The sequence below is a fragment of the Aeromonas sp. 2MA4 genome (assembly GCF_029237305.1).
Classification (GTDB): domain Bacteria; phylum Pseudomonadota; class Gammaproteobacteria; order Enterobacterales; family Aeromonadaceae; genus Aeromonas; species Aeromonas salmonicida.
Map to the genome: position 1 here is coordinate 1 of NZ_JAACFY010000026.1, position 52,495 is coordinate 52,495.

General features: G+C 59.8%; 46 protein-coding genes and 3 tRNA genes. 28 read left to right on the top strand and 21 right to left on the bottom strand.

Annotated elements, in window-relative coordinates:
- Nucleotides 1-50 precede the first annotated feature (50 nt).
- The 3 genes from GWQ31_RS20035 to GWQ31_RS20045 all read left to right on the top strand — a co-directional run bounded on the left by GWQ31_RS20035 (nt 51) and on the right by GWQ31_RS20045 (nt 316).
- Nucleotides 51-126 (top strand) — tRNA-Val (locus tag GWQ31_RS20035).
- A gap of 22 nt (nt 127-148) precedes the next feature.
- A tRNA-Lys gene (locus GWQ31_RS20040) sits at nt 149-224 on the top strand.
- 16 nt (nt 225-240) lie between these two features.
- Nucleotides 241-316, top strand: a tRNA-Val gene (locus GWQ31_RS20045).
- 48 nt (nt 317-364) lie between these two features.
- Here the strand turns inward: GWQ31_RS20045 and GWQ31_RS20050 are convergent.
- Nucleotides 365-2,470: a methyl-accepting chemotaxis protein gene (locus GWQ31_RS20050; protein WP_275910128.1), complete on the bottom strand. Its 2,106-nt coding sequence runs from the start codon at nt 2,468-2,470 to the stop codon at nt 365-367.
- Between the two features lie 141 nt (nt 2,471-2,611).
- On the opposite strand from GWQ31_RS20050, the gene nadA reads away from it, so the two are divergent.
- Complete coding sequence (gene nadA / locus GWQ31_RS20055) at nt 2,612-3,685, top strand: quinolinate synthase NadA (RefSeq protein ID WP_192896365.1); 1,074 nt, start codon at nt 2,612-2,614, stop codon at nt 3,683-3,685.
- Nucleotides 3,686-3,773: 88 nt separating this feature from the next.
- Here the strand turns inward: nadA and GWQ31_RS20060 are convergent, their stop codons facing one another.
- Together GWQ31_RS20060 and gap are read right to left on the bottom strand one after the other, a co-directional pair.
- Nucleotides 3,774-4,640: a D-hexose-6-phosphate mutarotase gene (locus GWQ31_RS20060; protein WP_275910129.1), complete on the bottom strand. Its 867-nt coding sequence runs from the start codon at nt 4,638-4,640 to the stop codon at nt 3,774-3,776.
- Between the two features lie 115 nt (nt 4,641-4,755).
- On the bottom strand, nt 4,756-5,751 hold the full coding sequence (gene gap / locus GWQ31_RS20065; protein WP_005313250.1) for a type I glyceraldehyde-3-phosphate dehydrogenase: 996 nt from the start codon (nt 5,749-5,751) through the stop codon (nt 4,756-4,758).
- 345 nt (nt 5,752-6,096) lie between these two features.
- Between gap and malQ the strand changes: the two genes are divergently transcribed.
- The 4 genes from malQ (at nt 6,097) to msrB (ending at nt 13,130) form a co-directional block, all read left to right on the top strand.
- A complete protein-coding gene (gene malQ, locus GWQ31_RS20070; protein WP_275910130.1) occupies nt 6,097-8,286 on the top strand; it encodes a 4-alpha-glucanotransferase in 2,190 nt (729 codons plus the stop codon).
- A gap of 82 nt (nt 8,287-8,368) precedes the next feature.
- Nucleotides 8,369-10,546, top strand: a complete 2,178-nt coding sequence (gene glgB, locus GWQ31_RS20075; RefSeq protein WP_275910131.1) for a 1,4-alpha-glucan branching protein GlgB — start codon at nt 8,369-8,371, stop codon at nt 10,544-10,546.
- Nucleotides 10,546-12,687, top strand: a complete 2,142-nt coding sequence (gene glgX, locus GWQ31_RS20080) for a glycogen debranching protein GlgX (protein ID WP_275910132.1) — start codon at nt 10,546-10,548, stop codon at nt 12,685-12,687. Before glgB ends, glgX begins: the two co-directional genes overlap by 1 nt.
- 56 nt (nt 12,688-12,743) lie before the next feature.
- Entirely contained in the window at nt 12,744-13,130 is a 387-nt protein-coding gene (msrB, locus tag GWQ31_RS20085) for a peptide-methionine (R)-S-oxide reductase MsrB (protein WP_058395907.1), read from the top strand.
- Between the two features lie 166 nt (nt 13,131-13,296).
- On the opposite strand, the gene GWQ31_RS20090 is transcribed toward msrB, so the two are convergent.
- Complete coding sequence (locus GWQ31_RS20090; protein WP_034523776.1) at nt 13,297-14,547, bottom strand: methyl-accepting chemotaxis protein; 1,251 nt, start codon at nt 14,545-14,547, stop codon at nt 13,297-13,299.
- Between the two features lie 100 nt (nt 14,548-14,647).
- On the opposite strand from GWQ31_RS20090, the gene GWQ31_RS20095 reads away from it, so the two are divergent.
- The 5 genes from GWQ31_RS20095 to hemE all read left to right on the top strand — a co-directional run bounded on the left by GWQ31_RS20095 (nt 14,648) and on the right by hemE (nt 21,795).
- Nucleotides 14,648-15,400 (top strand): potassium channel family protein, encoded by a 753-nt coding sequence (locus GWQ31_RS20095; RefSeq protein ID WP_169046745.1) that lies wholly within the window; start codon nt 14,648-14,650, stop codon nt 15,398-15,400.
- 152 nt (nt 15,401-15,552) lie between these two features.
- On the top strand, nt 15,553-16,158 hold the full coding sequence (locus GWQ31_RS20100) for a TIGR04211 family SH3 domain-containing protein (RefSeq protein ID WP_017411655.1): 606 nt from the start codon (nt 15,553-15,555) through the stop codon (nt 16,156-16,158).
- A gap of 268 nt (nt 16,159-16,426) precedes the next feature.
- Nucleotides 16,427-19,591 carry a bifunctional proline dehydrogenase/L-glutamate gamma-semialdehyde dehydrogenase PutA gene (gene putA / locus GWQ31_RS20105; protein WP_275910133.1) on the top strand — a complete coding sequence of 1,055 codons (3,165 nt, stop codon included), beginning with the start codon at nt 16,427-16,429 and terminating at the stop codon, nt 19,589-19,591.
- Between the two features lie 193 nt (nt 19,592-19,784).
- Nucleotides 19,785-20,564: an NAD(+) diphosphatase gene (nudC, locus tag GWQ31_RS20110; protein WP_275910134.1), complete on the top strand. Its 780-nt coding sequence runs from the start codon at nt 19,785-19,787 to the stop codon at nt 20,562-20,564.
- 163 nt (nt 20,565-20,727) lie between these two features.
- The gene (gene hemE, locus GWQ31_RS20115) at nt 20,728-21,795 is read left to right on the top strand and encodes a uroporphyrinogen decarboxylase (protein WP_275910135.1); all 1,068 of its coding nucleotides are present in this window, start codon (nt 20,728-20,730) and stop codon (nt 21,793-21,795) included.
- Between the two features lie 88 nt (nt 21,796-21,883).
- Here hemE and ppa read toward each other — a convergent pair whose 3' ends face one another.
- The gene (gene ppa, locus GWQ31_RS20120) at nt 21,884-22,414 is read right to left on the bottom strand and encodes an inorganic diphosphatase (protein ID WP_005313216.1); all 531 of its coding nucleotides are present in this window, start codon (nt 22,412-22,414) and stop codon (nt 21,884-21,886) included.
- Nucleotides 22,415-22,648: 234 nt separating this feature from the next.
- Here ppa and mpl point away from each other — a divergent pair, with 234 nt between their 5' ends.
- Together mpl and GWQ31_RS20130 are read left to right on the top strand one after the other, a co-directional pair.
- Complete coding sequence (gene mpl, locus GWQ31_RS20125; protein WP_059113058.1) at nt 22,649-24,019, top strand: UDP-N-acetylmuramate:L-alanyl-gamma-D-glutamyl-meso-diaminopimelate ligase; 1,371 nt, start codon at nt 22,649-22,651, stop codon at nt 24,017-24,019.
- A gap of 61 nt (nt 24,020-24,080) precedes the next feature.
- Nucleotides 24,081-24,692 (top strand): flavin prenyltransferase UbiX, encoded by a 612-nt coding sequence (locus GWQ31_RS20130; protein ID WP_275910136.1) that lies wholly within the window; start codon nt 24,081-24,083, stop codon nt 24,690-24,692.
- Between the two features lie 82 nt (nt 24,693-24,774).
- Here GWQ31_RS20130 and GWQ31_RS20135 read toward each other — a convergent pair whose 3' ends face one another.
- Complete coding sequence (locus GWQ31_RS20135) at nt 24,775-25,389, bottom strand: TetR/AcrR family transcriptional regulator (protein ID WP_011898368.1); 615 nt, start codon at nt 25,387-25,389, stop codon at nt 24,775-24,777.
- 200 nt (nt 25,390-25,589) lie between these two features.
- Here GWQ31_RS20135 and hpt point away from each other — a divergent pair, with 200 nt between their 5' ends.
- From hpt to GWQ31_RS20150, 3 genes are all read left to right on the top strand, one after another.
- Nucleotides 25,590-26,120 (top strand): hypoxanthine phosphoribosyltransferase, encoded by a 531-nt coding sequence (gene hpt / locus GWQ31_RS20140; protein WP_005313207.1) that lies wholly within the window; start codon nt 25,590-25,592, stop codon nt 26,118-26,120.
- 111 nt (nt 26,121-26,231) lie between these two features.
- On the top strand, nt 26,232-27,149 hold the full coding sequence (locus GWQ31_RS20145; protein ID WP_005313204.1) for an ABC transporter ATP-binding protein: 918 nt from the start codon (nt 26,232-26,234) through the stop codon (nt 27,147-27,149).
- Nucleotides 27,146-27,919: an ABC transporter permease gene (locus GWQ31_RS20150; RefSeq protein ID WP_005313201.1), complete on the top strand. Its 774-nt coding sequence runs from the start codon at nt 27,146-27,148 to the stop codon at nt 27,917-27,919. The genes GWQ31_RS20145 and GWQ31_RS20150 overlap by 4 nt, the downstream gene beginning before the upstream one ends.
- A 50-nt stretch (nt 27,920-27,969) precedes the next feature.
- Here GWQ31_RS20150 and GWQ31_RS20155 read toward each other — a convergent pair whose 3' ends face one another.
- The 9 genes from GWQ31_RS20155 to thpR form a co-directional block, all read right to left on the bottom strand.
- Complete coding sequence (locus tag GWQ31_RS20155) at nt 27,970-28,323, bottom strand: putative quinol monooxygenase (RefSeq protein WP_021139408.1); 354 nt, start codon at nt 28,321-28,323, stop codon at nt 27,970-27,972.
- 23 nt (nt 28,324-28,346) lie between these two features.
- Entirely contained in the window at nt 28,347-29,201 is an 855-nt protein-coding gene (gene panC / locus GWQ31_RS20160) for a pantoate--beta-alanine ligase (protein ID WP_111587957.1), read from the bottom strand.
- Between the two features lie 127 nt (nt 29,202-29,328).
- A complete protein-coding gene (gene panB, locus GWQ31_RS20165; RefSeq protein ID WP_087756443.1) occupies nt 29,329-30,123 on the bottom strand; it encodes a 3-methyl-2-oxobutanoate hydroxymethyltransferase in 795 nt (264 codons plus the stop codon).
- Nucleotides 30,124-30,138: 15 nt separating this feature from the next.
- A complete protein-coding gene (gene folK, locus GWQ31_RS20170) occupies nt 30,139-30,636 on the bottom strand; it encodes a 2-amino-4-hydroxy-6-hydroxymethyldihydropteridine diphosphokinase (protein WP_111588076.1) in 498 nt (165 codons plus the stop codon).
- 11 nt (nt 30,637-30,647) lie between these two features.
- On the bottom strand, nt 30,648-32,123 hold the full coding sequence (pcnB, locus tag GWQ31_RS20175; RefSeq protein ID WP_087756442.1) for a polynucleotide adenylyltransferase PcnB: 1,476 nt from the start codon (nt 32,121-32,123) through the stop codon (nt 30,648-30,650).
- A gap of 121 nt (nt 32,124-32,244) precedes the next feature.
- Nucleotides 32,245-33,156, bottom strand: a complete 912-nt coding sequence (gene gluQRS / locus GWQ31_RS20180; RefSeq protein ID WP_169046742.1) for a tRNA glutamyl-Q(34) synthetase GluQRS — start codon at nt 33,154-33,156, stop codon at nt 32,245-32,247.
- A 113-nt stretch (nt 33,157-33,269) separates the two neighbouring features.
- Complete coding sequence (dksA, locus tag GWQ31_RS20185) at nt 33,270-33,719, bottom strand: RNA polymerase-binding protein DksA (protein WP_005313182.1); 450 nt, start codon at nt 33,717-33,719, stop codon at nt 33,270-33,272.
- A 119-nt stretch (nt 33,720-33,838) separates the two neighbouring features.
- A complete protein-coding gene (gene sfsA, locus GWQ31_RS20190) occupies nt 33,839-34,582 on the bottom strand; it encodes a DNA/RNA nuclease SfsA (protein WP_275910137.1) in 744 nt (247 codons plus the stop codon).
- A gap of 46 nt (nt 34,583-34,628) precedes the next feature.
- Nucleotides 34,629-35,156, bottom strand: coding sequence for an RNA 2',3'-cyclic phosphodiesterase (thpR, locus tag GWQ31_RS20195; RefSeq protein WP_275908224.1), 528 nt, complete (start codon nt 35,154-35,156; stop codon nt 34,629-34,631).
- A 230-nt stretch (nt 35,157-35,386) separates the two neighbouring features.
- Between thpR and hrpB the strand changes: the two genes are divergently transcribed.
- The 3 genes from hrpB (at nt 35,387) to GWQ31_RS20210 (ending at nt 40,755) form a co-directional block, all read left to right on the top strand.
- Nucleotides 35,387-37,852, top strand: a complete 2,466-nt coding sequence (gene hrpB, locus GWQ31_RS20200) for an ATP-dependent helicase HrpB (RefSeq protein ID WP_275910138.1) — start codon at nt 35,387-35,389, stop codon at nt 37,850-37,852.
- A gap of 143 nt (nt 37,853-37,995) precedes the next feature.
- Nucleotides 37,996-40,311: a penicillin-binding protein 1B gene (mrcB, locus tag GWQ31_RS20205; protein WP_256685505.1), complete on the top strand. Its 2,316-nt coding sequence runs from the start codon at nt 37,996-37,998 to the stop codon at nt 40,309-40,311.
- A 45-nt stretch (nt 40,312-40,356) separates the two neighbouring features.
- Complete coding sequence (locus GWQ31_RS20210) at nt 40,357-40,755, top strand: VOC family protein (RefSeq protein WP_111587950.1); 399 nt, start codon at nt 40,357-40,359, stop codon at nt 40,753-40,755.
- Between the two features lie 83 nt (nt 40,756-40,838).
- Here GWQ31_RS20210 and GWQ31_RS20215 read toward each other — a convergent pair whose 3' ends face one another.
- Entirely contained in the window at nt 40,839-41,159 is a 321-nt protein-coding gene (locus tag GWQ31_RS20215) for an SMR family transporter (RefSeq protein ID WP_058395897.1), read from the bottom strand.
- Nucleotides 41,156-41,560, bottom strand: a complete 405-nt coding sequence (locus GWQ31_RS20220) for an SMR family transporter (protein WP_111587949.1) — start codon at nt 41,558-41,560, stop codon at nt 41,156-41,158. The genes GWQ31_RS20215 and GWQ31_RS20220 overlap by 4 nt, the downstream gene beginning before the upstream one ends.
- Before the next feature lie 158 nt (nt 41,561-41,718).
- Here GWQ31_RS20220 and GWQ31_RS20225 point away from each other — a divergent pair, with 158 nt between their 5' ends.
- Both GWQ31_RS20225 and GWQ31_RS20230 read left to right on the top strand, forming a co-directional pair.
- Nucleotides 41,719-42,600 carry a LysR family transcriptional regulator gene (locus GWQ31_RS20225; protein ID WP_005313161.1) on the top strand — a complete coding sequence of 294 codons (882 nt, stop codon included), beginning with the start codon at nt 41,719-41,721 and terminating at the stop codon, nt 42,598-42,600.
- Between the two features lie 125 nt (nt 42,601-42,725).
- Nucleotides 42,726-44,306 carry a DUF3369 domain-containing protein gene (locus GWQ31_RS20230; RefSeq protein ID WP_058395896.1) on the top strand — a complete coding sequence of 527 codons (1,581 nt, stop codon included), beginning with the start codon at nt 42,726-42,728 and terminating at the stop codon, nt 44,304-44,306.
- An 83-nt stretch (nt 44,307-44,389) separates the two neighbouring features.
- Here GWQ31_RS20230 and GWQ31_RS20235 read toward each other — a convergent pair whose 3' ends face one another.
- A complete protein-coding gene (locus GWQ31_RS20235; RefSeq protein WP_275910139.1) occupies nt 44,390-44,917 on the bottom strand; it encodes a DUF2937 family protein in 528 nt (175 codons plus the stop codon).
- 208 nt (nt 44,918-45,125) lie between these two features.
- Here GWQ31_RS20235 and GWQ31_RS20240 point away from each other — a divergent pair, with 208 nt between their 5' ends.
- Nucleotides 45,126-45,836 carry a phosphatase PAP2 family protein gene (locus GWQ31_RS20240; RefSeq protein ID WP_275910140.1) on the top strand — a complete coding sequence of 237 codons (711 nt, stop codon included), beginning with the start codon at nt 45,126-45,128 and terminating at the stop codon, nt 45,834-45,836.
- 262 nt (nt 45,837-46,098) lie between these two features.
- Nucleotides 46,099-47,001 carry a sulfite exporter TauE/SafE family protein gene (locus tag GWQ31_RS20245; protein WP_275910141.1) on the top strand — a complete coding sequence of 301 codons (903 nt, stop codon included), beginning with the start codon at nt 46,099-46,101 and terminating at the stop codon, nt 46,999-47,001.
- Here GWQ31_RS20245 and GWQ31_RS20250 read toward each other — a convergent pair.
- Nucleotides 46,916-47,731 carry a hypothetical protein gene (locus tag GWQ31_RS20250; RefSeq protein ID WP_011898378.1) on the bottom strand — a complete coding sequence of 272 codons (816 nt, stop codon included), beginning with the start codon at nt 47,729-47,731 and terminating at the stop codon, nt 46,916-46,918. The two genes, GWQ31_RS20245 and GWQ31_RS20250, sit on opposite strands and share 86 nt — an antisense overlap.
- Before the next feature lie 208 nt (nt 47,732-47,939).
- Nucleotides 47,940-49,226: a glutamate-1-semialdehyde 2,1-aminomutase gene (gene hemL, locus GWQ31_RS20255; protein WP_005313142.1), complete on the bottom strand. Its 1,287-nt coding sequence runs from the start codon at nt 49,224-49,226 to the stop codon at nt 47,940-47,942.
- A 235-nt stretch (nt 49,227-49,461) separates the two neighbouring features.
- Between hemL and clcA the strand changes: the two genes are divergently transcribed.
- The 3 genes from clcA (at nt 49,462) to erpA (ending at nt 52,065) form a co-directional block, all read left to right on the top strand.
- The gene (gene clcA / locus GWQ31_RS20260; protein WP_275910142.1) at nt 49,462-50,856 is read left to right on the top strand and encodes a H(+)/Cl(-) exchange transporter ClcA; all 1,395 of its coding nucleotides are present in this window, start codon (nt 49,462-49,464) and stop codon (nt 50,854-50,856) included.
- Nucleotides 50,857-50,943: 87 nt separating this feature from the next.
- Entirely contained in the window at nt 50,944-51,624 is a 681-nt protein-coding gene (locus GWQ31_RS20265; protein WP_265463083.1) for a DUF6776 family protein, read from the top strand.
- A 90-nt stretch (nt 51,625-51,714) separates the two neighbouring features.
- Nucleotides 51,715-52,065 (top strand): iron-sulfur cluster insertion protein ErpA, encoded by a 351-nt coding sequence (gene erpA, locus GWQ31_RS20270; RefSeq protein WP_005313135.1) that lies wholly within the window; start codon nt 51,715-51,717, stop codon nt 52,063-52,065.
- A gap of 247 nt (nt 52,066-52,312) precedes the next feature.
- On the opposite strand, the gene GWQ31_RS20275 is transcribed toward erpA, so the two are convergent.
- On the bottom strand, nt 52,313-52,495 hold a 183-nt coding region (locus GWQ31_RS20275; protein WP_275910143.1), incomplete at its 5' end, for a hypothetical protein.

Genomic DNA, 52,495 nt, shown 5'->3' on the forward strand with positions numbered 1-52,495 from the left:
TTGGTCGCTGGTTCGAATCCAGCACGACCCACCATCATTTCAGAATCCCAGGTCGTTTAGCTCAGCTGGGAGAGCACCTCCCTTACAAGGAGGGGGTCACTGGTTCGATCCCAGTAACGACCACCAGTTTGTAAAAAATGATTTAGATGGGTCGTTAGCTCAGTCGGTAGAGCAGTTGACTTTTAATCAATTGGTCGCTGGTTCGAATCCAGCACGACCCACCATCATTTCAGAATCCCAGGTCGTTTAGCTCAGCTGGGAGAGCACCTCCCTTACAAGGAGGGGGTCACTGGTTCGATCCCAGTAACGACCACCAGATAAAAAAGCCCGCAACGATGCGGGCTTTTTTTATGGTCGTTTGTCATCAGGTTCTCAAGCGGTCCAGCTGGGTTGCCAGTGCAGTTGAGGCCTGCTCCAGCTCTTCGCTCAAGCGATGACTGGCACTGGCCTCCTGGCCAATGGTGGTGGCGGCATCACCAATGCGCATCAGGTTCTGGTTGATGTCATCGCTGACCGCACTCTGCTGCTCGGCGGCGGTGGCCACCTGGCTGATGTGATCGTGGATCTGCTGGATCTGGGCGACCACCCGGTTGAGGGCCTCGAACGCCTGTTCCGTGCCCTCGACCGTGCTGGCCGAGCGGGTGATACCTGTGCTCATCAGTTGCTGGCTGCTGCTCACCTCGGTTTGCAGGCTGCCGATGAGCTGGCCTATCTCGTCGGTGGACTCCCGGGTCTTGTTGGCAAGGGCCCGTACTTCGTCTGCCACCACCGCAAAACCTCGTCCCATGTCTCCCGCCCGCGCTGCCTCTATGGCTGCGTTCAGTGCCAGCAGGTTGGTCTGCTCGGCAATGGCCCGGATCACATCCAGAATACGGCTGATATTGGTGCTGCGCTGGGCCACCAGCGCCACTGCCTTGTCAGCCTGATGCATGTCTTCAACCAGGGTATGGATCTCGTTGCGGGCATTGCTCAGGGTCTGCTGGGCGGTATTGATGTGATGGGTTGCTGCTTCTGACTCCTGGGCGGCCTGTTCCGCGTAACCCGCCACGCTGACCGCAGTGGTGCTCATCTGGTGCATGGCGCTGACCACGCTCTCAAGCTCTATGCTCTGCTCATCCAGACTGGTGCGCATGGTATCGGCCGTCTGCTTCATGCCCTGTGCCTGCTGGTGTACCTGCTGGCCTATCAGTTTGCTGCCCTGCACCATGCCGCGCAGCTTGCCGAGAAAGGCGTTAAGGTGTCCTGCCAGCTCGATCAGCTCCTGGTGGGTGTCTATCTGCATCTGCTGGGTCAAGTCTCCCTCGTTGCTGGAGAGGTGGGAGACATGGCGGCTGATGAGCGACAAGGGGGCCGTGATGGTCTGGATGAACCAGATGAGCAGGCCCAGTGCCAGCAGGGTGATGAGGGTCACTGTGATCAGCTGTTGGCGCTGGGCCGCCTGCATCAGATCCCCCAGCTGAGTGCTGATGGTGTTGGCCTGACTCAGTGCCAGCGCCTTGGGTACCTTGATCAGCAGCCACCACTGGGTATCGGCCGCCTCGATCCGCACAGGTTGTTGCAGGATAAAGTCGGTATCGGTATCCAGGGTTTGTCCTGTGGGGGCGCTCAGACCGACCTCCGTCAGCGGACGGCCCAGCTTGTCGGCATGGCGGTTGCTGCCGACGATGAGCCCCATCTTGCTGACCAGGGTCACGTCGGCCTGATTGTCATACAGGCTTTTACCCAGGCTTTCTGCCAGTTGCTGGAAAATGGGCAAGTTCATGTCGACACCGGTTATGCCAACGAACTTGCCCTCCTTGAGGATGGGCACCGTCAGGCTGGTCATCAGCATCTGGTTGCCCGGACTTATCTCGTAGAGGTAGGGTTCCATCAGGCAGGGGCGACGAGTATCGCGGCCGCACAGGTACCATTCGCTGTTGCGAATACCGAATTCGTTGACCGAGGTGTCGTACTTGGCCTCGCTGGAGGCAGCGTCCACTTGCTGTTGCGAGACCTGGCCACCCTGGTCCCGGACGAAGTAGATCTCCAGACTGCCCTTGTCGGACACTGAGTGGGATGCGCCGGACTGCCAGCTGGTATCCTGGCCATCATAGCCATCGGTTTCAAACTGGGCATAAATGGAGCTGATCCCGCTCGCCTGCTGCAAGCGGCTGCCCAGCAGGGTTTCGACCTGGGGACGGGAGAGGGCGCGATCAGGCTGAGCCATGCTGCCCTCGAGCTGGGCGGCGATCCCCAGCGGCACCTGATAGGACTGTTGCAACAGGGCCCCTATTTGTACTGCGTAACGCTCGGCCTGGAACTGCAGGGTGCGAGAGACCTCCTGCTCCAGCGCACTGCGGGTCTGGGCCATGATGTCGCTGCGCAGGGATTGCAAGGAGGAGGATTGCATCAGTGTCATGGCCAGTCCACTGGACAGAAAGAGGCCCATGGTGAGCAACAGCAGCTTGGTTTTGAGAGAGCGTTGTTTCATTCGACAACTCCTTTTGGCAAGAATGACAACGAATTACTTGAGTATATTCGGACACTTGCGTATCACCGGATTTGTTGATGGGTTTGTGGCCGGCTTCTGGTTATAATTTTTGCCTTTCCGAGCCTTGATGGAACAGTCGCAATGAGCAATGCACTGAGCAATATCCCTCCGGTGGTCGAGATGGACTACCCGTTCCCGGTCAAACCGGCCCCGCTGACCGCCGAGCAGAAAACGACCCTGATCGCAGACATCAAGGCACTGCTGAAAGAGCGTCAGGCCGTGCTGGTTGCCCACTACTACACGGATCCCGAGATCCAGGCGCTGGCCGAGGCCAGTGGCGGTTTCGTCGGTGACTCTCTCGAGATGGCCCGCTTTGGTCGGGATCATGCCGCGCAGACCCTGATCGTCGCCGGGGTTCGCTTCATGGGGGAGACCTCCAAGATCCTGAGCCCTCACAAGCGGGTACTGATGCCGACCCTGGAGGCCGAGTGTTCCCTCGATCTGGGCTGTCCCATCGATAAATTCTCGGCCTTCTGCGATGCCCACCCCGACCACATAGTGGTGGTCTATGCCAATACCTCGGCGGCGGTGAAGGCACGGGCGGACTGGGTGGTGACGTCCAGCATTGCGCTTGAGATAGTCGAACACCTCGACAGCCAGGGCCACAAGATCATCTGGGGCCCGGACAGGCACCTCGGTGCCTATATCGAGAAGAAGACGGGGGCCCAGATGCTGCGCTGGCAGGGCCACTGCATCGTCCATGACGAATTCAAGGCCAAGGCCCTGCGCGAGCTCAAGGAGCAGAACCCGGATGCGGCCGTGCTGGTGCACCCGGAATCTCCGGCTTCCGTCATCGAGCTGGCCGATGCGGTGGGCTCCACCAGTCAGCTGATCAAGGCGGCCAAAGAGCTGCCCCAGCAGAAGCTGATAGTGGCGACCGATCGCGGCATCTTCTACAAGATGCAGCAGGCTTGTCCGGACAAGGAGATGGTCGAGGCGCCGACCGGTGGCGATGGTGCCACCTGCCGTAGCTGCGCCCACTGTCCCTGGATGGCGATGAACGGCCTGGTGGCGATCAAGGAGGCGTTGACCGATGGCGCCGAGCGTCACGAGATCCTGGTGGATGAAGCCCTGCGGGTGAAGGCGCTGATCCCGCTGGATCGCATGCTGGACTTCGCTGCCGAACTCAAGCTAAAGACTAAGGGTAACGCCTGAGTGCGCGAAGAGTTGAATAGAGAGGCTGAATAGAAGAGGGCACCCGTTGGGGTGCCCTCTTTCGTTATGGGGTTCGCGAAGACGAAGATCAGATGATCACGGTAGAGAGGCTGTGCTCCTCATCCGGCGCGATAACGACGCCAGCCTCGGCCGTGATGGCCGCTTCGACGCAGAGCATGGTGCGGTAGCCATCGTCGCTCATGTCCGCCATGGCGGTGGCCCCTTCCAGCCAGGGGGTCCAGACCACGATGCTGTCGTTGTTGCCGCTCACCACTTTAGTGGTGCGATCGCCGTCCTTGACCATCACCATGGCCTCGGCTTGGTGGTAGACTCGATCAATGGCAGCTGTGAGCGTCAGAGTACCCTGCTGCTGCCCATCCTGACCGGTCAGCTTGTCGGCATAAGGCTCACCCAGCCCGGTCACGCTGACAGCCTCTGGGGCGCTTATCTGCAGATAGGTGTGCAAGGCGGCATTATAGGCGACGGGGGCTTTACCCGTATTGCGGGTAGTCAGCACCAGCGAGAGTTCCTTGCCTATCAGCACGTCCAGTTCCAGTTCGAAAGGGTGCGGCCAGAGGGCACGGGTTGACTCATTGTCACGCAGAGAGAGATGTACCAGGGTGCCATCGCCGTGATCGGAGACGCCGTCCAGGGTCCAGAGAGTGGTGCGGGCAAAGCCATGGGAAGGCTTGCCACTGCCAACGCGGGCTGGCGCCGGGCCAAACCAGGGCCAGCAGACTGGGATACCGCCGCGGATGGGCTTGCTGCCATCCAGCACTGCCTTGTCGCTGAGCCAGATCGAGGCGGGTTCGCCGTGACGCTGGTAGCGCAACACATGGGCGCCAAGCAGGCTGATCTCGGCCTTGGCATCGCCATTGTCGATGGTGAGCAGGGGTTGGCCAGCCGCGTTATGGCTGAGGGTACAGTGGGCAGTCAGAGAGCGTATCGGTTGCATGAGGACTCCTGTGCTCGCGCACATTCAGAAGAGAGGGTCGGAAAATCCAGGGGCCGAAATACAAAAAGGCGGCCAATGGCCGCCTTTTTCAAGCTACTTGATTGCGCATCCCAAATTACTTGGAGATGTGAGCGATCAGGTCCAGAACTTTGCTGGAGTAGCCCATTTCGTTGTCGTACCAGGATACAACTTTAACGAATTTGTCGTTCAGTGCGATACCAGCCTTGGCATCGAACACGGAAGTCTGACGCTCACCCAGGAAGTCAGTGGAGACCACTTGATCTTCGGTGTAGCCCAGCACACCCTTCATGGAGCCTTCAGAGGCTGCTTTCATGGCTGCACAGATTTCGGCGTAGGTAGCGGCTTTCTTCAGGTTGACGGTCAGGTCAACAACGGACACGTCCGGAGTCGGTACGCGGAAGGCCATACCAGTCAGCTTGCCGTTCAGTTCCGGGATAACAACGCCAACAGCTTTGGCAGCACCGGTAGAGGACGGGATGATGTTCTGAGCCGCACCGCGGCCACCGCGCCAGTCTTTGGCAGACGGACCATCAACGGTCTTCTGGGTAGCAGTGGTAGCGTGGACAGTGGTCATCAGGCCGGATTCGATACCGAAGGTATCGTTCAGAACCTTGGCGATCGGAGCCAGGCAGTTGGTGGTGCAGGAAGCGTTGGAAACGATGTCCTGGCCAGCGTAGGTAGCGTCGTTGACACCCATGACGAACATAGGAGTGGCGTCTTTGGACGGGCCAGTCAGAACGACTTTCTTGGCACCGGCAGCGATGTGCTTGCGAGCAGTTGCGTCGTCCAAGAACAGACCGGTGGCTTCGGCAACAACGTCAACACCGATGGCATCCCATTTCAGGTTGGCCGGGTCACGCTCAGCGGTAACACGTACGGTTTTGCCGTTAACAACCAGGTTGCCGTCTTTAACTTCAACGGTACCGTTGAAACGACCGTGAGTTGAATCGTACTTCAGCATGTAAGCCATGTAGTCAACGTCGATCAGGTCGTTGATGCCAACCACTTCGATGTCAGCACGCTCAGCGGCCAGACGGAACACGAAACGACCGATGCGGCCAAAACCGTTAATACCTACTTTGATAGTCATATTTGGTTACCTAACTGTTCAGTAGTCAAAGAAAATTCCGTTTGTAAATTTACTAGAACTCCCCTGTGAGTCAACCAACAATCTGTCTGAAATTGCGCTATATCATGAAAAACTGTGAAATTTATTTTCTGTTTATGTAACTGACTACCAGTTTTTGTCGAAATAACTATCTATTGGTCAGCGTCACAGAGATCAACAATAGTGCCTGCTCTGTCACACAACCAGCCCGGCAGATGTGTAAAAATGTGCGCGGTTTAGCATGGCCACAGAGCCACTGTTCAAGTACCACCCATAAAAATTAATCAAAATAGTATAGATAGAATCCACAGCGGGAATTCTCAAACTATGACCACCCTGATTGAACAGCTGGCTGCCGCCAAAGGTATCGCCAGCGAGTATGTTGATGCCTGGGGCCACCCGGCCCAGGTATCCGAAGAGAGCAAGTCTGCCATGCTGGGCGCCATGGGTTACCGCGTCGATGACGAGGCCGCCCTGACCGAGCAGCTGGAAGAGGAGCACCGTCAGCATTGGCTGCGCGCGCTGGATCCCGTCATGGTGGTCCGCAGCGGTGAGCCCATCACCCTTGAAGTCCGTCTGCCCATCGATTTCGTCAATGACGCCCTTACCTGGCAGCTCAAGCTGGAGCAGGGGACTGTGTTGTCCGGCCAAATCACCCCCATCGAGGGTGAGCTGGTTGGCGTGGCTGAATTCGAAGAGATGGAGTGCCAGGCCTACCAGGTCGCGCTGGATGTTCAGCCAGCACTTGGCTATCACCAGCTGACCTTGCTGGAAGAGGGCAATGATGAGCCGCTCGCCAGTATGCGTCTTATCGTCGCACCCAAAGCTTGTTACAAACAGGCTCCCATTGCCGATGGCCGCAAGGTGTGGGGGCCGAGCGTGCAGCTCTACTGCCTGCGCAGCCGTCACAACTGGGGGATCGGTGATTTCAGCGATCTCGGCCAGCTGGTCGAGAAAGCGGCCGCCTGGGGGGCCCACTTCGTGGGTCTGAACCCCATTCATGCCCTCTATCCGGCCAACCCCGAGAGTGCCAGCCCTTACAGCCCCTCTTCCCGTCGCTGGCTCAATGTGGCCTATATCAACGTGGAAGCCGTGCCCGAGTTTCTGGCCAACGATCGCCTCAAGGCCGAAGTGGCCAATCCGGCCTTCCAGCAGCACCTCAATGAACTGCGTGCCAAGAGCAACGTGGATTACACCGGTGTGATCCAGACCAAGATTGGCATGCTGCGTCAGGTGTTCGATGAAGCCAGCTTCAGTGCCGAGCGCCAGGCCAGTCTCGATGCCTTCGTGGCGGCCGGTGGTGACAGCCTGCAACAGCAGGCGGCGTTTGATGCCCTGCAGGCCCACTTCTATGCCAAGGGCGAAAATGCCTGGGGCTGGCCGGTATGGCCGCAAGAGTTGCGTGATTACCACAACCCCGAGGTGGCTGCCTGGATGGCCGCGCACAGCCAGGATGTGAACTTCTATCTCTACCTGCAGTTCCTGGCCGATGAGCAGCTGGCGCAAGCCGATGCTCGCGCCAAGGCCGCTGGCATGGTGATGGGGATCTATCGGGATCTGGCGGTCGGCGTCTCCGAAGGCTCCACCGAGATCTGGGCCAACCGGGATCTCTACTGCCCGAAAGCCTCGGTCGGTGCACCGCCTGACATTCTGGGCCCGCTTGGCCAGAACTGGGGCCTGCCCCCCATGAACCCGAACCAGCTGTTTGAAGCTGCCTATCAGCCCATGGTGGATCTGTTCCGCGCCAACATGCGCTCCTGCGGCGCGCTGCGCATCGACCATGTAATGGCCTTGCTGCGCCTGTGGTGGGTGCCGCCCGGAGAGTCTGCCGCCAAGGGGGCCTACATTTATTATCCGGTCAACGATCTGCTGGGGATCCTGGCGCTCGAATCCCACCGCAATCAGTGCCTGCTGATCGGTGAAGACCTGGGAACTGTGCCGGAAGGCATAGACGTCACGCTCAAAGAGAACGGGGTTCACTCCTACAAGGTGTTCTTCTTCGAGCGATCCAAGGCCGATGGCGGTTTCATCTCTCCCGCTCACTACACCGAGCAGGCGATGTCGGCCCTGACCACCCACGACATGCCGACCCTGAAGGGCTTCTGGCATTGCGACGATCTGGCGCTGGGTCGCGAGTTGGGATTGTATCCGGATGAAGACGTTCTCAAGACACTGTATGCTGATCGCCACCAGGCCAAGCAGCGGATCCTCGACAGCCTGCATGCCCATGGGGTCATCTCTGACGACATCAGTCATGACGTGAACTGGGTCGGCATGAATACCGAGCTCAACCATGGTCTGCAACTGCATATGTCCCGCGGCAGCTGTGCCCTGTTCAGCACCCAGCTGGAAGACTGGCTGGAGATGGACAAGCCGGTCAACGTGCCGGGCACCAGTTACGAATACCCCAACTGGCGTCGCAAGCTGTCCACCGATCTGGAGGATATTTTTGCCAATGAAGCGCTCAAGGCGCTGGCAGGCAAGATGAGCCAGGCCCGTGATGAGGCCAGTCGTTGAGCCACTGCCGACAAAACGTGACTCACTTACATCCGCTTCGGCCCTGGCCGGAGCGGATGCTCAGCTATGAAAGGAAATCTCGATGCTCGTTGAACGTTTGGTTGCTGCCCGCTGTGCCGATCCCTTCTCTCATTTAGGCCTGCAGGCCAATCCGGATGGGCCTGGCCTCAAACTGACCGCCTGGTTGCCGGATGCCCTTGAGGTGCGCGTCAAGGATCTCAAGTCGGGCAAAGTCGTTGCCACCCTGGCACCCACCGATGAATCGGGCCTTTTTGAAACTGTTTTCACCCGCCGTAAAAATCCCTTTCCCTATCAGCTGCTCGCCAGCTATCCCGATGCCAGTACTGAATTTGTCGACCCTTATCAGTTTCAGGATGCGGGTTGGGCCGGTCTGGCGGAACTGACCTCACAGCCGGAAAATATCTACCACACCCTGGGTGCGCAACTGCGCAGCGTGGAGCATCTTGGCGTGCAGGTGGAAGGGGTGCGTTTTGCCGTCTATGCGCCGAGCGCCACCGCCGTGAGCCTGATCGGTGATTTCAACTTCTGGGACGGCCGTCGTCACCCCATGCAGCGCAGCCAGTGCGGTCACTGGGTGCTGTTCGTGCCGGGCCTCAAGGCCGGGGATCGCTACAAGTTTGAACTCAAGGATCCTGCCGGTCATCGTCTGCCTCACAAGAGCGACCCTGTCGGTTTCTACTGCGAACAGTATCCGTCGTTCGCCTCAGTGGTGTATGACCACGATCAATACCAGTGGCAAGATGCCGCCTGGATTGCCAGCCAGCACAATGACAAGCGGGATCAGCCCCTCTCCATCTATGAACTGCATGTCGGCTCCTGGAAGCGCCACCCCAACGGCGACAGCCTGAGCTGGCGCGAGCTGGCGGTGGATCTGGTGTCCTACATCAAGGAGATGGAGTACACCCATATCGAATTGCTGCCAGTCTCCGAGCATCCGTTCAGCGGTTCCTGGGGCTATCAGCCGGTGGGCATGTTCTCTCCCACCAGCCGTTACGGCAGTGCCGATGACTTCAAATATTTCGTGGATCAGTGCCACCAGGCCGGCATAGGCGTCATCCTGGACTGGGTACCGGCTCACTTCCCGTCCGATGCCCACGGTCTGGCCCGTTTCGACGGCACGCCGCTCTATGAGTACGAAGATCCGCGCCGTGGTTGGCACCCGGACTGGAACTCCTACATTTACGATTTTGGCCGCAATACGGTGCGCCAGTTCCTGGTGGCGAGTGCCCTGTTCTGGCTCGACAAGTTCCACATCGACGGCCTGCGGGTGGATGCGGTCGCCTCCATGCTCTATCTGGATTACTCGCGCAATGCCGGCGAGTGGGTGCCGAACGTCGACGGTGGCAACCACAACTACGAGGCGATCAGCCTGCTGAAGTGGACCAACGAAGAGGTGTACGGCAAGTATCCCCACGCCATGACCATAGCCGAAGAGTCCACCGCCTTTGCCGGCGTGTCTCGTCCCACCTTCCTCGGTGGCCTCGGTTTTGGCTTCAAGTGGAATATGGGCTGGATGCACGACACCCTCACCTATATGCAGAAAGAGCCTATTCACCGCCGCTATCACCACAACGACATGACTTTCTCCATGGTTTATCACTATGACGAGAACTTCATCCTGTCGCTCTCCCACGACGAGGTGGTGCACGGCAAGCACTCCATGCTCTACAAGATGCCCGGCGACGAGTGGCAGCAATCGGCCAACTTGCGCGCCTACATGGGCTTCATGTATGCCCACCCGGGCAAGAAGCTCAACTTCATGGGCACCGAAATCGCCCAGAGCAACGAGTGGAACCACGATGCCCAGCTGCCCTGGCACCTGCTGCAGTATCCCAAGCACGGCGGTCAGCAGCGCCTGATCCGTGATCTCAACCACCTCTACCGTCATGAAGCTGCCTTGTATCAGGCCGATTATGAGCAGACCGGTTTCCGCTGGCTGGATCACAACGACGCCGACAACAGTGTCTTTGCCTGGCTGCGGGCCGACAAGCAGGGGGCCCACCCGATCATGGTGGCCTGCAACTTCACGCCGGTACCGCGCATCGCCTATCGACTCGGGGTGCCTGCCGCCGGCAATTACCGCGTGGTGCTCAACACGGATAGCGAGCATTACTGGGGCAGCAACTATGATGTGGGTCTGGTCTTCGTCGCCGAGCCAACCCCCTGGCAGGGATTGGGGCACAGCATAGTGCTGGATCTGCCGCCGCTCGCGACCTTGTTCATCAAACAGGAGTCTTGATGTTTGCAATGGAAAAGGGGCAGGACCACCCGCTGGGTGTCCTGCTCGATGAGACGGGTTGTCACTTCTGCGTCTGGGCTCCCCAATCGGACATGGTAGAGCTCTGCCTGTTCGACGAGCAGGAGCAGGAGCTGGTCCGGCTGGCATTGCCCGGCCGGCGCGGCCAATATCGCTTCGGCTATGTGCGCGGCGTCAAGGCCGGTCAGCGTTACGGTTATCGGGTACATGGTGCGCCCCAGGAGGGGATGCTGTTTGATCCGCAAAAGCTGCTGATCGACCCCTATGCCAGGGCGCTCAGCCGGGCGACTCATTGGGATGACAAACTGTATGAGGGCGACAGCGCCGCCATGGTGGCCAAGTCAGTGGTGGTGGATGACACCTTCGACTGGCAGGGGGTCGGCAAGCCGGGCATAGAGCCTGCACGTACCGTCATCTACGAAACCCACGTCAAGGGGTTCACCCGCCAGCATCAGGGGGTACCGAGCGAACTGCGCGGCACCTACCTTGGCATCTGCCATCCGGTGATCATCGAGCACTTGAAGTCCCTCGGCGTTACCTCTGTGCAGCTGATGCCGGTGGCGGCCTTCATGTCCGAGCCCAGGCTCGAGCAGCTGGGGCTCACCAACTACTGGGGCTACAACCCCATCGCCTTCTTTGCCCCCGAGCCGCGCTACAGCGCGGGGGAGGCGGTGACCGAGTTCAAGACCATGGTGCGCGAGCTGCACAGGGCTGGGCTCGAAGTCATACTCGACGTTGTCTACAACCACACCGCCGAATCCGGTTTCGATGGCCCCACCTTGTCATTCAAGGGCTTTGACAATGCGGGCTACTATGCCTTCGAGGCGGGGGCTCACGGCCCCGACTACAGTCGCCATGCCAACGTCACCGGCTGCGGCAACAGCGTCAATCTGGATCACCCCAACAGCCTGCGGCTGGTGCTGGATGCCCTGCGTTACTGGGTCACGGAGATGCAGGTGGATGGTTTTCGCTTCGATCTTGCCGTCACCCTGGCGCGGGAGGCGGGGGAATTCGATCCCATGGGGGCCTTCTTCAAGGCCATGATGGCGGATCCCGTGCTGGCGCGGGTCAAGCTCATCGCAGAGCCCTGGGACATAGGGCCGTTCGGCTATCGCCTCGGCCAGTTCCCGAGCCAGTGGCTGGAGATCAACGACCGTTACCGCGACACTGTGCGCGCTTTTTGGCGCGGCGATGCCGGCAAGATGGGGGATTTTGCCACCCGGCTTGTGGGCTCGCGGGATCTCTTCCCGAAGAACTGGCGCGCTCCCCATACCAGCGTCAACTACCTCTGCTATCACGACGGTTTCACCCTGGAGGATCTGGTCTCCTACAACCAGCGCCACAACCAGGCCAATGGCGAGGACAACCGGGATGGTCACGGCAACAACCTCTCCAGCAACCACGGTGTCGAGGGGCCGACGCTCGATCCCAGAGTGAACAACCTGCGTCAGCAGCAGAAGCGCAACCTGATTGCCACCCTGCTGCTCTCCCAGGGCACCCCGCACTTCCTGGCCGGGGACGAGATGGGCCGCAGCCAGCTGGGCAACAACAACGCCTATTGCCAGGACAACCAGATCAGCTGGGTCAACTGGCAGTGGCGGCCGGAGGATGAGCGGCTGCTCGCCTTCACCCAGCAGATGATGGCCCTGCGGGCGGAGTCCTCCGTCTTCGCCAATCTGCAACTGAGCGATGACAGCTGGAACGGGGCACCCAGCAGCTGCCATCAGGTCAACTGGTATCACCCGGACGGCCATCAGCTGACGGATCAGGATTGGCACGCCCCCATGGGACAGGCGTTTGCCATGGACATCGGCATGCAGCAGTGCGAAGGGGAGCGCTGGTATGTGCTGTTCAACGCCAGCGACTACGATATCCAGTTCCGTCTGCCGCCACCGGGGGAGGGGCTGGAGTGGATCCAGACCATAGACACGGCCACCAATGACGGCCTGCCCTTCCTGCCCGATGACATCAAGCGGCAGGTGGCGGTTGGCCGCGCCCACTCCCTCAAGTTGCTGGAGCGGGTTTCATTGCCGGCGGTTGCCTTGGCCAAAGAGGAGGCCGCCGTTACACCGGATGTTGCCACCGTGTTGCCAACGGGATCACAGTTCCCGCTGGCGGGGTAGAGCAAAGCGGCCTGACTGGGTATGCTGGGCGCCGTGATTAATGGCAAGGAGTCGGTATGAGCAACAACAATCCCGAGCAGTGGCGCAACAAGCTGAGTGCGGAACAGTTTCGTGTCTGCTGGGAGAAAGGCACCGAGCAGCCCTACAGCGGTGCCTTGCTCCACAACCGCAAGAGTGGTGACTATCTCTGCGTTTGCTGCAAGAGCGTGCTGTTTCACTCGGATGCCAAGTTTGACTCCGGCTGCGGCTGGCCCTCGTTCGATCGAGCCATCGAAGGCACAGTGACCTACACAGAAGACAGCAGCCACGGCATGAAGCGGGTGGAGATCACCTGCAGCCAGTGCGGCTCCCATCTGGGTCACGTCTTCCCCGACGGACCGACCGAGACAGGCCAGCGTTACTGCGTCAACAGCCTGAGTCTGGATTTCGACCCGGACGCCTGACGGGCTCACCCACTGATGGGAAAAACGGCGCCTCTGTTAACAGAGGCGCCGTTTTTTTGTGTCCTTACCGCCGCCGCATTGCCGGAGGCCTGTCTGGGCCAGACCTGGGTTTTCCGGTATTCGGTAGCGGTCACCACGAGCCCACAGGTTGGCTCACGTTATGCCATCAGGCCAGTTTGAAGGCCTGAATATGGGTATCCAGCGTCTGGCTGTGATGTTCCACCAGCTCGGAGGCTTCCTGCAGCTCCCGCAGTACCACCACTGAACCTTCCACGACTTGTTTTACCTGCTCCAGATTGCCGCTCATCTCCTCGGCCACCGAGCTCTGTTGCTCGGAGGCGGCCGCGATCTGGCGATTCATGTCCGCCACACCCTGTACCCGCTGCACTATGGTGGCGAGCTGATCGCCGGCCTGGGTCACCTGCTCCACCCCCTTGTCGGCCTGTTGCACGCTCTGGGCCATCAACTCGGCAGCCTGATGGGCATTGCCCTGCAACTGCTCGATCATCTTCTGGATCTCGACGGTGGCGGCCTGGGCCCGGTTGGCCAGCTCGCGCACCTCGGAGGCGACCACGGCAAAGCCGCGACCCGCTTCGCCGGCACGGGCGGCCTCGATGGCGGCGTTGAGGGCCAACAGGTTGGTCTGCTCCGAGATGCTGCGAATGGTATCCACCACTGAGCCTATCTGCTCGACCCCCTGTTCCACCTGATTGACCACGTTGGAAGAGCGCTGGATGTTGCCGGAGAGGGTATCTATGGTGTTGACGGTCGCCGCCACGCAGCGGCTGCCCTCTTCGGCCAGCAGGCTGGTTTCGGCGGTGGCATGGGAAGCTTGTTCCGCATGGGCGGCCACCTCGCGGATGGCACCCACCATCTGGCTCATGGCGCTGGCCAGTTGTTCTATCTGGGTGAACTCTTCGTTGATGGCCTCGTTGGCCTCTTCCATGCAAAGGGTGACCTGGGAGGCGATGTCATTGAGCTCCTTGCAGGCGACGCGCTGGGTGCCGAACACCTCCTTGAGATTCTCCTGTGAGTGGGCCACGGCCTTGGCGATGTCGCCGAACTCATCACGAGACTTGAGCAGCACCTTGTGGCTCAGATCCTTGCGGGCGAAACGCTCAAGCAGGCCTACCAGATAGTGCACCTGCTTGACCATGAGGCGGGAGCCGGTCAGCAACAACACGACGAAGACGATTCCCATCACGGCGGTTTCCATCACGCCGCTCCAGAGCAGGCGATCGGCAATGGCGTTGGCCTTGTCCGCGTCTATGCCCTCACTCAGCAGTGTGGTTTCCAGATTGCTGGCATCGAACCAGAGCTTGGCCAGCAGCAGCACAGTACTGAACACCATGAGCAGTACCACTTTGGGTACCAGCCGGATATTGCTCATTCGCCTCTCCAGCGGGTTTAACTGCATAATTTTTCTCCTTTTAATGACCGGTTTTCCTTTGTCCTCAGGACTATCGGCATTATCTTCCTTTTTATTAATTCGCACCGTGCCTAAAGTAGGAAAATGTATGCGACATCACTCTTCTGGCCTGAGATCCATGGATCTGCTCATGGCCCTGCTCTCCATCGTCTCAGTGGTACTGGTGGGATTCCGCTGGCTGGGGACTCGCCACTTCACTCCCGAGACGCTCTCCCTCTTTTATGATCTTGACAGTTTGATCTGCTACGTCTTCCTCGCCCATTTCACCTATGGCTGGTTCCGTGCCAGTGACAAGCGAGCCTTCTTCAAGGCGAACTGGTTCTATCTGCCGGGCAGTCTGCCCATGGTGGAGCAGTTGCGCTGGGCCAGGTTGATCCAGCTCTACCGGGTGATCCAGCTGCTGCGCAGCAACCCGGACCTGCTCGCCATAGTGCGCAGGGGGCGAAACGAGAGCCGTCTGGCCGGGATACTGCTGATCTTTTTCCTGCAAATCGGGGTGGGCACGGCCCTCATCTACTGGGTCGAGGGAGACAGACCCGGCAGCCAGATCCACAACGCCTATGACGCCTTTTGGTGGACCCTGGTGACGCTCTCTACCATCGGTTACGGCGACATAGTGCCGCAAACCGAGGAGGGGCGTTTCGTCGCCAGCCTGATGATCATCTTCGGGGTCGGTCTGTTCAGCGCCCTGAGCGGCTTCATGGCCAGCCTGTTCCTGCAACACGGGCGGGGTGACAACGAACTGGAAAAGTGGCGCCATCAACAGAGTGCGCAGCAGGATCTGCTGCTTCAGGAGCTGCGTGCCCTGCGCGAAGAGGTGAAGGCACTGAAACAGAAATAGCCTGCGACGTCCGGAATGGTCGCGTGAGTGAGGGGCAAGTTGCGAGTCAGCTCTCAGCTCGGGGGGAAGCGCTTTTCTTTGCTTGTCCTTTGACCCGCTGGCGGCTTAACATTCGGCCTGTCACCTAACCAAAAGAAGAGAACCGATCGACCATGCGCGCCCTTCTCGGGATCCTTATCTGCTTGTGTGCCCAACAGGCACTGGCCGACACCCGTTATGTCTCAGACAACATCTTTACCTTCATCCACAATGGTCCGGGTACCCAGTTCCGGATCCTCGGCAGCGTCAAGGCGGGTGAACCGCTGGAAGTAAAGGCGGTGAACAACGAAGCCGGTTTCACCCAGGTGGTGGACGGTCGTGGCCGTGAAGGCTGGATCAAGAACGCCGAGCTGCAGGGCGAGATCAGCCTGCGCGAGCGTCTGCCCCAGGTCCAGCAAGAGCTGGAAGATCTCAAGGCTCGCCTGCAGAACCTCAACGGTGACAATGAAAAACGCTTCACCGAGAAGGATGGCAAGATCGCCGAGCAGAGCAAGGAGATCGACAGCCTGAAGGCCCAGCTTGCCAGCCAGAGCGAGGAGATGGGTAACCTCAAGGAGCAGAACGAGGCCCTGACCCGCAGCTATGACAACCAGGAGCACGACATGCAGATGGACTGGTTCATCCGCGGTGGTGCCATGGTGGGTGGCGGCATCCTGCTTGGCATACTGTTGCCCATGCTGCCCCGCCGCCGCAGTCGCGGTGAGCGCTGGATGAACTGACGGTTCCTGTCGGTCGGATGAAGAGGGGTCGCAATAGCGGCCCCTCTTTTTTGCCTCGCATAAAATTGTATACAAAATAAGGCGATAAACTTGTCTGTCTCGCCGTCTCCTGGTCTGAATACGGGCTAAATTTGCCAGTCAGCGATTTTTGTTAATAACAGGCAACAATTTCATTTCATCTATGGGTGGATATTGTATACATTATCGGCGTTTCGGCGGCACGACCGCCTTCGTCGATATAGCCTGCGGGCGTACAGGAAGACCCCCTATGTTCAAAGCTACTCAAGTGCTTGCTGCTGACTACATTCCCTCCGATCTGGCCGCCTTGCGCGAAGCCATCACCCAGAATTACGTGGTGGATGAAAACGCCTATCTGGCGGAGCTTTCCGCCATGTTGCCGGGGGATGGGGCCTCGCTGGAGCAGGTGACCCAGCGCGCCCGCGCCCTGGTCACCAAGGTACGCAAGGAGAGTGGTTCGGGAGATGGCATCGATGCCTTCTTGCAGGAGTACAGCCTGGATACCCAGGAGGGGATCATACTGATGTGCCTGGCAGAGGCCCTGCTGCGCATCCCCGATGCAGAGACCGCCGACGCCCTCATCAAGGACAAGCTCTCCGGCGCCAACTGGTCCTCCCATTTTCGCAAGAGCGACTCTACCCTGGTCAATGCCTCCACCTGGGGCCTGATGCTGACCGGCAAGATCATCAAGCTGGACAAGAAGCTGGACGGCAATCCGGCCAACATGCTGGGGCGCATGGTCAACAAGCTCGGCGAGCCTGTGGTGCGCTCCGCCATGTATGCCGCCATGAAGATAATGGGCAAGCAGTTCGTGCTGGGGCGCGACATGAAAGAGGCCCTCAAGGCGAGCCGCAAGTCCCGCGAGAAGGGTTACACCCACACCTATGACATGTTGGGGGAGTCCGCCCTGACCCTGGCTGATGCGGACAAGTATTTCGGCGACTACCAGCGCGCCATCGAGGCGGTTGGTAATGAGCGCATCAGCGACGGCGGCCCGGCCCCCTCCATCTCCATCAAGCTGTCGGCGCTCCATCCGCGCTATGACGTGGCGAACCGCGAGCGGGTGCTCGGCGAAATGAGCGAGCGGTTGGTGGGTCTGGTGCGCCTGGCCCGCGACAAGGACGTGGCCATCAGCATCGATGCCGAGGAGATGGACCGCCTCGAGCTGTCACTGGATCTCTTCGAGCAGCTCTACCGCTCTGACGCCAATCGTGGCTGGGGCAAGCTCGGCATGGTAGTGCAGGCTTACTCCAAGCGCGCTCTGCCGGTGCTCTGCTGGCTGACGGCACTGGCCCGGGAGCAGGGGGACCTGATCCCGGTGCGGCTGGTGAAGGGCGCCTACTGGGACAGCGAGCTGAAATATGCCCAGCAGGCTGGCCTGCCCGGCTACCCGCTCTTTACCCGCAAGGCGGGTACAGACATCTCCTATCTGGCCTGCGCCCGCTACCTGCTGAGCGAGCCGACCCGTGGTTTCATCTCTCCCCAGTTTGCGACCCACAATGCCAATACCGTGGTCTGCATTCTGGAAATGGCCGGTGATCGCCAGTTTGAGTTCCAGCGCCTGCACGGCATGGGGGAGGAGTTGCACAATGCAGTGCTGAACGACCATCCCGGCCTGCACTGCCGCATCTATGCCCCGGTCGGTGCCCACAAGGATCTGCTGCCCTATCTGGTACGTCGCCTGCTGGAAAACGGGGCCAACACCTCCTTCGTTCACAAGCTGGTGGACCCGAACACCCCGGTGGATTCACTGGCCGAACACCCGCTGCGCACCCTCAAGCGCTACACCAGTCTGGCCAACGATCGCATTCCACAGCCGGTGAATCTGTTCAGCGACCGCAAGAACTCCAGCGGCGTCAACATGAATATCGTCTCCATCCAGCGTCCCTTCTTCGCCCGTTTGAAAGAGCTGGAGAGCAAGCAGTGGCTGGCGGGCCCCATCGTTGATGGCGAAACCCTCAAGCGCAGCGAAGCCCGTACCGTGCTGAGTCCGCAGGATGTGAGCCAGCTGGTGGGCAAGATCCACTGGGCCGATGCACAGGCGGTAGAGCAGGCGCTGGCCTCGGCTCATGCCGCCTTCCCGCGCTGGCGTGAGACGCCGGTAAGCGTGCGTGCCGCTGCGCTGGAGAAGCTGGCAGATCTGCTGGAAGCCAACCGCGAGCAGTTCATCTCGCTCTGTACTCGCGAGGCGGGCAAGCTGCTGCAGGATGGGATCGACGAGGTGCGCGAGGCGGTGGACTTCTGCCGTTACTACGCGCTGCAGGCCCGTGGTTTGATGGGACAGGCGACCCTGCTGCCAGGCTACACCGGCGAGCAGAACGAGCTGTTCCTGCAGGGCCGGGGCGTCTTCGTCTGCATCAGCCCGTGGAACTTCCCGCTGGCCATTTTCCTCGGGCAAGTCGCGGCGGCGCTGGCCACCGGCAATACCGTCATCGCCAAACCGGCGGAGCAGACCGGCCTCATCGCCCATCTGGCGGTGACCCTGGCTCATCAGGCGGGCATCCCGGGCGATGTGCTGCAACTGCTGCCGGGCGATGGTGCCACAGTGGGGGCAAGGCTGACGGCGGATGCTCGCATTGGCGGCGTCTGTTTCACCGGCTCCACCGAGACTGCCAAGCTCATCAACCTGACGCTGGCCCAGCGTGATGGCGCCATACTGCCGCTCATCGCCGAGACCGGTGGCCAGAACGCCATGATAGTCGACTCCACCGCTCTGCCGGAGCAGGTGGTGCGCGACGTGGTGAGCGCCGCCTTCCAGAGTGCCGGTCAGCGCTGTTCCGCCCTGCGGGTGCTCTACCTGCAGGAGGAGATAGCACCGCGGGTGCTGGAGATCCTGACCGGCGCCCTGCAGGAGTTGAAAGTGGGCAATCCGGCCGAGCACAACACGGACGTGGGGCCCGTCATCGACGCCGAGGCCAAGGCCGGGCTGGATGCGCACCTGGCGCACATGATCCCGCGCTCACGTCTGATCGCTCAAGCCCCCATGCCATCCGAGACGCTGGCGGGTCACTTCGTGCAACCGACGGCGCTGGAGATTGGCTCTATCCGTGAGCTGGTGAAGGAGCAGTTTGGTCCCATCCTCCATGTGGTGCGCTACGCCGCCCGTGAGTTGGACAAGGTGATTGCGGATATCAACGGCACCGGCTACGGCCTGACGCTGGGGATCCACAGCCGCAACGAATCCCACGCCGAGGAGCTGGCCAGCCGCATCAACGTGGGCAACGTCTACATCAACCGCAACCAGATCGGCGCCATGGTCGGGGTGCAGCCTTTTGGTGGGCAGGGCCTCTCCGGCACAGGCCCCAAGGCGGGCGGTCCCTACTACCTCGGTCGCTTCGTCACCGAGAAGACCCGCACCATCAACACCACTGCGGTGGGCGGCAATGCCTCCCTGCTGGCGATGGGCGATGCCTGATTGGCGTTTTGAGGTCTTTGCATCAAGGCTGCCTGCGGGCAGCCTTTTTCTTGGCCGTGGAGTGGGGTGGACTCGCCATCTTGGGGTCGCCAAGGTGCCTGCCTGGCCGTAATATGGTCGCCACTTGTCCGTGCCTTGCACACTGTTTTCGACAAGGGATTTCAACCTGATTTTCAACGAGAGTCTGCATCTGATGTCATTAACCGAACAGGCCCGCTGGTTCGTACTGGGGGGCGATCACCTCGTCCTGCTGGATGAACAGGGCCATATTCCGCAAGGCCCCCGAGCCTGTTTGCCTGCCCATTTTCACCCGGCGTCATTCGAGCGTTTCGATGAGTGGGATGGCCTGCCCTGCTATTTGCTGGACCTGGGGGCAGATGCCGATGCCAGCCATTTCACCCCCTTGCGCCAGCTGATGATAGCGGGGGATGAAGAGGGATTTCGTCTCGCGGGTCGCGCCTGGCAACTGGCTACCTTTCGGCGCAGCCACCGCTTCTGCGGCGAGTGCGGTGCCCCCATGGCCCCCAAGGCGGGTGAGTGGGCCCAGGTGTGCCAGCTTGGCCACACCGTCTATCCGCGCATCTCCCCCTGCATCATAGTGGCGGTCCGCAAGGGTCCCGAGATACTGCTGGCGGCCCATCGCCGTCACTATCAGGTGGAGGATCCCATGTATACGGTGCTGGCTGGTTTCGTGGAAGCGGGGGAGAACCTGGAGCAGTGCGTGGCGCGGGAGGTGTTCGAGGAGAGCGGCATCCGGGTGCGCAACGTGCGCTATGTGGCCAGTCAGCCCTGGCCCTTCCCCCACAGCCTGATGATGGGGTTTACCGCCGACTACGAGAGCGGCGAGATCCGGGTACAGGACGATGAACTGGTGGCAGCTGATTTCTTCACCGCCGACCGGCTGCCACGGTTGCCGCCTCATGGCACCATAGCGCGGCGTTTGATTGAGCAGAGCCTGGCCGAAGAGGGTTGAGGCCGGTCTGACCTTGTCATCAGGGGAAAAACGGGGCGCTTGTTTGCGCCCCTTCACATCTTTGCGCTTGCAGCGGCCTGGCCGCATCTTTGGGCCGTCCCCCGCCGCGTACAAAGTGGTATCATATCCGCCATTTTATGCATGACATGACTCAGGAACTGGGATGAAAGAGCTGAAGAACGATCGATACCTGCGTGCCCTGCTGCGCCAGGACGTGGACATGACACCAGTATGGATGATGCGCCAGGCTGGCCGTTATCTGCCGGAATACAAGGCGACCCGCGCCGTCGCGGGGGACTTCATGTCCCTGTGCCGCAACGCCGAGCTGGCCTGTGAAGTCACCTTGCAGCCCCTGCGCCGTTATCCGCTCGATGCCGCCATCCTCTTCTCCGACATCCTGACCGTGCCCGACGCCATGGGGCTGGGTCTCTATTTCGAACAGGGTGAAGGCCCGCGCTTCGAGCGACCCATCAAATCCATGGCTGACGTGCAGGCGCTGCCCATTCCGGATCCGGAAGACGAGCTCGGCTACGTGATGAATGCGGTGCGCACCATACGCCGTGAGCTCAAGGGTGAAGTGCCGCTCATCGGCTTCTCCGGCAGTCCCTGGACCCTGGCCACCTACATGGTGGAGGGGGGCAGCTCCAAGGCCTTCACCAAGATCAAGCAGATGATGTATGCCGAGCCGCAGACACTGCACCTGCTGCTGGACAAGCTGGCCGACAGCGTGATCGGGTATCTCAATGCCCAGATCAAGGCCGGTGCCCAGTCCGTCATGGTGTTCGACACCTGGGGCGGCGTGCTGACCCCGCGGGATTATCGCGACTTCTCCCTGCAACACATGCACAAGATCGTTGACGGTCTGATCCGCGAAAACGAAGGTCGCCGCGTACCGGTCACTCTGTTCACCAAGAACGGTGGCCAGTGGCTGGAGCAGATCGCTGCCACCGGTTGCGATGCCCTGGGGCTGGACTGGACCATAGACATAGCGGACGCCAAGCGCCGGGTCGGTGACAAGGTGGCGCTGCAGGGCAACATGGATCCTTCCATGCTCTATGCGGCACCAGCGCGTATCCGCGAAGAGGTAGCCACCATACTGGCGGGCTTTGGCAGCGGCAACGGCCACGTCTTCAACCTGGGTCACGGTATCCATCAGGATGTGGACCCGGAGCACGCCGGGGTGTTTGTGAATGCGGTGCACGAGCTTTCTGCTCAGTACCACGGCCGTTGAGGCGGGCGAAAGCCCTAAAAAATTAAGGCGCCATTGGCGCCTTAATTTTTGGTATCGGCCCACAGGGGCCTTTTCACGAGAGAGACGCTTACTTGGCTGCGTAACGCTCGGCAGAGGTAACGATCTCGGCTTCGGCAGCGGCCTTGTCGCCCCAACCTTCTACCTTGACCCACTTGCCTGCTTCCAGCTCTTTGTAACGCTCGAAGAAGTGCTGGATCTGGGCTTTCAGCAGCTCGGGCAGATCGTTCACATCCTTGATGTGGTCGTACTGCTTGGTCAGCTTGGAGTGCGGAACGGCCACGATCTTGGCATCTTCGCCAGATTCGTCGGTCATCTTCAGCACGCCAACCGGACGGCAACGAATGACGGAGCCAGCCAGCAGCGGGTAAGGAGTCGGCACCAGCACGTCGACCGGATCCCCATCCAGAGACAGGGTGGCGTTCACGTAACCGTAGTTGCACGGGTAGAACATAGGGGTAGACATGAAGCGATCAACAAAGATGGCACCGCTGTCCTTGTCGACTTCGTATTTGATCGGATCGGCATTCTGCGGGATTTCGATGATGACATAGATGTCGTCGGGCAGGCTCTTGCCAGCCGGTACCAGGTTCAGGCTCATGACGTTTCCTTCAGTGTTGGAGTCAAGTTTGCAGGCCGATATTATAGCGATGTCGCGTCAAATGACCATATTTCGAGGGCACTGTGACAGAGTTGGCTGATGTCGCGCAGCCTGGGTGTGCCAAATTGCTGCCACCGTCTCCGGGGTTGGTTATTTCTCGTCGCGACCGCGGCTTGTGCCGCAACCTCAACAACCCCTAGAATGCGCACTCCCTTTACTGGAAAAGGCAGCGGTATGCATATTCACATTCTCGGGATCTGCGGCACCTTCATGGGTGGCCTGGCGGTGTTGGCAAAACAGCTTGGCTATCGGGTGACCGGCTCGGATGCCAACGTCTATCCCCCCATGAGTACCCAGCTCGAGCAACAGGGCATAGAGTTGACCGAGGGTTATGATCCCTCCCAGCTCGATCCGGCACCGGATCTGGTGGTGATCGGCAACGCCATGAGCCGTGGCAATCCCTGTGTGGAGTATGTGCTGGATCGCAATCTGCCCTATATCTCCGGTCCTCAGTGGCTGCTGGAGCATGTGCTGCAGGATCGCTGGGTGCTGGCAGTGGCGGGCACCCACGGCAAGACCACCACCGCCAGCATGCTGGCCTGGGTGCTGGAATACGCCAAGCTGGAGCCGGGTTTCCTTATCGGTGGCGTGCCGGGCAACTTCCCGGTATCAGCCCGCCTGGGCTCTGCGCCCTTCTTCGTCATCGAAGCGGACGAATATGACTGTGCCTTCTTCGACAAGCGCTCCAAGTTTGTTCACTACCATCCGCGTACTCTGGTGATGAACAACCTGGAGTTCGATCACGCGGACATCTTCCCGGATCTCGCCGCCATCCAGCGCCAGTTCCACCACCTGATGCGCACAGTACCGAGCAATGGCCGGGTGCTGTTCCCGCAGGCCGATGACAACCTCACTGCAGTGCGCAAGATGGGCTGCTGGAGCGAAGTCGAGCTGGTGGGTCAGGACGACGCCAAGTGGAAGGCGGTCAAGCTGGCCGACGACGGCTCTGCCTTCGAGGTGTGGCTGGATGGGAGCAAGCAGGGCGAGGTGCACTGGGAGTGCATCGGCGAGCACAACGTCAACAACGGGCTGATGGCCATCGCCGCTGCCCGTCACGCCGGTGTCATGGTGGAGCACGGCATAGCCGCCCTGTGCCAGTTCAAGTCCCCCAAGCGGCGGATGGAGCTCAAGGGCGAGGTGGCGGGCATCAGCGTCTATGACGATTTTGCCCACCACCCCACCGCCATCGAGACCACCCTCGGCGGTCTGCGCGCCAAGGTGGGTAAGGCCCGTATCCTGGCGGTGCTGGAGCCCCGCTCCAACACCATGAAGCTGGGAGTCCACAAGGAGGAGCTGGCTGCCTGCTTCGACGGCGCCGACGAGGTGTTCTTCTTCCAGCCACCCAATATAGGTTGGGATCTCGGGGAGGTGACCGCTCACATGAGCCGTCCGGCCAAGGTGTTCAACGAACTGGAGACCCTGATCAACCGCCTGGTGGCCGAGTGCCGCGACGGCGATCATATTCTGATCATGAGCAACGGCGGTTTCGGCGGCATTCATGACAAGCTGATCGCCCGTCTCAAGGATTACCACGGCGAACTATGACGTCGTGGCTGATCCCTTGCGGTTGTTTGTTCCCATGCCAGAAGAAGAGCCAAGGACCATCATGCTGAAACAAGTCACCCTGGCGCTGACCGGCGCCTCCGGCGCCCCTTATGCCCTGCGCCTGCTCCAATGTTTGGTGCAGGCGGACTATCGGGTTTATCTGCTGGCCTCATCGGCGGCCAGAGTCGTGCTCAAGACAGAGCAGCAGCAGGATTGGCCCAGCTCGCCGAAAGAGCTATCCGCCTATCTCTGTCGCCAGTACGGCGCCAAAGAGGGTCAGATAGTGGCCTGCGGCAAGGAGGAGTGGTTCTCGCCGGTGGCCTCGGGGTCGGCGGCCCCGAAACAGATGGTGGTCTGTCCCTGTTCCATGGGGACAGTGTCGGCCATTGCCAACGGCGCCTCCGACAACCTGCTGGAGCGGGCGGCGGATGTGGTGATCAAGGAGCGCGGCCAGCTGATCCTGGTGCCCCGCGAGAGCCCCTTCTCCGCCATCCATCTGGAGAACATGCTCAAACTGGCACGGCTCGGGGTGACCATAATGCCCGCCGCACCCGGTTTTTATCATGAGCCCAAAAGCATCGAAGATCTGGTGGATTTCATGGTGGCGCGGATCCTGGATCACCTCGGGATCGAGCATGGCCTGACAGAGCGTTGGGGTTACGCCAAATCTTGAGGCGAGATGTGAACGAATAGCAGACAAACAAAAGCGGCGCCGACCTGAACAGTCCGGCGCCGCTTTTTATTCACGAGGCGGGTTATGCAGCCTGGATGGGGGCCGTCACGTACTTGAACAGAAAATCGGTCACATCTTCCCGTGAGGGGCGTTGTGGCTGATTGATCATCTGCATCATGACGTAACCAAAGCCGGTCAGGGAGCGAGCCAGGTCCTGGGCGGACAGCACACTCTGGATCTCACCGGCATCCATGGCTTGTTGCAAGTGGGGCGCTATGCGTTCCAGCGCCTTGTCCAGCAACTTGGCGTAACGGGGCCAGACCTCTTCCCGCACCGATGAGCTCCACTCCAGCCAGATACTGGCGTGGTCGGGCTGATCGTAGGCGGCGTCAACAAACAGCTTCACGTGACGGTGAATGCTCTCCTTGACCGGGCCCTGGCCGGTATAGGCCTGTTCCAGCATCTGGTGAACGAAACGTTCGATCTCGGCCAACACCTCATCCACCAGCTCTTCGCGGGTGTTGAAATAGTTGAACACGGTAGCTACCGAGACTTTGGCCTGTTCTGCAATTTCGGCGTGACCCGCACGGCCAATGCCGCGACGGGAAAACACTTCGATGGCACATTCCATCAATTGATTGCGCCGAGCTTCCGGAGAAAGCCGGGTTCGACGTCTAATTTCTGCGCGTGGTTCCATAGTTTTTTCATCTAATAGTTATTGATTATGGTGTTTATAGTATTGTCACCGATAATGCCCGAGGGCCTGCTAACTCTATCAATTAAAATAAGCCGATAAAAGCATCACGTATGCCTGACGCCTCTCGGCTTGGATGGTAGAATCCTCGGTTTTGACGTTAATGAACGGCCAAATCCCCTTTGGCCATGAGGGAGTAAGTGATGAAACACACTGTCGAGGTGATGATCTCCGAGGCCGATGTTGCCGCCCGGATCGCCAAATTGGGTGAAGAGATCACCGCCCGTTATCAGGGTTCTGACGAAGTGGTCATGATTGGCCTGCTGCGTGGCTCCTGCGTCTTCCTGGCCGACTTGTGCCGCCAGACCCCGCTGCCCATCACCCTGGATTTTATGACTGCCTCCAGCTACGGCTCCGGCATGCGCAGCACCCGTGACGTTCGTATCCTGAAAGACCTGGATGATGACATCAAGGGCAAGGATGTGGTGATCGTCGAGGACATCATCGACACCGGTTACACCCTCAACAAGGTGCGTGAAATCCTGTCACTGCGCGAGCCGAAATCCCTGGCCATCTGCACCCTGCTGGACAAACCGTCCCGCCGCGAGGTGCAGGTGCCGGTGGACTGGATCGGTTTCTCCATTCCGGACGAATTCGTGGTGGGTTGTGGCATTGACTACGCCCAGAAGTACCGCAATCTGCCGTTTATCGGCAAAGTAGTTCCGCAAGAGTAAGCAAGGTCCAGGAAGATCACGGGCGAGGTGGTCTAGCGCCATCTTCTGTCTGCAGGCGGCCTTGGCCGCCTTTTCTGTATCGAGATGGGATCCGCCATCACAGAGGTTGCAATGAACGCATTGGAAATCAGCGGCCTGAAAAAGACCTATCAGGGGGGCGTCGAAGCCCTTAAAGGCATAGATCTCACCGTCAAGCAGGGGGATTTCTTCGCCCTGCTCGGCCCGAACGGAGCGGGCAAGTCCACCACCATAGGTGTCATCAGTTCACTGGTGAACAAGAGCGCCGGCAAGGTGAAGGTGTTTGGCTACGACATCGACAGCGATCTCGAACAGGCCAAGGCCCAGCTCGGCCTGGTACCGCAGGAGTTCAACTTCAGCCAGTTCGAGAAGGTGAGTCAGATAGTCACCCATCAGGCCGGTTTCTACGGCGTGCCCAGGGCGGAAGCCAAGATCCGCGCCGAGAAGTACCTGCGCCAGCTCGACTTGTGGGACAAACGCGACATGCCGGCCCGCACTCTCTCCGGCGGCATGAAGCGTCGGCTGATGATAGCCCGCGCCCTGATGCATGAGCCCAGACTGCTGATCCTGGATGAACCGACCGCCGGGGTGGATATCGAGATCCGCCGCTCCATGTGGACCTTCCTCAAAGAGCTCAACGAACAGGGCGTCACCATCATTCTCACCACCCACTATCTGGAAGAGGCAGAGATGCTGTGCCGCAACATCGGCATCATCGACAAGGGTCGGCTGATCGAGAACACCAGCATGAAAAACCTGCTGGGCAAGCTGGGCCGCGAGACCTTCATGCTGGATCTGGCACCGGGCTCCGCCGTGCCAAACGTGCCCGAGTTCAACGGCCGCATGCAGGATGAACGCACCCTGGAAGTGGATCTGGAAAAGAGCCAGTCCCTCAACAGCCTGTTCGAGCAGTTGTCTAGCCAGCAAGTGCAGGTGCTGAGTATGCGCAACAAGGCCAACCGACTGGAAGAGTTGTTTGTCAACCTGGTCGAGGAGGGGAGAAAAGCATGAATCTGACCACCTACTACATCGCCTTCAAGAGCATTCTGGCCAAGGAGATAAGCCGCTTCACCCGGATCTGGATCCAGACTCTGGTGCCGCCCGCCATCACAATGAGCCTTTACTTTGTCATCTTCGGCAACCTCATCGGCTCGCGCATCGGTGACATGGGGGGCTTCAGTTACATGGAGTTCATCGTGCCCGGTCTCATCATGATGTCGGTGATCACCAACTCTTACTCGAACGTCGCCTCCTCCTTCTTCAGCGCCAAGTTCCAGCGCAACGTGGAAGAGTTGCTGGTAGCCCCTGTGCCCAACTACATCATCATCGCCGGGTACGTGGGTGGTGGCGTGGCGCGGGGTATCTGTGTCGGTCTCATCGTCACTCTGGTGTCGCTGTTCTTCGTGCCGTTGCAGATCCATCATCTGTTCAGCGTCTGCTTCACCGTGCTGCTCACCTCGATCCTGTTTTCCCTGGGCGGCCTCATCAATGCGATATTTGCCAAGACTTTTGACGACATCAGCATCATCCCCACTTTCGTGCTGACGCCACTCACCTATCTGGGCGGGGTGTTTTACTCCATCAGCCTGCTGCCGCCCTTCTGGCAGGGGGTCTCCCAGGTGAACCCCATCATCTACATGGTGAACGCCTTCCGTTACGGCTTCCTCGGTATCTCCGATGTGCCGCTCGGCACCGCCTACCTCATCATCATCGGCTTCATAGTCGCGCTCTACGGATTGGCCTGGTGGCTTATTTCCCGGGGTACCGGATTGAGGCACTGAGTTGCAACCATGAAAAAGGCGCCTGTTGGCGCCTTTTTACTGCATGAGGGTTAGCCCCGGAGGAGGGGCGCATCATATTGCGCCGGTTCGTCGCTGTAGACGCAGACGTTCCACTTGGCAGCCAGACCATCCTCTGCCAGGCAGTAACGCTCGAAGAAGGATTTGATCTCGGCGCGCTGGCAGTGGGCCTCGAAGCTGGCCATGTCACGCCAGATCTCATTGAAGACGATGGGGAAGCTCTCCCCTTCGGCAAACGGGCTGGGGATATGGCGGGTGACAATGTACTGCTGGCAGCCATCTTCCCGCAGCGTGTTTGGCTCGAGTGCCTGCAACACCTGAAACAGGGCCTGCTCCTGGCCGGGCTTGGGCAGGAACTGGGCGATGCAATAAACCTTCTTGGACATGTAGTTCTCCTGATCGGGGTTGCTCAGACGCTGAGCGTCACCACTCGGTTGTCGATGAGACGGGCCTTGCCCAGGTAAGCCGCCATCAGGATCACCAGATGCCGGCTCTTGTCGGTGGCCGACTCCAGGGTAGTGGCATCGACGATGTCGATGGCGTCGGTGCGAAAACCGGCGTTGTCGAGATGCTGGCTGGCCTGGGCCACCAGGGAGGGCAGGTGGTGATCGCCTCCTTCAATCTGCTCGGCAATCCAGTTCATGGTGCGCGCCAGCTCGGGTGCCAGCGCCCGCTCGGCCGTCGTCAGATAGCCGTTGCGTGACGAGAGCGCCAGCCCGTCTTCAGCCCGCACCGTGGGCACGCCGACGATCTCGATGGGCATGGCCATGTCGGCCACCATCTTGCGAATGAGCGCCAGCTGCTGGTAATCCTTCTGGCCGAAACAGGCGACATCCGGTTGTACCAGGTTGAACAGTTTGGTCACTACGGTACTGACGCCACGAAAATGGCCCGGGCGCAGCGCCCCTTCCAGCAAGCCGGAGAGACCCGGCACTTCGACGAAGGTCTGGCTGGCCAGTCCCTGCGGATACATGATCTCCGGCGTCGGGGTGAACACCAGGTCGACGCCGGCAGCTTCCAGCGCAGCGCAATCCTGCTCCAGGGTGCGCGGATAGTTGGCGAGATCTTCGGCTTTGTCGAACTGCATCGGGTTGACGAAGATGCTGACCACCACCTTCTCGGCGTGGCTGTGCGCCTGCTCAACCAGAGTGAGATGGCCCTGATGCAGATTGCCCATGGTGGGCACGAATGCGATGGAACGCCCTTCACGGCGCCAAAGGCTAATCTGTTCACGTAAAACGAGAGGATTGTTAACGACCAACATCAGCAGTGCACCTTCGGATTAATCAAAGAGATATGGGTTAATAAATCAAAGGGATACGGATTAAATCAGCCTGCCATGAATGGCGAAACGGGGGCTTTCGCCCCCGTTGCCGTCCATGAGGCCTGGATCAGTTGAAGCTGTGCTCCGGACCGGGGAAGGTACCCTCGCTCACCTGTTGCACATAGAGCCGGATGGCGGCATGCATGTCACCGGTTTCGGCCAGGAAGTTCTTGGTGAACTTGGGCACATAACCGGAGGTGATGCCGAAGGCATCGTGCATCACCAGGATCTGGCCGTCGGTGGCCGGGCCTGCACCAATGCCGATCACCGGGATCCGCAGTGCCTTGGTGATGCGCTCGGCCAGGGCGACCGGCACGCACTCGAGCACCAGCAGCTGGATGCCGGCTTCTTGCAGGCAGAGCGCCTGACGGTAGATCTCCTGGGCCTGATACTCGTCACGCCCCTGCACCTTGAAGCCGCCAAACACATGGACGGACTGGGGTGTGAGACCGAGGTGACCACAGACAGGCACGCCGTTGCGGGTCAGGTGGCGAATGCTGTCACACAGCCAGTCGCCCCCTTCCATCTTCACCATGCGGGCACCGGCCGCCATCAGGCGAGCGGCTGTCTGGTAGGTCTGCTCCGGGGTGGCATAGCTCATGAACGGCATGTCTGCGATGATCAGTGCATTGCTGGCACCACGAGTGACACAACGGGTGTGATAGACCATTTCATCCACGCTGACGGCCAGGGTATCCTGACCCCCTTGCAGCACCATGCCCAAGGAATCGCCGATGAGCAGCACGTGGGCGCCCTCATCGTCGAACAGCTTGGCGAAGCTGGCATCATAGGCGGTGATGGCGGTGATTTTTTGGCCGTCCTGCTTCATCTTCAGCAGGCTGGCTGTGGTGATCTTGCTCATAACGTTTCAGGGCTCCTAAACGTCTGCACCGGGGGCAATGATGGCAAGATCATTGGTCGGGCAGCGGGCAACCAGTTCCGCGAGCGGGGTGCCGCACGGCAGCACCAGAGCGGGCGCAATCTCGGCCAGGGGCAGCAGCACGAACTCCCGCTCCTTCATGCCGTAATGGGGAACGACGAGGCGCTCGTGCCCTATGATCTGATCGCCATAGAGCAGCAGATCCAGATCCAGGGTTCTCGGGCCCCAACGCTCATCCTTGCGCACACGTCCCTGTTCCAGCTCGATTTTTTGCAATTGATCCAGCAAGGCCAAAGGGCCTAGCCGGGTCGTCAGCCGCACTACGGCATTGACGTAGTCCGGCTGATCCGCAGGGCCCATGGGGCGGCTGCTGTAAAATGAGGAAGCCTGTTGCAACTCGGACTCCGGCAGCGCCGCCAGTGCGGCGACGGCGCGGCGAGCCTGACCGAGTGGGTCAGCCAGATTGGAGCCGATGGCAACGAAGACTTCGGTCATGACGCTGGTGGTCACTGCGCCGCTTTCGGTTTGCGACGGCGCGGGCGACGACGGCTGCGACTGTTGCTATCACGTTTCTCGCCGTCACCGCTGCGGGGTTCACCGGCTTGGGCATGCTCGCCGCTCGCAGGGCGGCGGGTTGCTTCCCGTTGCAGTTGCGGGCGTACGTCAGGGTTGGACTCCACATAACGTTCCCACCAGCTGGCGAGCTCGCCAAGGCCTCGCTCGACCCGGTTGCGCAGCAACAGGAAGTCGTAGGCGGCGCGGAATTTCGGGTGCTCCATGGCACGCTCGGGATGACGGCCCTGACGGCGGGTCAGGCGCTGCTGCAGTGCCCAGATGTCGCGGACATCCGTGGTGAAGCGGCGTGGTACTGCGATGATACGTACCTGATTGTCCAGCACCTCGTTGATCGCCAGCATGAAGGCGTCGTGCCAGGGCAGGCCGCTTTCGTTTTCCAGCACGCGGGCACGGGCTTCGACACAGCCCCATAGCAGGGTGGCGTAGAGGAAGGCGGGGGTGACCCGTTTGTCTTCCCGCACCCGGGTATCGGTATCGATCAGCGCCAGCTCGATGAACTGCTCGAACGGCGAGGTGCCGTGCGGGGTGAACAGGGCGGCCACTTGCGGGAACAGCGGCTGGAACAGCCCGTATTCACGCATCAGCTTGTAGGTCGCCAGACCATCACCAGCCAGGAACAGCTTGAGCGTCTCCTCAAACAGACGGGCGGGCGGAATATCCTGCAGCAGCGGGGCCAGCTCCTTGATGGGGGCGGCGCTGCGCGGGCTGATGGTCATGTCCAGCTTGGCGGCAAAACGCATGGCGCGCAGCATCCGCACCGGATCCTCGCGATAGCGGGTCTCGGGGTCGCCGATCAGCTCCAGTTTGCGCTGGGCGAGATCCTCTATGCCACCTTCGAAATCGTGCAGGGTGAAATCCCGGGCACTGTAGTAGAGGGCATTGACGGTAAAGTCGCGGCGCTCGGCATCCTCTTCGATGGTGCCGTAGACGTTGTCGCGCAGCAGCATACCTTCATCAGACTGGGCCGATACATGCTTGCTGGTATTGACCTGATGGTGGTGACCCCGGAAGGTGGCCACTTCGATCACGTCACGACCAAAGACGATGTGGGCCAGGCGGAAGCGGCGGCCAATCAGGCGGCAGTTGCTGAACAGCGCCTTGATCTGCTCCGGCGTTGCGTTGGTGGCAATGTCGAAATCCTTTGGCGTTCTCCCGAGCAGAATGTCCCGGACACCTCCGCCGACCAGGTAGGCATCATAGCCACCCTTGTTCAGGCGATAGAGCACCTTGAGCGCATTCTCGCTGATCTCTTTGCGCGAGATGGGGTGCTGGTCACGGCTTAAAGTACGACGCTGCCCGGTTACGTGGGCTGGGATGGGAGACTCCACCGACTGCTCGCCGTCTTCCTTGCCGAGCACCTTGCGGCAAAAGTTTGCGATCTGGGAAAAAATGGTACACCTCTTCATGACTTCTAAATTGACGGGAGGCCAAAAAATAGCGGCCTATCATAGCTCAGGCCTGACCAAATGAAAAACGATGTGCTTCATTCAACAATTTCAGGCTTGGCTAAATAAAAATTTGTGCTGTCTATGTCAGAGAGCCCAGGCTGATCTTCTCTCTGGATGGGACTTGGTCGAGCCGCCAGTGGGCAATACCCCAGCTAATCATCTCGTCAATCCTGCTTGCCATCAGCTCGGGTGGCGGGCATTGGCCGAGAAACGTGAGTGCCTGCCACAGGGCTGGCCTGACCTCATCCAGCGCCAGTGCCGGAGCATGGTTCTGCTTCGACAGTTTGTGGCCATCCGCCAGCACCGCCAGCGGCAGGTGTACCCAGGCGGGCACGTTTGCCCCCAGGGTCTGGTAGAGGGCAATCTGGCGCACCGTGGGCTCCAGCAGATCGGCGCCGCGCACTATCTCAGTGATGCCGCAGTCCATGTCATCTACCACCACAGCCAGGTTATAGGCATAGAGGCCGTCCCGGCGGCGAATGATGAAGTCCTCATCGGCAAGACCGGCGGGCACAGAGACGTGTCCCTGCAGCGCATCGTCGAAATGGTAGACGGGATGGCGCTGGCGCAGCCGGGCGGCGCAACCTTCTGCCGCCAGCCCCAGTGCGCGGCAGTGACCGTTGTAAAAGCCGCCACCTGCCATGATCTCGCGCCGGGTACAGCGGCACCAGTAGAGATCCCCTGCCTGATAGAGCTGCGCTATGACGTCGTCATAGCGGCCGTGGCGCTGGCTCTGGTACATCACCTCCCCATCCCACTCAAGGCCATGGGCCTCCAGTGTCTGCAGGATAAGAGGGGCGGCACCGGCCATCTCCCGTGGCGGATCTATATCTTCGATCCGCACCAGCCAGCGTCCTTGTTGCGCCCTGGCCTGCAAGAAACTGCCGAGCGCCGCTATCAGGGAACCAAAGTGGAGCGGGCCTGACGGGGAGGGAGCAAAGCGGCCTATATAAGGGCGAGTCTGGGGAGACGGGACTGTATTCACGGACATGGCAATTCGGGCAAACGGTTCATTGAGGCTGCATTCTGGGACGCCCCAGCGAAAAGCTCAATAAAAAAGGGAGCCTGCAAGCTCCCTTTTTTCAGTTATGCCAGTGGTCGGTATCAACCGGCCATCTGTTTTTCCTTGATTTCAGCGAGTGTCTTGCAGTCGACACAGAGGTCGGCTGTCGGACGGGCTTCCAGACGACGGATGCCGATCTCGATACCGCAATGTTCGCAGTAACCGAAGTCATCGTCTTCGAGCAGTACCAAGGTCTTCTCGATCTTCTTGATCAGCTTGCGCTCACGGTCGCGGGTACGCAGTTCAAGAGCGAACTCTTCTTCCTGCGCGGCACGATCCACGGGATCCGGAAAGTTGGCTGCCTCATCCTTCATATGGTCAACGGTGCGGTCAACTTCCTGCATCAGTTGATTGCGCCAGGCTCCCAGGATCTTGCGAAAATGTGCCTTTTGTTGGTCATTCATGTACTCCTCACCCGGTTTTTCCTGGTAAGGCGCCACACCCGCAACGGCCAGGGGGCCCAGAGATTTCCTGTTTTCGCCTGTTGGCATGCCCTGTCTCCTAATTCAGCACGCTACCCGTGCCATCCATAAATTGAGGGCGACATCTATAGCAGAAGGGTAACGCGTAGGCAAACAAGCCGTACCAATTATGTTACCCACACCTACATTTATTCGCTGCCCTCGGGTAGCAGGTGACAAGATTCAAACGGGATAAAATCTTGGGCCACCATGCTCTGCACCCCAACATGGGGTCGATAGCATAAAATTTCAACCCCTGCCGTCATTGCTTGCTCAATAAGCAGACTATAGTGCGGATCTATGTGTGCTGCAGGGCGCATTCTCACTATTCCGGAGTGTAAAACCATAAATAACAGCACGGCTCTGTGACCTGCTGCCTTCATGACCATCAATTCACGCAAGTGCTTGGCACCGCGGGCAGTGACCGCATCGGGAAAGTAGCCCATGCCGGGCTGCTCCCGCTCATCGAGCAGGGTTACCGACTTTACCTCTATGTAGCAATCCGGCTTGCCGTCATCTTCCAGCAGCAGGTCGATGCGACTGTTCTCTTCGCCATATTTCACCTCGGTGCGCAGCCTCGCATAACCGGTGAGCGGAGCCAGTGCCCCTTGTTCGATCAGCTCGCGGGCTATCTGGTTGGCGCGCACCGTGTTGACGCAAATAAAGTGGCCCGCCGGGCTCTCGGCGATCTCCCAGCTATGGGGCAGATTGCGCTTGGGATTGTCGGAGGTGGAGTACCAGACCCGGGTACCAGGGTCGGCGCAGCCGGTCATGGCGCCGGTATTGGCGCAGTGAATGGTGATCACCTCGCCGTTGTCGAGCCGCACATCGGTCAGGAAGCGCTTGTAGCGGGAGATGAGCTGCCCGGACTGCAGGGGGGGATCGAAGATCATGGTGCGGTTCTCTTTTTTATAGGCAGGAAGCGAGGGCGATCGACTGTCACGACGCCATCTTCTCTCTGGCGCGCAGGGGCCAGCAGGCGAGCGGTTCATAGCGAACCCCGTCCGGCGCCGTGACCGACTGATAGAGGCAGAAGTGGTCTGCCTGCAACACAAAGTCAGGTGCTGGCAGATCTGCGGGGGCCTCGCCCGCCTTGCGTGACAGGGTCACATGGGGTCGGTAGCCCTGTTCCCCATTGCCCAGTCCCAGCTTTTCGCCGTGGCGGCGCAGGGCCCTGGCCAGTACATTGAGCTCGTTGGGCCATGTTTTGGGGCCCACCCAGGCCGCCTTGGCGCGGCTGAACCAGCCGGTTTCATCGAGGGTGATGGCAAGGGGTGGACAGTGCTGACGTTCTGCGGCTGCCATCAGGCGGGCGGTGGTGACCTGATCCGCTTCACCCAGAAAGGCCAGCGTCAGGTGGAGGTTTGCTTCAGGCACAGGTTGGCCGGGCCAGGGGCGCTGATCACGCCAGTCGATAAGCTCGGGGGCGAGCTGTTGCAGGGGCAGGGCAAAGAAAAGTTTGGCCATCTTGGTGAGGATGCCTTTTTACGCTCATAACATGGCGCCATTCTATGGCAGTCATCGCTGCCATGTCTCGCCATCCTGTTATCCCGTTTATATCTATGGTTCGAGTGGGATGACGGCCATGATGATCATCTTGCCGTCGCCTGTGCCGGCGACATCTGCTCACGGTGGCCGCGAATGCTATGGCAGAATGGGCGCCGTTTTAAGGTCGCTAACGTAAGGTGTTTGCCGCTTTGTCCCAACTCCCCATTGTTTCGGTGCTGCCAGCGCTGTTTGCCGCCATTGATGCCCATGCCAGCGTGATCCTGCAGGCCCCTCCCGGCGCGGGCAAGTCAACTCTGCTGCCGCTGGAGCTGGTGCGCCAGAACCGGCTGCCCGGTCGCATCATAATGCTGGAGCCCCGTCGACTGGCGGCGCGCAATATCGCCAGCTTCCTGGCTCGCCAGTTGGGGGAGAAAGTCGGGGAGCGCATCGGCTTGCGGGTCCGGGGCGAGAGTCGTACCAGCGCCCGGACCCGACTCGAGATTGTCACCGAGGGGGTGCTGACCCGAATGTTGCAGCAGGATCCCGAGCTCAGCGGCATTTCCCTGGTCATTTTCGATGAGTTCCACGAGCGCAGCCTGCATGCGGATACCGCGCTGGCGTTTGCCATCGAGAGCCAGCAGGGGCTGCGGGATGATCTCAAGCTGCTCATCATGTCCGCCACCCTGGATGGCATGGCGCTCGAGAGTCTGTTGCCCCATGCTCCCGTCATCCGCTCCGAAGGGCGCGGCTTTCCCATCGACTACCACTACCGTCCCGCCAACCGTCAGCAGTGGCTGGATCCTCAGGTGGGCGCCGTGGTGCTGGAAGCGCTGGCCAGCCATACCGGCAGTGCTCTGGTGTTCTTGCCAGGCCAGGGGGAGATAGAGCGGCTGGCGCAATGGCTGGAGGGGCGCTTGCCGGATGACGTGCGCCTGGCTCCCCTCTATGGTCGCCTCGACATGGCGGCCCAGCAGGCCGCCATCGAGCCGCCCCCTGCGGGTCAGCGTAAGCTGGTGCTCACCACCAATGTGGCTGAGACCTCCCTTACCATAGAGGGCATCAGTTTGGTCATCGACAGCGGATTGGAGCGGCGCGCCAGCTTTGATTTGAAAAGTGGCGTCACCCGGCTGGAGACCCGCCAGATCGCCAGGGCATCTGCCACCCAGCGGGCGGGCCGTGCTGGCCGTCTCGGTCCCGGGGTCTGCTACCGACTCTGGAGCGGCGAGGTGCAAGAGCGGCTCGCCGAGCAGAGTCCGCCCGACATTCTGACCCAGGAGCTGACCGGTCTGCTGCTGGATGCCGCCCAGTGGGGGGCAAAAGTAGAAAGCTTGCCACTGCTGGACATGCCTCCCGCCGCTGCCGTGGCCAGCGCCCAGCGGCTGCTGGTCAGCCTGGGCGCCATGACGCCGGAGGGTGAGCAACAACTTACCCCCGCTGGCCGCGCCATGGCTGCGTTCGGTACGCACCCCCGGTTGGCGCGCATGCTGCTGCGAGCCCGCGAGCTGGAAGCAGAGGGTCTGACAGGGATTGTCGCCGATGCGGCTTTCCTGGTGGCGCTGCTGGAAGAAGATCTGCGAGGATCGGAGCGCCTCTCCGTGCTGTTTCATCGCCGACAGGGCGCCCTGCGTCAGGGGGCGGCCCGCTGGTTCGAACGCCTCGGTGTCAGGTCCGACGCTTCTCAACGCCAATCCCGGGGGGAGTGGCTCGGGTTGCTCTGCGCCCTCGCCTGGCCGGATCGGATCGGCAAGTTGCGCAGTGGCAGCCGCTATCAACTCAGTGGTGGGGTGAGCTGCGATCTGGTAGAAGGTCATCCATGCCAGGGACAAGGGGCCCTGATCGCCATCGAGATGGGGCAAAACGATCGTGGCAGCCGCATCTTCATCGCCGAGCCGGTGGAGCTGGACGAGCTGGCGCGCCAGCTGCCGGAGCTGGTAAGCGAGCGCCAGTGGTTCGACTGGGACGAGCGGGAGGAGCGGGTACGGGCCGAGCGCCAGCAGGTGATCGGCGAACTGGTGCTGAGCCAGCGGCCGTTGACCGACCTGACCGATGAACAGAAGGGGCGCTGTTTGCTGCAGGGCATACGTCGCAAGGGGCTGCATGTGTTGCCCTGGGATGAGCAGAGTGAAGGGCTGCTGGCCCGATTGCGTTGCGCCCGCGATTGGCTGCCGGATGATGGCTGGCCTGCCATGGACGACGAAAGCCTGCTGGTGGGCCTCGAGGCGTGGCTGTTGCCTGCGGTGAGTGGCATGACCCGGCTGGAGCAGCTAAAAAGGCTCAATCTCTGCGACGTGCTGCGTCAATCCTTGTCCTGGCCGCTGCCCAAACGGCTGGATGAGGCGTTGCCGAGCCATTTCACGGCACCGACCGGCAGCCGGGTACGCATCCGTTATCAGCCGGGCCAGGCGCCTGTGATCCCGGTGCGTATTCAGGAGATGTTCGGGCAAGGCACAACTCCGTGCGTGGCAGATGGACGGGTGGCGCTGGTGGTGGAGTTGCTCTCCCCGGCCCAGCGGCCGCTGCAGATCACCGCCGATCTCGCCGCCTTCTGGGCGGGCTCCTACGCCTTGGTAAAAAAAGAGATGAAGGGGCGTTATCCTCGTCACTACTGGCCGGATAACCCGCTGGAAGCCATGCCAACCAGGGTCACCAAGAAGAAGATGGGATTGCAGGATTAACCTCTCCCATTAAGGTCCAGGGGCCTGACAACAGAGTAAAAACGAGTTCAGGGACGAAAGCCTTGGTTTTCGTCGGGTCGACGGCATGGGTCGACCGGTAATCATGCCCGCGATGGCGATATAACGAATAGCAAAGAGGATTCATGGCAACGCAACGACGCAAGCGCACACCCAAGAAGGTGGCGCCCAAACGCACCATCTGGCGCAAGCTGTTCTGGCTTGGCTTCAAGCTCTCCCTGGTGGTGGCGGCCTTCATGGTGGTATTTGGCATCTATCTCGATACCAAGGTGCGCGAGCGCTTTGACGGGGAGAAGTGGCAACTGCCGGTGATGGTTTACAGTCGTCCGCTGGAGCTCTATCCCAGCCAGCGCCTCTCCCAGGCTCAGATGCTGCGCGAGCTCAACATGCTGAGCTACAAGCAGGTGCGTCAGCCCCATACTCCGGGCGAGTACGCAGTGAGTGGCAATCGTATCGAGCTCATCCGCCGTCCATTCGCCTTCCATGACGGCGCCGACGGTGCCCGTGGCCTGCGCCTTACCTTCAGCGGCGCTCGCCTGGAAGGGATCCAGTCGCTGGAGAACCAGCGTCAACTCGGTTATGCCCAGATGGACCCGGTACTGCTCGACCGCCTCAATACCGAGGATCGGGAAGATCGTCTGCTGGTGCGCATCGCCGAGGTGCCGGACAGCCTGCTCATCACGCTGCTGACCACAGAGGATCGCGACTTTTACCAGCATGGAGGCGTCTCGCCGGTGGCCATCATGCGTGCCATGGTGGCCAACGTGCTGGCCGGTCGCACCGTGCAGGGGGGCAGTACCCTGACTCAGCAGCTGGCCAAGAACTTCTTTCTGACCCGCGAACGCAGCCTGTGGCGCAAACTGCAGGAAGCCTACATGGCGGTGTTGATCGACTACCGCTATAGCAAGGACGAGATCCTGGAGGCCTATCTCAACGAGGTCTATCTGGGGCAGAACTTCTCCCAGGGTGTGTATGGCTTCGGGCTCGCCTCCTACTTCTACTTCGGCATTCCGGTCAACGAGCTGGACATAGATCAGGTCGCCCTGCTGGTGGGGCTGGTGAAGGGACCCTCCTATTACGATCCCTGGCGCTTCCCGGAGCGGGCCAAAGCCCGTCGTGATCTGGTGCTCAAGCTGCTGATGGATCACGGCAGCCTGCAAGCGGCAGAGTACGAGCTGGCCAGCAAGCAGCCGCTCGGCATCATTACCCGTGGCCAGATGAGTTATGGCCGCACCCCGGCCTTCATGGGCCTGCTCAAGCGCGAGATCCAGAGCCGTTTCGGGCCTGATCTGCTCAAGCAGTCCGGCCTCAAGATCTTCACCAGCCTGGATCCCATCGCCCAGCATGCCGCCGAGCAGGCGGTCGCATCGGGACTGGCACTCATCGAGAAGCAGCGTGGCAAGAAGAAGCTGGAGGCGGCCATGGTGGTCTCCGACTGGCACAAGGGTGAAGTGGTTGCACTGGTGGGGGGCCGGGATCCGCGCTACGCCGGTTTCAACCGGGCGCTGGATGCCCGCCGACAGATTGGCTCTCTGGTCAAGCCTGCCGTCTATCTGACCGGCCTCTCCAACGGCCTGACGTTGGCGAGTCCGCTCAAGGACCAACCGATCCGCATCCGTGGCAAGGATGGCCAGCTCTGGACACCGCAGAACTATGATCGCAAGTTCCGCCAGAGCGTGCCCTTGATGGATGCACTGGCCAGCTCCCTCAACGTGCCGACCGTCAATCTGGGTCTGCAAGTGGGGCTGGAGAAGGTGGTGGACACATTGCACAAGCTGGGGGTAGAGCAGGAGATCCAGCCCTATCCGTCGCTGGTGTTGGGGGCTGTTGCCCTCTCCCCTATGGAGGTGAACCAGATGTATCTGCCCATCGCCAACCAGGGGATGACCCAGCCCTTGTCGGCCATCCGCGCCGTGGTCAACAGCGATGGCAGTGCTCTCTATCAGCATGATCAGACCGCCAAGCGGGTCACGGACGAGCAGGCCAGCTGGCTCACCTTGTTTGCCATGACCAAAACGGTGAGCCAGGGCACGGCCCGCTCACTCAACGCCAAGTTCCCCGGCGCCACCATGGCGGGCAAGACAGGCACCACCAACGAGCTGCGTGACTCCTGGTTTGCAGGGCTGGACAACAACGAGCTGGTCAGTGTCTGGGTGGGGCGTGACGACAACACACCGGCGGGGCTGACAGGCTCCAATGGCGCCCTGCAACTGTTTAGCGGTTACATGGGCCAGCGTGGCGTCAACAGCCTTGCCATCAAGATGCCGCAAGGGGTGAGCTGGGCCAACTTCTCCCGCGCCAGCGGGGCCAGAGTGGCCAGCGATTGCCCGGGCAGCCTGCAGGTGCCTGCCAAGCTGGCCACTCTGGCCGAGCCCATGAGCTGCAGCAGCCCATCGCCACGCAGCGCACTGGATGACTGGTTCGGTGGTTTCTTCAACTGATAGATGAAACGGGCAGCGCAGGCTGCCCGTTTGACTGGAGTCCTCATGTCTTTGCCATTGTTTGACGCCATCCACCATGTGGCCATCATCGCCAGCGACTATGACCGCTCGCGCCACTTTTATCATCAGGTGTTGGGACTGCCCATCATTGCTGAAACCCTGCGTGAGGCGCGCCAATCCTGGAAGCTGGACTTGGGGCTGCCCGATGGCAGTCAGCTGGAGCTGTTCAGCTTTCCGGCTCCCCCTGAACGCCCCTCACGCCCGGAGGCCTGTGGCCTGCGCCATCTGGCGTTCAGGGTGAGCGACCTGGACAGAGTCGTGCGGCATTTGCAGCATCATCAAATAGAGGTAGAGCCGGTGCGGGTGGATGAATGGACCGGCAAGCGTTTTACTTTTTTCGCTGATCCAGACGGTCTGCCGCTGGAGCTGTACGAGGTTAGCTAGCGTTTCTGTGATGCCGTCGCTACCAGTAAAAAAGCCGCCCGGTCTGTGACCGGGCGGCTTTCTTCATTGTGGGGTCAAGTTCATCAAGCCGTGGTCAGCAGCGCCACTGCGACAGCCATGACCACTATGCCGACCCAGCCGATGGGCTTGAGGCGCTCGCCAAACAGCAGCAAGCCACCAAGCGCCGTACCGAGAATGCCGATGGCACCCCAGGTGGCATAAGCGACAGCAAGGTCAATCTTGCCGGTACCCACGGCTTCGGAAAGCAGGGTGAAGGCGCAGAGCACCAGCAGAATACCGAAGAAACCCCAACCCTTGTGACGAAAGCCCACCGAGCGATTGATCGCCATGTTGGCGCCAATATCCAGCAGGGCGGCGCCGAGTATGATGACTATCGGGCTCATACCGCACCTTCAATCTTGACGGGGGTAATGGGCCTGCGGCGACGGGGTGCCGGATCATCATGGGTCTCACCCATTGTCACCATAACAATACCCACTATTGCCAATGCCAGACCGATCAACTCCTGCGTGTTGAGGTCATAACCCAGAAACAGGATGGAGATGATGGTGATCAAGCCGATCCCCAGTCCTTCCCACAGGGCAAACGCAATACCAATGGAGATTGTTTTGGCGGCTTTGGCCAACAACATGTAAGAGACGGTGATCAGGATCCACATCGGCAGATAGTTGATCCAGCCGGCATCATTGGCGGGGATCATGGCCATGCTTGAGGTGCCCGCGACCTCGGTGAAAATGGCGGCCGTCAAAAATATTCGGGCTAAAAGCATTCGACTGAGTAACATAAAATTTCCTTCTGTGGCTGAGACGGATGAGAGGATAACCCTAGTGATACTTGAGTCAGGAATCGCTGAGCGTCGGTTATTCAGACGCTAATGGTTTGCCTTGCCAAACGGAGGCGAGGTAATGTGAACATCGGATATTCTGCCATCAGCCCGTTGTCATGAAGCTTTATCAGATACAACTCTTTGTCGAATCAGCTAACAGTGGCTCCATTGCCAACACGGCTCGTCGTCTTGGCAAAAGTCGCAGTGCGGTCAGCACGGCGATTGCGGCGCTGGAGGTAGAGCTTGGCGTCGAACTTTTTGAACGGGGGGCCAACCAGAGTCGATTGACCGAGATCGGTGAGCTGGTACTGGATGATTGCAAGCGGCTGTTGCAGGCCGCCAACAGCCTCAAGCTCAAGTGCGAGCACTATGCCTCCGGTGCCGAGGTGGCGCTGCGGGTGGCGCGGGATGATGCCATTCCCGAGCTGGTGTGGCGCGACATGCTGGGGGCGCTGCGCCGCCAGTTCCCCGGCACCAGTATCTCGCTGGTGCTGGCTTCTCCCCCTGAACTGCCAGCGCTGGTGGAGGAGGGGTTTGTCGATGCCGCCTTCGGTCTCATCACGGAGGAGCAGGAGCGCAGTGGCCTCAATATCGATGTGCTCAACCCGATCCGTACCCTGATGGTGGTGGCACCCAGCCACCCATTGGCCAGTCTGAAGCGGGTATTGCAGCAGGATTTGACCGGCCATACTCAGGTCACCCTCTCCTACGTGGACGAATTTTCGGTCAAGAGCCTGCTCCCCATCGGGGGTCAACATATAGGTCTGTCGAGCTTCGAACTGATGCGGGATGCTGTGCTGGATGGACTGGGGTGGGCCGTGCTGCCTTCTCCCTTGATCCAGAGCCAGCTGCGGCAGGGGGAATTATTGACCCTGAAGCACAAATTCAGTCTGCAGTGGCGTGACTACGGCGTCTATCTGTCGGAAAACGCCTATCATGGCAAGGTACTGGCGTGGCTGAAGAAGGCCATTCAGGCCTACCTTGAACCTTTTGAATAAGCTGGCAAGCGTCATGCCTTCTGGCCATTGGCGAGGGGGAGAACGCAGCGGGCTCTTGTGATCCAACACGGCCTGATGGTACATACTGTCAATACACTCATGCAGCGCCTGGAGGCGTGAACGATATGAGCAGTGCCCAAGACAAGGACGAAATCTGGCTGGATGACGACATCATAGAGCTGGATGATGATGAGGCCGTGGTGGTCAAGGCGATCAACCCCTGGAAAGTGCTGATCGTGGACGATGAACCTGACATTCATCATGCTACCCGATTGGCGCTTTCCAACATTCAATACAAGTCCCGCCCCCTCGAACTGCTCAATGCCTACAGTGGTGCCGAAGCGGCTCAAATGCTGCTGGCCAATCCACGTATCGCCCTCATCTTGCTGGATGTGGTGATGGAGACCGAAGATGCCGGTCTACGACTGGTACACCAGATCCGCAACGAGATGCACAACAGCCTGGTGCGCATAGTGCTGCGCACCGGCCAGCCCGGTCAGGCCCCAGAGCAGCGGGTGATCCTCGACTACGACATCAACGACTACAAGACCAAGACAGAGTTGACGGTGCAGAAGCTCTTCACCACTGTCATAGCGTCTTTACGCTCCTACGAGACCCTCTGCGCCATCGACAAGAGTCGCCAGGGGCTTGGCAAGATCCTGGAAGGCGCGGGGGATCTCTATCATCTGCACTCCCTGCGGGAATTTGCCTCCGGCGTCCTGAAACAGATCAGCGCCATTCTGGATGTCGGCACTGAAGGGGCCATCTGCGTCGAGCGCAGGCCCGACTCTCAGGAACTGGAAGTGCTGGCGGCCACTGGTGACTATGAATCTCTGCTCAATGGTGTATCCCTTGCTGCCTTTCCTGCGTTGAACGACTCTGTGATGAGTGCGCTTGCCAACCGTCGAAACCGCTTTGAGCACCCGCAAGATGCTCTCTATATCGCTGCCCAGAATGGTCGCGAGTTCGTGCTCAACTTCACGCCGACCCAACCTCTCGATCCTCTGGAGTGCGATCTGCTGGATGTATTTTGCCAGCGGATTTCAGCTGCTTACGATAACCTCTATCTCTACAACCAGCTGCTGCGTGCCCAGGAGGCAACAGTGGTGGCGCTCGCTGCGCTGGCGGAGTTTCGTGATTCTGATACCGGTGAACATGTGCTGCGAGTACAGAAACTCTCCGATGCCATAGTGGCCGAGATGCAGCAAGCGGGTGCTTACCCCAATGAACTGACTCCCGGCTTTGTCGACATGATCGGCATGGCCAGCATATTGCACGATGTCGGCAAGGTCGGCACACCGGACCACATTCTGCACAAGCCTGGCCGGTTCGAGCCGGATGAGCGGGTCATCATGGAGCAGCATGCAGACATAGGGGCTAGCATATTGCACAAGGCGGGCGAGATGGTGGAAGGCACCAGCTACCTGTCGCTGGGGGCCGAAATTGCCCGTGGTCATCATGAGCACTTCGATGGCAAGGGCTACCCGGAGCAGCTGGCCGGCCAGCAGATCCCGCTGTCAGCCCGTATCGTGGCCGTGGTCGATGTGTTTGATGCTCTGCTCAGCAAGCGCCCCTACAAGGAGCCCTGGTCGCTGGCGCAGACCATGGAATATATCCAGTCCCGCTCCGGCAGTCAGTTCGATCCTCATGTGGTCCAGGCGCTCAATCGGCTGGTGACGGAGTCGCGATTGCCATACGAGTTGTGAGCGTGACAGTGCAGAGACCAAAACAGAAGGGGCCATCAGGCCCCTTCTGTTTTGGTCTCTGCAGGGATTTTTATAGGTTGCAGTTAGCGCAGGGCATGGCGCGATCTCGGTTGTCGCTTTCGAAACGGCAATAGTATGAGGCCGAGCAGCAGGTCTCCCAGCAAGACCGCGATGAACCCCACCGACATGCCACAGATGATGGCGGACTGTTTGAGCGGCACCAGATAGCTGTAGTTTTGCAGGGTATCTTGCCAGAGTTGGGGATCGGCGCGCAGCAGCAGGTGTGTCAGCTGCTGATACCAGGGATGATCCTTGAAAGCACTCTCCTGCAACAGCATCTGCTGCTGGCTCACCAGGTGTTGCAGACTGACGGCATCCCTGGCGAATACGGGGTCCGGGTTGGTGCGATAGTGGTTGACCAGGGCGGTCAGATCGCCGTTGAAGTGCTGATCTGCGGTGCCCTGGAATGGCACCAGGCTGAGGTTGGCCTGTTGCAGGCGTGCATCCAGCCGCTGGTAGTAGAGGTCGATCAGACCCGGTACCTGAACGCCCGCCAGCAAACCCAGGGCAAACAACATAATGCGAAGGTAGCTGCGCATATTCCTCATCATCTCGTTAAAAAGAGCTCTCATACTAGCTGCAAGCCTGGTTCAGACCAAGGTAGTGTTCCGTCATCCAGTGGACCTTGTGTCGATATGGCAGCTTCACAGCCCGGTTGTAATAGCGCCTGTCCGGTTATCCCCTCTCCAATGTTAAGGATTCAAATCGCGCCCATTATGTTCTAGAATGCCGCGTTTTTTCCGGGAGAGGAGAGTCTGCATGAGCAAGTTCGTGCCGTGCTATTTGATTGGGGGCCTCATTGCCATCAGTTGGGCCGCCTTGCCTGCCCATGGCCCCTGGGATCAGTGGGATCTTGCCGTCTTTCATCTGGTCAATGGCTGGCTGGGCCAGTCTTCGTTGTGGGCCGATGTGGTGGCCGTGACCAATAATCGTCTGTTTGATCTGGTCGTATTGGGCTGCATGGGGCTCATCCTGGCGATGTGCTTCTTCCGTTCTGAGGATGGAGATCGTCGTCGCCTTGTCGCCATGGGGATCGTCATGTTGTTGGGGGCCCTGGTTATCAACCAGTTTGGTCACCTGCTGCCGGTCAGTCGTCCCAGTCCGACCCTGACCGTTGCGGATGCACTACGAGTCACCCAGCTCAGCGCGATCCCGACCAAGGATTCCTCCAGCGACAGTTTCCCCGGCGATCATGCCCTGTTTTTGATGATCTTTGCCGGTTTCGCCCTGCGTTATCTGCCACGCTGGGCAGGGGTGCTGGCCATCTTGATGGTGCCGCTGTTCTCGGCGCCCCGTATTTTGTCTGGTGCCCACTGGTTGACGGATGTCTATGTTGGCGCCTTGGGCCTGACCCTGCTCTGTTTGCCCTTGTTGTTGCTGACGGGGCTGTCGGATGCGCTGATCGGCTGGCTTGCCTCCCGGCTGCCTCTTGGGCCACGACGGCGCAGTACCGGGCATCCGTCCGATTAATATCAAAAAAAGAAGGTCGGTTTACACCGGCCTTCTTTTTGGCTACAGCCCATCGATGACTGTGGTCGTCGCGAAATGACCATGACTACCACCGATGGCCCCAGGCCTGCTGGCCCTCATGGATAAGTATTAGCAGAGTCATTCGAACGCGCTTGCCCCAGCTTTATCCAGACAATCGTTTGCATGGGGGCGTGATTGATTCTGGTCAGGACTTTTAATTTCCGCTGCCTTAGAATCGCCGGCCCTTGCAGGAGAGGTCGGTATGCTAATTAATCTTTTACGCCTGATATTCATCGTCTGTGCCCTGGCGTTCGTTTTCATGCTGGTACGGGCCTGGTGGCATAAACGGCAGCAGGGCTCACTGGAGCCAACCCCGTTCTGGCCGGTGGCCGCCATCGGATTTGTTGCCAATTTTCTCGATACCCTGGGGGTTGGCAGCTTTGCCGTGAAGACAGCCTGTTTCAAGCAGTTCAAGTTGATCGACGATCGGCTGCTACCCGGTACCCTCAATGGCCAGTGCGTGCTGCCGACGGTTGCCCAGTCCCTCATCTTTATCGGCGTGGTCAAGGTGGACCCGATCACGCTCATCAGCATGATGGTGGCAGCAGCAGCAGGGGCGGCCTGGGGGGCGCGTCATGTGGCTTCATTTGATCGTCAGACCATACGGCTGGTGATGGCAGTCTCTCTGCTGGTGGTGGCCGGCCTTATCTTTGCGGGCTTGCTGGGTCTGTTCCCCCTCGGCGGCGATGCCATGGGGCTGACAGGTTACAAGCTGGGAATTGCCCTGCTCGGCAATTTCATCTTCGGGGTCTTGATGAATGTGGGGATCGGGCTGTTCGCCCCCTGCATGACGCTCGTCTATCTGCTGGGGATGAACCCCATGGCGGCGTTTCCCATCATGATGGGATCCACCGCCGTGCTCAGCGTCTTCTCGGCGGGCACCTTCATTCGCAAGGGGGCCTTTGATGCCAGGGCCGTGCTGGCAGTGGCAATTTTTGGCCCCATCGGCGTGGTGCTGGCTGCCCTGCTGGTACAGTCCATGGACATGGCGATGTTGAAGTGGCTGGTGGCCTTTATCGTCATCTATACCTCCTGGACCATGTACGCCTCCTGGCGGGCAGAGCGACGCAAGGCTCAACCCCGGCTGGTGGAGATCGCAGGTTAGCCTGGACCAGTGCCGCCTCGGCTTTGGCCCCCAGAAACACATAGAGCCCCAGTGCCAGCAGCAGTCCCACGGCACATCCCATTACACCTACCGCAGGCCAGAGCAGTTCGCTCTGGCCAAGCGACCCTTTGAACAGCAGCAACAGCCCCTCGATGGAGACCGCAATCAGGATGGCGGCGATAAAGCGGGTGATGGTGCGGCGAACGGCGCTGTGGCGAAAGATGTCCTTATGCAGCAGCACCTCCTCCTCCAGAATGGTCTTGCCCAGATCGAATACCGCCAGCGCCAGGGTCAGGAATATGATGGCGCTAAAGGCACCTAGCTGGTTCTGCTGCTCCCCGCACAGCAGCAGATAGAGCTGCTCCAATCCATGCCATATCAGGGTGGCGACGATGAGAAACAGCGCCATGCTCAGCACCACATAGACAGCCTTGAACCAGGGCATGGCGCGGCGCCGCTCACGATCGCCCATCAGCCAGGCAATCAGCTGATTGAGGCAAAGTGTCAGTTCCCGACCATGACCCTGCACAACCAGACGTAGCTGTGCCTGTGGCGCGGGTACGGGGGGAAGGATCCTCGCAGACTCACGGCTCTGGCCTATGGTCAGAATAAAGGGGTAGCCCTTTAGGGAATCACGGGGGGCGGTGAGCAGCCCCAGCAACAGGGGGGCCAGTTCGGTTTCGTATTCCTGATAGCGCCGCAGCACATCGATGGGGCTCATCTCTGCCATATGGACCTCGGTCAAGTGGGCTCCTGCTGAAGATGTGCAAATAGTGGGCCCGTTTTATGACGGGGATGGTATGGGATATTGCACCAGGGGATGACAAAACAGAGGGGGTGAGCAGAGAGCTGCACCAGAAAGAGGCGCTGGGGGACGTCAGACGCATCAGATAGAGAAAAGGGCCCGCAAAGGGCCCTCTCGTTAATCTCTGGCTGGATTAACCCGCCAGTTTGGCGAAGCTGCGTTCGGCGGCGGCCAGGGTATGTTCGATCTCCTTGTCGCCGTGGGCCAGTGACAGGAAGCCTGCCTCGTAGGCACTCGGCGCCAGGTAAACACCCTCTTCCAGCATCAGATGATAGAAGCGCTTGAAACGTTCCATGTCGCAGCGGGTAACCTGCTCATAGCGGGTGATCTCCGGCTCGTCGGTAAAGAAGAAGCCGAACATGCCGCCCACATAGTTGATGGCGAGCGGGATACCGTGCTTGGCGGCAGCGGCTTTCAGCCCCTCGGCAACCCGGGCAGTCTTGGCATTCAGCTGCTCATAGAGCCCCGGCTCCAGCAGCAGATCCAGCATGGTCAGGCCCGCGGCCATGGCGACCGGGTTGCCGGAGAGAGTACCCGCCTGATAAACCGGACCGGTCGGGGCTATATGCTGCATCACCTTCTTCTTGCCGCCGAAAGCGCCAACCGGCATGCCGGCACCGATGATCTTGCCGAGAGTGGTAAGGTCCGGGTCTATGTTGTAGTAACCCTGAGCACCACGCAGCGAGACACGGAAACCGGTCATCACCTCGTCCAGGATCAACAGGGCACCGAACTCGTCGCAGATGGTGCGCAGCCCTTCCAGAAAACCGGGCACAGGCGGGATGCAGTTCATGTTGCCGGCGACCGGCTCGACTATGATGCAGGCGATATCACAACCGTATTGGGTGAAGGCTTCCCGTACCGAATCGAGGTCGTTGAACACGCAGGTCAGGGTGTGTTTGGCAAAGTCGGCCGGCACGCCCGGGCTGTTGGGCTGACCCAGGGTGAGGGCGCCGGAGCCGGCCTTGACCAGCAGGGAATCGGCGTGGCCGTGATAGCAGCCTTCAAACTTGACGATTTTGTCGCGACCCGTGTAACCGCGAGCCAGCCGGATGGCGCTCATGGTTGCCTCAGTGCCGGAGTTCACCATCCGCACCTGCTCCATGGAAGGCACAATCTGGCGTACCTTCTCAGCCATCAGCACTTCGATCTCGGTGGGCGCACCATAGCTCAGACCCTTCTCCACTGCCTTGATGACGGCAGCCTTGATGGCCGGGTGGTTGTGACCGAGCAGCATGGGGCCCCAGGAGCCGATGTAGTCCACATAGGCCTGACCATCCACGTCATAGAGGTAGGCACCATCGGCATGATCGATGAAGCGGGGTGTACCGCCGACCCCATTGAAGGCGCGGACCGGTGAGTTGACGCCACCCGGAATGGTCTGGCGGGCCTGTTCAAACAGCTGATCTGATTTTGACATGGATCATCCTTAATGGGATTTTGGTCGTCGCACAGGCGCAGGCGGCCTATTGCGGCTCGGCAGCCTGGGGGAGCTGGAGTATGCTTTGCGCTCTCGTTACCTGGTCCAGGCCTGCCCCGTGCTAAATGAAACGGGCCGACTATAGCAGAAAGGCTCTGTACTGGGCAGCCGGGCTGTCTGCCAGATGCTCCTCACCAGGCAGACAAATGTGATCTTTCCAACATGGTGCAACAAGATGGCACAACAAGTTATCTCCTCTTCTGACGCTCCCTCTTATCCACGCAGCCCCGCCTTGCTGCGCATGATCCATCAAGACAAAATGCCACTGCTGGTGTTATTGCTGGCGGCCCTGGTCGGTACCTTGGCAGGGTTGGTGTGCGGGCTGTTCGAATCCGGTGTGCACTGGCTGGCCGAGCAGCGACTCGAGCTGCTGGCCGACCGTCCCTGGTGGCAGCTCGGTCTGCTCGGATTTGGCTTCAGCGCCTTGTTAGGCTTTGTCGGTTACTTCCTCACCCATGCCTTTGCTCCGGAAGCGGGGGGCTCAGGGATCCCTGAAATCGAAGGGGCCATGGATGATCTGCGTCCGGTACGCTGGTGGCGGGTGCTGCCGGTCAAGTTCTTCGGCGGCATCTGTACCCTGAGCTCCGGCATGGTGCTGGGACGGGAGGGACCCTCGGTGCAGATCGGTGGCAACCTTGGCAAGATGGTGGCGGATATCTGCCGGCTACCCAAGGAGCATGGTCATGCTTTGCTGGCCGCCGGTGCCGCGGGTGGTCTGGCCGCCGCTTTCAATGCACCGCTGGCCGGGATCCTGTTCGTGATGGAAGAGATGCGGCCGCAGTTTCGCTACTCCTTTCTGGCCATCAAGGCGGTGGGGATCTCCGCCATCATGGCAACCCTGATGCTGCAGAACATGAAAGGGCAGGGGGCGGTGATCACCTTGCCGCACTACGATGCCCCTGCACTGAAGGCGCTTTGGCTGTTCCTCTTCATGGGGGCTATCTTCGGGGTGCTTGGTTTTGTCTTCAACAAGCTGGTGCTGGCCTGCCAGGATGGCTATCTGGCACTGCACCAGAACAAGCGTCATCGCTTCGTGGCCATCGGCATGCTGGTGGCGGGGACCTTTGGCGTACTGTCGCTGTTTGCCCCCTCGGTGACAGGCGGAGGGACAGAGCTCATCCCCCATCTGATGGGCGGAGAGTATGCAATGGCGACCCTGTTCCTCATCTTCTCTGTACGGCTGGTGGCCACTCTTATCTGCTTCTGCTCTGGCGCCCCAGGTGGCGTGTTTGCCCCGACCCTGGCCCTTGGCACCCTGTTTGGTGTGGTATTCGGTCATCTGTTTCATGCGGCTTTTCCGGAGCTTGGCATCGAACCCGGCGCCTTTGCCATCGCCGGCATGGGGGCCTTGTTTGCCGCCACTGTGCGTGCTCCCATCACGGGGATAGTGCTGGTGACCGAGATGACCGATAACTATCAGCTGATCCTGCCCATGATGATCACCACGATCGGAGCAACTCTGGTGGCCCAGTGGCTGGGGGGGCGCCCTATCTATTCCCAGATCCTGGAGCGAACTTTACGGCTTGCTGCGCGTCAAAAGCGGGGAGACAGCGGCGCTACTACCAGTTAACTCCTTGTATGTCAGCGCGAATCCGGTTGGGTCGCGTATAGTGAAGGGAGCATGGCCGCTGTATGGCGTAGTAATAAAAGAGGCCTTATGTCCCAGATATTGAAGTTGTTGACTGTGCTGTGCGTGGGGGCGCTCATCGGTTATTTCGTCGGTAATCGACAGGAGCTGGCCCAGAGCAGCCTCCTGTCGGTGCAGCAAGAAACCCTGGAGCGTCAGGGCAAGGCGATAGGTCAGCTCAAGAGCGACCTTGCCATCAAGGATACCCTGCTGGCCACACAGAGGGCCGCGTTCGAGCAATTGCAAAAGACGCTCAAGGAGCAGGAAGCCCAGGTGCAGGAGCAGAAGCGCCAGTTGGCCTTCTTCGAGCGGATCATGCGACCCACGGGTGAACAGGTAGGGGTGGTGATCGATAACCTCACATTGCAGGAGACCAGTATCCCCGGCCGTTATCACTACCGCTTGGCGCTGACCCAGCCAGCCAAGAAGCGGGAGCTGTTCCGCGGCCAGGTACAGATAAAGGTAGAGGGCAGCCTGGGTGACAAACCAAAGACCCTCGGTAGCCGTGAGCTTGGCATGAAAGTGGGCGAGGGGCGCTATGCCTTGCGTTACTTCCAGCTGCTGGAGGGCAACTGGCAGCTGCCGGAAGGCTTTATACCGGACCGGGTGCGTGTCACTATTGGCAAAGAGGGCAGACAGCCGGCCCAGGAGCTGCTGGCCGAATGGGGTGACCTGATCAAACCCCTGGTTGCTCCGCCTGCTGCGCAGTAAGAAGATTGGTGAATACTTGAACTAAATAGTCGGGTATTAGATAATTTCGCGGTTTCCATGTTTGTGGATTTAACGGTTGTGAGGTCAGTAATGAGTGCAGTAGCAGAAGCCCCGTTGCCAATCCAGATGACGGATGCGGCAGCCAACAAGGTGAAGAACCTGATCACCGAAGAAGAAAATCCCGAGCTCAAGTTGCGGGTGTACATCACGGGTGGTGGCTGCTCCGGTTTCCAGTACGGTTTCACCTTTGATGAGAAGATCAATGAAGGGGACACTGTAGTCGAGAAGAGTGGCGTCACCATGGTGATCGATCCCATGAGCCTGCAATATCTGGTAGGCGGCAGCGTGGACTACACCGAAGGCCTGGAAGGTTCCCGCTTCACAGTGACCAACCCCAATGCCAGCACGACCTGTGGCTGTGGTTCCAGTTTCTCCATCTGATTTGCCGTAACAGCGCGATTGAAGGGCCCAACAGGGCCCTTTTCTATTTATCCCTCTCTGCCTTCCTATATAAAGCGTCGCATCCTTATAAAGGCATCAACGGAGTTCTTGGCCTGTAAAAAGGAAATGGAGATTCTTCTGAGGCACATAAATGGATGCATCTTGCACGATCTGGCTATTGATTGAACACTTGAACGTCTTCCTCAATAAAACACAGTGTTTTTGCTTGCCAGAAAGATTCAGCTCCCTATAATGCGCCTCCATCGACAGGGCAAGCGGCAACGCAGAAAGCGAAGTCGATAACCTCGAAAAGCCTTTGAAAATAAGGCTTGACTCGAGAAGGCGGTTGAGTAGAATTCCACTCCCGCAGCAACACACTGTTGCGTCGCTCTTTAACAATTTGAATCAAGCAATCTGTGTGGGCACTCAC

Bases quoted from the DNA above. Each gene is read 5' to 3' on its own strand.
- nadA (WP_192896365.1), top strand. From the start codon at position 2,612: ATGAGCAATGCACTGAGCAATATCCCTCCGGTGGTCGAGATGGACTAC.
- GWQ31_RS20050 (WP_275910128.1), bottom strand. From the start codon at position 2,470: ATGAAACAACGCTCTCTCAAAACCAAGCTGCTGTTGCTCACCATGGGC.
- panC (WP_111587957.1), bottom strand. From the start codon at position 29,201: ATGTTGGTCGTTAACAATCCTCTCGTTTTACGTGAACAGATTAGCCTT.
- panB (WP_087756443.1), bottom strand. From the start codon at position 30,123: ATGAGCAAGATCACCACAGCCAGCCTGCTGAAGATGAAGCAGGACGGC.
- GWQ31_RS20135 (WP_011898368.1), bottom strand. From the start codon at position 25,389: ATGGAACCACGCGCAGAAATTAGACGTCGAACCCGGCTTTCTCCGGAA.
- hemL (WP_005313142.1), bottom strand. From the start codon at position 49,226: ATGTCAAAATCAGATCAGCTGTTTGAACAGGCCCGCCAGACCATTCCG.
- hpt (WP_005313207.1), top strand. From the start codon at position 25,590: ATGAAACACACTGTCGAGGTGATGATCTCCGAGGCCGATGTTGCCGCC.
- GWQ31_RS20220 (WP_111587949.1), bottom strand. From the start codon at position 41,560: ATGTTACTCAGTCGAATGCTTTTAGCCCGAATATTTTTGACGGCCGCC.
- GWQ31_RS20155 (WP_021139408.1), bottom strand. From the start codon at position 28,323: ATGTCCAAGAAGGTTTATTGCATCGCCCAGTTCCTGCCCAAGCCCGGC.
- erpA (WP_005313135.1), top strand. From the start codon at position 51,715: ATGAGTGCAGTAGCAGAAGCCCCGTTGCCAATCCAGATGACGGATGCG.
- putA (WP_275910133.1), top strand. From the start codon at position 16,427: ATGTTCAAAGCTACTCAAGTGCTTGCTGCTGACTACATTCCCTCCGAT.
- glgB (WP_275910131.1), top strand. From the start codon at position 8,369: ATGCTCGTTGAACGTTTGGTTGCTGCCCGCTGTGCCGATCCCTTCTCT.
- GWQ31_RS20245 (WP_275910141.1), top strand. From the start codon at position 46,099: ATGCTAATTAATCTTTTACGCCTGATATTCATCGTCTGTGCCCTGGCG.
- hemE (WP_275910135.1), top strand. From the start codon at position 20,728: ATGAAAGAGCTGAAGAACGATCGATACCTGCGTGCCCTGCTGCGCCAG.
- folK (WP_111588076.1), bottom strand. From the start codon at position 30,636: ATGACCGAAGTCTTCGTTGCCATCGGCTCCAATCTGGCTGACCCACTC.
- GWQ31_RS20210 (WP_111587950.1), top strand. From the start codon at position 40,357: ATGTCTTTGCCATTGTTTGACGCCATCCACCATGTGGCCATCATCGCC.
- GWQ31_RS20145 (WP_005313204.1), top strand. From the start codon at position 26,232: ATGAACGCATTGGAAATCAGCGGCCTGAAAAAGACCTATCAGGGGGGC.
- nudC (WP_275910134.1), top strand. From the start codon at position 19,785: ATGTCATTAACCGAACAGGCCCGCTGGTTCGTACTGGGGGGCGATCAC.
- clcA (WP_275910142.1), top strand. From the start codon at position 49,462: ATGGCACAACAAGTTATCTCCTCTTCTGACGCTCCCTCTTATCCACGC.
- thpR (WP_275908224.1), bottom strand. From the start codon at position 35,156: ATGGCCAAACTTTTCTTTGCCCTGCCCCTGCAACAGCTCGCCCCCGAG.
- GWQ31_RS20225 (WP_005313161.1), top strand. From the start codon at position 41,719: ATGAAGCTTTATCAGATACAACTCTTTGTCGAATCAGCTAACAGTGGC.
- gluQRS (WP_169046742.1), bottom strand. From the start codon at position 33,156: ATGTCCGTGAATACAGTCCCGTCTCCCCAGACTCGCCCTTATATAGGC.
- mrcB (WP_256685505.1), top strand. From the start codon at position 37,996: ATGGCAACGCAACGACGCAAGCGCACACCCAAGAAGGTGGCGCCCAAA.
- GWQ31_RS20060 (WP_275910129.1), bottom strand. From the start codon at position 4,640: ATGCAACCGATACGCTCTCTGACTGCCCACTGTACCCTCAGCCATAAC.
- GWQ31_RS20150 (WP_005313201.1), top strand. From the start codon at position 27,146: ATGAATCTGACCACCTACTACATCGCCTTCAAGAGCATTCTGGCCAAG.
- GWQ31_RS20100 (WP_017411655.1), top strand. From the start codon at position 15,553: ATGCGCGCCCTTCTCGGGATCCTTATCTGCTTGTGTGCCCAACAGGCA.
- GWQ31_RS20130 (WP_275910136.1), top strand. From the start codon at position 24,081: ATGCTGAAACAAGTCACCCTGGCGCTGACCGGCGCCTCCGGCGCCCCT.
- GWQ31_RS20215 (WP_058395897.1), bottom strand. From the start codon at position 41,159: ATGAGCCCGATAGTCATCATACTCGGCGCCGCCCTGCTGGATATTGGC.
- GWQ31_RS20250 (WP_011898378.1), bottom strand. From the start codon at position 47,731: ATGGCAGAGATGAGCCCCATCGATGTGCTGCGGCGCTATCAGGAATAC.
- GWQ31_RS20240 (WP_275910140.1), top strand. From the start codon at position 45,126: ATGAGCAAGTTCGTGCCGTGCTATTTGATTGGGGGCCTCATTGCCATC.
- GWQ31_RS20230 (WP_058395896.1), top strand. From the start codon at position 42,726: ATGAGCAGTGCCCAAGACAAGGACGAAATCTGGCTGGATGACGACATC.
- pcnB (WP_087756442.1), bottom strand. From the start codon at position 32,123: ATGAAGAGGTGTACCATTTTTTCCCAGATCGCAAACTTTTGCCGCAAG.
- dksA (WP_005313182.1), bottom strand. From the start codon at position 33,719: ATGCCAACAGGCGAAAACAGGAAATCTCTGGGCCCCCTGGCCGTTGCG.
- malQ (WP_275910130.1), top strand. From the start codon at position 6,097: ATGACCACCCTGATTGAACAGCTGGCTGCCGCCAAAGGTATCGCCAGC.
- gap (WP_005313250.1), bottom strand. From the start codon at position 5,751: ATGACTATCAAAGTAGGTATTAACGGTTTTGGCCGCATCGGTCGTTTC.
- GWQ31_RS20265 (WP_265463083.1), top strand. From the start codon at position 50,944: ATGTCCCAGATATTGAAGTTGTTGACTGTGCTGTGCGTGGGGGCGCTC.
- msrB (WP_058395907.1), top strand. From the start codon at position 12,744: ATGAGCAACAACAATCCCGAGCAGTGGCGCAACAAGCTGAGTGCGGAA.
- glgX (WP_275910132.1), top strand. From the start codon at position 10,546: ATGTTTGCAATGGAAAAGGGGCAGGACCACCCGCTGGGTGTCCTGCTC.
- GWQ31_RS20095 (WP_169046745.1), top strand. From the start codon at position 14,648: ATGCGACATCACTCTTCTGGCCTGAGATCCATGGATCTGCTCATGGCC.
- GWQ31_RS20235 (WP_275910139.1), bottom strand. From the start codon at position 44,917: ATGATGAGGAATATGCGCAGCTACCTTCGCATTATGTTGTTTGCCCTG.
- mpl (WP_059113058.1), top strand. From the start codon at position 22,649: ATGCATATTCACATTCTCGGGATCTGCGGCACCTTCATGGGTGGCCTG.
- ppa (WP_005313216.1), bottom strand. From the start codon at position 22,414: ATGAGCCTGAACCTGGTACCGGCTGGCAAGAGCCTGCCCGACGACATC.
- GWQ31_RS20090 (WP_034523776.1), bottom strand. From the start codon at position 14,547: ATGCAGTTAAACCCGCTGGAGAGGCGAATGAGCAATATCCGGCTGGTA.
- sfsA (WP_275910137.1), bottom strand. From the start codon at position 34,582: ATGATCTTCGATCCCCCCCTGCAGTCCGGGCAGCTCATCTCCCGCTAC.